The following is a 57,352-nucleotide window of genomic DNA, read 5'->3' on the forward strand; positions in this document are numbered from 1 at the left end:
GGGTCGAGTGCCCCGGAGGGGTTCACGTTCACGGGGATCACGGGGCGGCGACACTGCGCGGACCCCACGCGCTGGCCCTGCTGGAACGGCTGGCCCCACGCCTCGATGGGGCCCTGACCCTGGGCGAGCTGACCTCGGGCCTGCCCGAGGTCCAGCGCGACCTGGTCACCGGCTTGGTCGGACGGCTGGCCGAACTGCGGTTCGTCGTCGATGACGCCGGGGTTCCCGCTCACGGGTTGTCCGCCGAGGAGCTGGAGACCTACGCGGCCGAGATCGCCTTCGCCGGACACCCGGGGCGATTCGCCCCGGTGCGGAACTCGACGCTGCGCGTGACGGGGACCGGGGAGCTGGTCCCGGCGCTGGTCGAGTGTCTCCGGTCGGTGGGCTGGCGCGAGGTGGTGGTCTCCGGCGGGGACGTTCTGGTGCAGGTCAGCACCTCCCGGGAGGAACTGCTGGCCGGGGCGCTCGCCTGCCCCGCCGACGTGGTGCTCGCGCAGGTGCTGATCTGCGACGACGAGGCCTGGCTGACCTCCGCCGGACCGCCCGGGACCACCGACGCGGCTACCGGGTGGGGACGGCTGTCCCTCCGCGAAGGGACGCGGGGCGACTGGTTGCGCGGCGCGGTCCCCCACGTGCTGGCGTCCCAGGTGGCGCTGGGGGTCTTCTCTGCGGTGACGGGGCTCACGGAGGCGCGGCGCGCGTTCACACGCGTTGATCTGCGCAGCTTGGACACCACGATCCACCGTTTCGCGGGGCTGCACTGGGACCCGGCGGAGGTGTCCGGATCCGCCCACGCGTCGCGGATCCCGGCGGGCGGCGGGAACCGCGACGCCGGTGAGGGGAGCCCGGAGCTTCCGGATGCGGCGGGGTTCGACGGGCACGATGCCTCGATCGATGCGGGCGCTCGGGACCGGTTCTTCGTGCTCTGTCGTGATCTGGTGGACCCCCGGATGGGGGTGATCACGGTTCTCGACGAGGGTGTCTATCCGCAGGGGCCGCTCTCCGTCGTGCGGGCGCTGGTGGGTGATGGCGAGGTCGTCGGGTGGGGTGCGGATCACGACACGGCGCGGTTGCGGTGTCTGCTGGCGGTGTTCGCGATGGACTCCGGCGACGGTTTCGTCGGTGCGGGGCTGACCTGGGAGGACGCCGTCTCGGCGGCCCACCGGCAGCGGCTCGAGGCCGGGGCGGCGCGGGCGGAGGCGGGGGGCGAGGTGCCCGTGCCGCAGGACGGGCCGCTCTGGCGGCAGGTCGTGGCGTCCGGTGAGGTGCCGGTCGTCCGGGAGATCCCGGGCTCGGCGGTGTTGCGGTTCGAGGTGCCGGGCCGCCCGCCGATCGTGTCGCTCGGGTTGCGCGCCGGGCTGGAGCGGGTGTTGCTGCGGGCGCAGACCGGCCTCGAACCGCCCGTGCGGTGGGCGAGCGAGGGACATCCGATCGGCGGAACCGCCGTCTCGTCGCCCGTCGACGGGCCGGCGTTCGCGGCGCGGGTGACGTCGTGATCCCCCACGTGGTGGGGTCGGGGCGGCTCTTCGAGGCGATCAGGGCGCGGGTGCGGTCGGGTGACGTCGTCGTGGTCGCCAGCGACGCCGACGACATCGGGCGGCGGCGTTACGGCGTGCCGTGGTTGCCCGTGCACACCGAAGCGGGGCATGTCGTGATCGGTCCCACCGCCTTCCCCGGCAGGCCGGGCTGTCCCACCTGTGTGGCGCGGCGACGTGCCGGGAACCGGGAGCACTTCCTTGTACGTCTGCGCGACCGCCCCGCCCTCCTCACCTCCCTCGTGGCCGGGACGGTCGGCGAACTGGTGGCCGAAGAGGTCGAGAACCTGCTGGCCGACCCGTCGGCCGCGCTGACGAGCGGCGCGATGCTCCGGATGCCGGTCCGCACCGGCGCGCTGGAACGCCACCCGTTCCTGCCCGACCCGTTCTGCGAGGTCTGCGGCGACCGGCCGCCGGACGGGCCACGCCCGTTCGTCTTCACGCCGCAGCCGAAGGTGTCGGGTTTCCGGGTCGCCACCCTCGACCTCGCCGACCTGGAACGCCGCTACGTCGACCCGGAGACGGGCGTCGTGCGCTCAGTGGCCGCCGACGCACGGGACGGCGCGGTCGCCGTGGCACGGCTGAACCCCGCGCGGGCCGCCCACGAGAGCCATCACGGGTTCGGGCGGTGCGAGGACGTGCCCGCCGCGAAGGCGACCGCCGTCGCCGAGGCGCTCGAACGGCTGGCGGGGCTCTCGCCGCGCGGGCGCCGGACCACCGTCAGGGCCGCGTTCGACGACATCGCCGACCAGGCGCTCGACCCGCGCCGCCTGGGGTTGTATCCCGACGACTGGTACGACCGGCCCGGTTTCTGGTTCACCCGGTTCGACCCGGCGCGGGAGACCGCCTGGGTCTGGGGCCACTCGTTCCAGCGGAACGGGCCGGTGCTGGTGCCGGAGACGTTCGCCTACTTCGGCCCCCGGCCCGACCGGGGCTTCGCCTACGAGTGTTCCAACGGCTGCGCCCTCGGCGGGTCGCTCGCGGAGGCGATCCTCTACGGCCTGCTGGAGGTCGCCGAACGGGACGCCTTCCTGACCACCTGGTACGCCCGCCTCCCGCTCCCCCGGGTCGACCTGCGTTCGGCGCGCGACCGGCGCGTCCCGATGACCGCCCAGCGGATCGGCGACCGGCTCGGCTACGACGTCCACGCCCACGTGGTCACCCTCGAACAGGGATTGCCGGTCTTCTGGATCACCGCCGTCGACCGGTCGGGGCGGCCGGACCGGCCGAAGGCGATGTGCGGCGGCGCCGCCCACCTCGACCCCGAACGAGCCCTGCGCCGGGCCCTGGACGAGCTGGGCCCGATGCTCGCCAACCACGTCGCCCGTTATGACGAGAGCGAGGCGGCCCGGCTGATGGCCGACTCCGACGAGGTGCGCCTGCTGGAGCACCACCCGATGGTGTACGGGCACCCCAAAGCGTACGAGCGGCTGGAATTCCTGTCCGACGGCGCCGAGCTCACGGTCGGCGAACTGCCGGAGTGGCCGGCCCACGACGACCTGGCCGACGACCTGCGTGACCTGGTGGCCCGGTTCCTGATCAGCGGCATGGACGTGATCGCCGTCGACACCACCTCGCCCGAGGCGGCGGCGGGCGGATTCGCCTGCGCGAAGGTGATCGTGCCGGGGGCGGTGCCGATGACGTTCGGCCACCACCACCGGCGGGTGCACGGGCTCCCCCGCCTGCTGACGCGGGGCCGCGCGCTCGGCTACCTCGACCGCGACCTCGCGGTGGGCGATCTCAGCCCCCACCCGCACCCGTTCCCGTGAGGCGCGCGATGGACGCGGCGGCACGTTACGTGGCGGCGATGGCGGATCGCGGGCCGCTCGACATCCGGTGGGACCTGGCGCCGCTCCGGCACAAACGCCATCCGTCGGCCGAATGGGTCGAACCCCCGCACCCGCTGGGCGCGCTGCTGCGGGGCATGCTCGGCATCACCCGCGTGATCTGGCGGCACACGGACGCGGGCCCGATGGCGATCCCGGGCCGTCCGGCGCCCTCCGGGGGCGGCCTGTACCCGATCGAGGCCTATGTCGCTCACCCCGACGGGCTGTTCCACTACGACCCGGTCCACGAGGTCCTGGAGGTGCTGCGCCCGGGTGACCACGGCCCGGCGCGGATCTGCCTGACCGCGGTCTTCTGGCGGTCCATGTTCAAGTACGGCGACTACGGCTACCGCCTGATCTGCCAGGAGATCGGCGTGCTGCGCACCCAGGCGGAGGTGGTCGCCGCCACCCTGGGCCTGACCGTCACCCCCGGCGACCCCGACAACGCCCTCCTCGGGCTGGACGAAACCCGCGAATCCCTCCTGGCCGTCCTGCACGTGACACCAACCGAGCACGTGACGCCGAACGGACAGGCGTTGCCGCACCCACGAACCAGGTCCCGGGACCGGTGTTCTCCGCCGGCGCCCGCTGACGGCGCGCGGATGTCCGACGACCTTCCGCAGGAGATCCGGCCCCTCCCCAGGCCGCTTCCGCCGGAGGCCCGGCCTCTCCCCCGACCGCTTCCTCCCGGCGTGGCCCGCGACCTGCATCAGACCGCGGACGCTGCCGCGCGGGCGAGGCGTCCGGACCCATCCGCGCGCGGCGTCAGGGGAGTTCCCGCCGGTCCGGGTCGCGACCGTCTGTCGGCGACCGCCGAAGCGGAAGCGGACCCGGCCTGGGCCACCGGACCGGCCGACGTGGTGGATCTCCGCGACGGTCTGCGCAGGCGCCACTCCCCCGTCGACGGTTTCCGCCCGGCGCCCATCCCGCTGACGACGCTCGTCGCGATGGCAGGCATGGCCACCTGCCCCGGCCTGGACCTCTACCTGCTGGCCCTGCGCGTCGACGGCCTGCCGAAAGCCGCCTACCAATACGACGGCGACCTCCGGCGGGTCCACGCCGCACCGCTGGAATCCCTCGGTTCAGGGCCCCTCATCGCCAACACCCGGGAGGCCCTGAAGACGGCCGCCGCAATGATCGTCCTCGTGGGTGACCCCCTGGCGGGCACCGCGCGCGACCACCGTGACCAGCTCGTGGAGATCGGCGCGTCGCTGCAGCGGGCGACGCTGGCCGCCGCCGCGCTGGGTCTCACCTCCCGCATCCACTCCGACGGCGCCGGCGAGGCGACCGACCGCGTCCTGGGCCTGACGGGCCCGGCGCGGAGCCTGTCGTCCCTGCTCGTCGGGGTCCCCAGGTCCCGGGGGCCAGACCTGGTCCTCCGGTTCCCCGATCCGCGGGAAGGAGGTCCGAAGGCACGTCCGGAACACACAGATCAGTGAAAGAGAAGGAGAACGTCATGGACAAGCTCCCCCTTGACCTGTCCGGCCTGGAGGTCGAGGCGATCGACGTCCTGTCGGCCGACTCGATCGTGATGGAGGGCCACGGCGCCATCGAGACGGGCGCCTCGTCAGCGATGGGCTACTGCTCGTCGTACATGCAGGCGAACAGCTGCTGGGCGCCGGAGGCGTAGCAGGCCTCCGCCAAAACGCCGAGGGCGCCCACGGCACGGGCGCCCTCGGTCACGGGATGAAGGAGTGTCCTTGACGCAAACAGGGTCGCGAACAGCGGCTCAGCCCGCCGACCGAGATTACGTCGTGGCGCCGATCTTCGCCATCCGGGTGGCCGGGCTGCCCGCCGACGGGTTGCGGCGGTTGCGGTGCGAGCGCACGTGGCGGCTCGTCGACGAGTTGCTCGACGTCGCCCGCACGCTGGCGGACGAGGGCCGGGCGATGTCCGGCCCCCTGCACGAGGTGATCGGCACGGGTGTGTTCAAGCCGGTCCTGGTGGCGCTGCGCCGCGACCTCTTCCGGGGCCGCCGCCCGGACCGGCGGGCGACGGCGCCGCAGGTGCTCGCCGTCCTCCCCGACGAGCTGCGGGTACGGCTCCTCGCCTGGACCGTCCTCAAGGACCGCCACGACGCGCTGGCAGCCGGCCTGCCCACCGTCTACGAGGCTGAACAGCGGGAGAAGGCCGAGCTCCTGCGCGTGCTGGCCGCGGACGCGACCTTCCGCCGGGGGCTCGAACTCGGCAGCCCGATCCTGGCCGCACGCACGTCCCCGTCGCGCCAGGAGGCGGTCAAACTCGCCCGCTACCTGGCCCGCGCCACCATGAAGACCAGCCCCTACGCGACATTCGCGTGGAGCGGTTTCGGCACCTGGACCGACGAAGGACCCATGGCCGCCCCGCCCGCCGACCTGACGTGGCGGGAGGTCGTCGACCTCGACCGCGCCGTGTTGCGCCCGCTCTGGGTGACGTTGTCGCGGCACGCGGAGGCCGCGGAGACGCGGGTGAACCCGACCGCGTTCGAGGAGGACGGCCGCATCTGGTTCCTCGGCCCGACCGCGACGGAACCGCTGCTCAGCGTGCCCGCGACCGAGCCGGTGAAAGCGGCGCTCGCGGAACCGGCCAGGGCACTGGCGGACATCGGGCTGGTGGAGCTCGTGCCGCCGTACGGCGAACACGACGACGACCCGCTGACCAAGCTGGGCGTCGAGGAGGACGCGAAGGCGATCCGCGACCTGCTCGCCCCCAGGGAGATCCCGGAGCGGAACCTGTTCTGGCACAACGCCGTCATCCCCGGCGACGCGGGCCGGTGCGGCCGGGAGGCGTGGCGCCCGGCGCTCGACGACCTGAACCGGCTGCGGAAGGGGCTGGCCCTGTTCGACGGCGACCTCCCGGTGAAACTGGCCGCCGCCGAGTTCTTCCTGAGCCGGTACGGCCCCGGGGCCGCCGTCCCCGTCATGAGCTTCTACCGCGCCGTCCACAGTGAGCCTGGCCCGCTGCGCGACCTGGTCCGCGATCCCTTCGCGGCCGGTCCCGGCCACGCTGACCTGCGCGAACGGTTCCTGCGGACCGGCGAGCCCCCCGACGACGACCGGTTCCGCGCCCCGGGTTCGATCTGCGTCTACGCCCAGGCGCTCCCGGAGGGCCGCCTGGTCGTCAACACCGTCACCGCCGGGTACGGCAAGGGGCTGTCCCGGCTCCACCACCAGCTGAACCGGATCGGCCACGCTCCGGACGCCTCGGCCTTGCGGGCCCCGCAACGCGACACCAGGATCGCCGAGGTCACGGGCGCCCTCGGCAGCGGCCTGAACCTCCGCACCACCACGGCCGATGTGACGATCGACTACCCGTACACGACGGGTGGAGGTCTGCACCCCTCGGCGTTGACGGTGCGGCTCGACGGTTCCCGGCTGGCGTTGTGGGCCGACGGCGGGAAGGTGCGCCCGATGCACCTGGGCATGACCGCCCAGCACTGGTTGCCGCCGTGGTTGCAGTTCCTGGTCAGGGTCTTCGGCGAACCGTCGGTCGCGATGGTGCCCGGATGGGTGCTGCGCCCCGGCCCGGTGCCGCCGCGCGGCCGGATCGACCACCTGCCCCGCCTCGACCTGGGCGTGGTCACGCTGGCGCGCGAGTGCTGGCGGCTGCGCGCCGCCGACTTCCCCTCGGGCGGCCCGCCCGCGCTGGCTTCGTGGCTGCGCGACCACGGCATGCCGCGGCGTTTCTTCGCCCGGGTCCTGGACCTGCGCGACGGCCTGCTCGCGGGCCTGCTCGGCAAACACCGCAAGCCCATGTACGTCGACGTCACCGACCCTTTCCTGCTCGCCGGCCTGCGCCACGCGGCCGGGAATCCCGACGCCCTGATGGTCGTCGAGGAGACCCTGCCCGCCCCCGAGGACGCCCCCGTCTACCCCGGCGGCCCGCGCGTCACCGAGTACGTCATCCAGGTGAGCGCCCCGTGACGTCCTGGGAGAGCGCCCACCTGTTCCACACCGGCGACCTCGACGACCTGATCCGCGCCGTCGTCACCCCGCTGGCCCGGTCGGCGACGGCCTGCTTCTACCTGCGCTACTGGGAGTCGGGCCCCCACGTGCGGCTGCGCCTGAAAGGGGTGCCCCGCGACGAGATCAGGGACCGGGCCGCCCGGTGGTTCGCCGACCACCCGTCACCCGCCGTCGACGCCCCGGCCTACCGGCGGCTGGCGGCCGTGCTCGCGCGAGGGGAACGCCGAGAGAGTTACGACCCGGCCCTCCACCCGGCCGGCAGCGTGGTCTTCATCCCGTACGAGCCGGAAGAGCGCGTCTACGGAGACATGCCCGCCGCCGAACGGCATTTCGGCGTCTCCAGCTCCCTCGCACTCGACGTCCTCCACGGCGCGCCCGCGATGGAACGCAGGACCGCCGTCGGCCTGGCCGTGCTCACGCTGACGATGGCCGCCTGCCAGCCCGACCTCGCCGAAGCGGCCCGCCGCCTGCCCCCGCCCGACCCCGGCGACCTCCCGGCCGCGCTGGTCAGCCAGACCGAACGCCTCTGGCGCCTGAAGGACGGCCCCGGCCTGCTCGGCGCCTGGGCCGCCTCGATCAACGACCTGGCCGCGAGCCTCCCGGCGACGACCGGCGACGCGGGCTCCGCCCACGCCCACCTGGCCGTCATCGGCGACGACGCACAACGGGCCCGCGTGCTGCTGCGCTGCGCCCACCTGTTCCACAACCGGATCGGCCTGCGCCCCGGCCCGGAATCACACGTCTCGACTCTCGCGGCCCGCGCGCTGGCCGCGTTGCGAAGGTGACCGCCATGTGGCACAGCGTCCATGTCTTCTACCACGAGCCGGACAAGGACCCCCTGCTCCTCGACGCCGTCCGGCCCCTGCTGGCCGACATCCGCGACTACGCCGAGGCGGCGTACGTGGTGCGCCACTGGCGGCAGGGCCCCCACCTGCGCATCAACGTGAAGACCGACCGGCGGATGTGGGAGGAGGTGGTGCGCCCCCGCATCGGCACGGTCGTCGGCGGATGGTTGCGCGACCACCCGTCGACCTACGTGGTGGACCAGGCCGAGAGCCTGGCGCGGCACCGCCTCATGGCCGCGCGCGAGCAGGAACACGGCCCGCTCACCCCGTGGCCCGCCGACAACTCGATCGTCGAGTTCCCGTTCGACGACCGCCGCCACGTCCTGGGCGGCGACGAGGCCGTCGACCTGCTCACCGCGTTCTACAGCGACAGCACCCCGCTGCTGTTCACGATGCTCGACCACTGCCGCGACCGCCGCGACACCAAGTCGGACCTGGCCATGGCCCTGCTCCTGACGGTCGCGCACACCTCCCATCCGATCGAGCGCAGCTACCTGTCGTTCCGGGTGCACGCCGAGGGCTACCTCATGTGGTCAAGGGACCCCGAGGCCGCCCGGCGCTCCTTCGACGAGGTGTACGGCTCCCGCCGCGCCCTGCTCACCCAACGGGTCAGGCAGGTCGTGGAGACCATCGACGCGGACGGGGACAGCCCGTTCGTCCGGGAGTGGGCGGCGCTCGTGGAGACCTACCGCGCGAGGGCCGACCGCGTGGTGCACCTGCTGCCGACCATGGACGACTCCCCGGCCGAGACGAGGGGCGAACTGCACACCCTGATGTTCGGCACCCCGGACTACCGCCGCGCCATGTTCGCCCGCCCCGACTTCCTGCGCTACCGGGTGGTGCTCAACTACACCTACCTGCACCTGACGAGGCTCGGCCTGACCCCGCTCGATCGCTTCCGCACCTGCCACCTGCTCGCGAACACGGTCGAGGAGGTCTACGGTGTCTCCGGCCTGGAGTCGATGCGCCGTTACGCCCGCGGCTAGCGGGACGGCTTGAGGGGGCCGAGGCCCGGCCTTCCTACCAGCGGTCCCAGTGGAGGACCCGCTCCCGGGGGATGCGCCGGGCCGGCTTGAAGTCGGTCCCGATGGTGTACGCCAGCGGGATGAACGCCGCCAGCATCACCTCGTCGTACGGCACCCCCAGCACCTGCGCCAGTTCCGCTTCGAGCGGCCCCTGAGCGGTGGTCCACGTCGTGCCCAGGCCGCGCGCCCGGGCGGCGAGCATGAAGCTCCATACCGCGGGGAGGATCGACCCCCACGCCCCGGCCTGCACCGAGACGGGGGCGTGGTCGGTGCGGCCCTCGACGGCGGGGATGACGAAGGCCGGGACCCGGTGGATGTTGTCGATCAGGTGCCGGAGGCCGTCGAAGACACCCGCCGTCGATTCGGGGTGGTAGTTCATCCGCCAGTGATCCTGGTCGGTCAGTGGCTGGCCGGTCGACAGCGGGAGGGCCCGCAGGAAGAGATCGGCCACCGCCCGGCGTCGCTCGGGCTCGGTCACGACCAGGAAGTGCCAACGCTGGCGATTCCGGCCGGTCGGGGCCTGGACGGCCAGGTCGACGCACTCCTCGATGAGGGTGCGGGGAACCGGGCGGGTGAAGTCGAGGCGTTTGCGTACCGCGCGCGTGGTGGACAGCAGCTCGTCCGGGGTGAGATCCAGGGTCACGGTGCGCTCCATCTGGCAGAAAACAATCTGGAAACAGACGATTGACCGTATGACCGAAAATCATCTGCTGTCAAACAATCTTTACCAAGATTGGCTGATAGCATCAGGCACCATGACGACGGCCAAATACTTCGCGGACCTGGCGGCCGAACGGCCGGACATCGCGCTGTGCCGCGCCTCGGCCTCCGTCTCCCGCGCCGCCGACGCCCACGCGGGGGTCACCGGCCTCGGAGTGGGCCAGCACCTCGTGCTCAAGATGCTCGCCGCCGTCGGCCCCTGCTCCCAGCAGGCGCTCAGCGAAGAACTCCGCATCGACCGAAGCGTCATGGTCGGCGTCTGCGACGACCTTGAGAACCACGATCTGGTACGCCGCGAACGCAACCCCCGCGACCGCCGCTCCTACGCCGTCACGATCACCGACACCGGCCGACAGCGGCTCGCGGAGGCCGAGCAGACCATTCCCGGCTTCCTCGACCAGGTCTTCCACGTGCTCAGCGCCCAGGAGCGCGACCAGCTCACCACCCTCCTGGGCAAGGTCCTCACCAATCGGCGCATTGCCGGGTAGACGACGTTCCGCGCAAGGATCGAGCCTGAACCGCCACCGGCCTGCGGATCTGAGCGCCTGGGCTCGGCCTAGCGGGAGGTGGACGTCCTGACCGTGAGGTTGCCGGTGGCGGTCGGGACGTTGGCGGTGTAGGTGGCGTTGGCCGTGGTGATGGTGACGGTGAAGGCGTCCCGGGAGAGCGGGCCGTTGTCCGTCACGGTGGCCCGGAGTTTGGCGGGGGCGCCGTTGAAGGTGCCGGTGGTTTCGAGGACCGCCTTGTCGCCGGAGGCGATCATCCAACTGGTCTTACCGGCGATGAAGACCTTGGTGCCGTAGGTGACGGTGGTCGAGCCGAGCGGGCGGGTGCCCAGGTAGAAGAGGGTCGAGGCCAGGAGGACGGTGGTGCCCGACTGGGTAGCGCCCCTGGCGGCGGATTCCTGGGATCTGCCCAGGGCGGAGCCGGTGAGGGTGGCGCCGGGGTCGTACAGGGCCAGACTCGACTCGACCGTGGGAGCCGAGAAGAAGCCGCCGTCCATGGTGACTTTCACCGACCAGAGGTCGGCGGGCGCGTCGAGCCGGATGGTGGCGTTGCCCGCCGCGTCGAAGGCCGTCGTACGGACCAGGGAGGTGCCGCCGAGCGTCGGGGTCAGGGTGACGGTGACGCCGGCCTTGGTGAGGTCGCCGGGGTGGCCGTCGTTCTCCTGGACCGCCCTGAGCGTCAGGGTCGCGCCGGACGCGGCCTGCGTGCCGGCGCTCGTGACCGTCACCGTCGCCTTCTCCGGGTTCACGGTGAACGGCACGACGGTGGAGCCGCCGCGGTAGAGCGCGTCTTCGGGGGTCTCGACCTTGATCGCGTATCCACCGGGCGAGCCCCCCGCCCAGGTGGCGCGGGCGACCCCGGCCGCGTCCGTCGTCGCCTCGAAGGTGTCGACGCCGACGCTGAAGATCACTCGCTTGCCGGCCACGGGCTGGGCGGTGATGACGTCCCGAATCGTGGCGACGAGCTGCGCCGGGTCGGAGTAGTCGCTCGACCGGTCGCCGCTGTAGGAGAGGAGCAGCGGACGTTTCACGATGTCCGCGAGAAACTGGTAGTCGGTCCGGACGTCCGGGTTGGTGGTGCTCCGGCCCGAGGCCCGCAGCGTGGTGCGGTCGTACAGGATGCCTGTCGGGACGGTGACGTTGATCACGGCGGTGGACGACACACCCGGGCCGAGGGTCATCGTGTGCGTGGTGGCCGACCAGCCCTGCTGCCCGTACACGGTGAACTCGAAGGTGTCGGTGGTCTCACCGGTGTTCCGCACCGGATAGGTGAACTCGAAAGTGCTGCCCAGCGCGACCGTCGGGTGCGGCGCGTTGCCGTCGCTGCGGGCCGGGTCGATGAGGATGCCGGGGCCGCGCACGTCCAGGTAGGCCAGGAAACGCTTCTCGTTGGAGGTGTCGGCGTAGGACGGGCGGCCGATCGCCCTGATGGCGACCTTGGCGGGGCTTCCGTCGGCCCAGGCGGCGTTCATCGTCCGCACCATGGTCCGGGTGTCGGTGGGGTTCCAGGCGTCGGTGTCGCTCCCGCCGTGACAGCTGCCGTCGTCCTCCTTGGGGTCCTCGTCGGTCCGCCCGTCGCGGTCGTCGTCCACGCCGTTGGCGGGGTCCTCCCCCATTTGGCCGTCCTGGTCGTCGTCGACCTCTTTGAGGTCCTCGTCGATCCGCCCGTCGCCGTCGTCGTCCACGCCGTTGGCGGACTCCTCGCCCGCTCGGCCGTCCAGGTCCTCGTCGAGGCAGCCGGGGATGCGCGCACCGTCCGGCCGGATCAACTCGACTCCGCGCTTGGACTCGACCCCGCCCCGGACGTTCCGCTCGTCGATGCGCCAGACCACCAGGCCGCTGTCGGAGGCGTCCTGGTCGTAGGTGCCGGGCGCGGGGTCCCTCGCCTCGACCAGGAAGTAGTCGTCGGTGCCCTTCTCCGGGTCGTACAGCAGGTACGCCTGACCGATGGAGGAGGCGGACAGGTCGACGTACCCGTCCTTGACGGCCACGATCGGCTTCTGGCCGCCCAGGTGCATCCGGTGCCATACGTTGGCTTCGAACCACACTTCGCGCTGGACGCAGGTGGGCCCGGCGACGTCCAGGCTGCCGACGCCGAAACCGTAGTGGTCGTCGAGGTCGTAGACCTGGTGGGCGAGCTCGTGCACCAGGGTCATCCGGTTGGTCGCGGTTCCCGCGTCCGCTGTGAGGAACGCGACCCGCTTGCCGTCCAGCTCGCGGCCTTGGGCCACCCCCCTCGTCTGGCCGCAGTAGTCCGTGCCGGGGCGGGAGGTGAAGATCGTGAAGACGGCCAGCTCGGAGTCCCCGATCGAGCCGTTGCGGTCGGTGTCGTACCGGGCGAAGTCGACGAACGGATCGGCGAGGTCCATCATCCTGCGACGGCGCTCGGCCGCGTCCTGCGCGATGGCGGGCCCGGAGGCGCCCAGATCGACCACCACGACCCCGTTGTTCTGCTCCCCGAAGGTCTCCACCACCGGAATGATCGTGGCCAGGCCGTTGTCGAAGAAGTAGTTCGTCACCGTCCCGAACGTGGTGTGGGAGAAGAACCTGTCCTCGATGCCCTGCTCGGTGGTGTTCGCCTGGTCGTTGAACGTCGCGTAGACGATCAGCAGCGGGATCGGAAGATTGCTTCGATCCTTGAACAGGGGCGCGTGGGGCCGGTCCGGATGGGAGAAGTCCGGCAGCGGATGCGGATAGGCGACCTCCGCGTGAGCGGGCGGAGCGACCAGCAGCCCGCCCGCCAGGAGAGCCACGACGGCCCCGGCCAACACCCGTAACCACCTGTCACCGTGAGCGGACCAAGCGAACATCCAGCGCCTCCAGCCTCGACTCCGCGCGGATCACCCGCGGCCGTCATCGTGGTCGTGGGGATCCGGGTTCGCATGAGTAGCCCCCTACTCAACGAAGCAAGCGCGCTAGCTCAGGGCGCCTTGGGGGGCATCTCGATGATCTTGTGATGAAGGAGTCCGTGTCTTGGGATCAGGCGCGGTGCCCTGCTCCCCAGTAGAACGGCCCAGAGGACGAGCGAATCGTGATGCGCCATCCGAGCTGCTCGAGTTGTCGTTCGAGGTCCGGCGGGCGGTGCGGGACTTTGACGATTCGGTAGGTGGTCCCGTCCATGAGCCGCCGTTGTATCGTCGCGGATTGCTCGCCCTCGATGAGTTCGTCGGCTGTGCGGTAGCCGTCGTCGACGAAGAACACCCGCCCCTCCGGTTTCAGGCAGTCGGCCACCAGCGACCAGAAGGACGCGAAGCGCTCAGGCGGAACGTGCGACAGCCAGAACCCGAAGAAGACAACGTCGTAATGACGGTCCGGCTGCCAGCGGAACAGGTCGGCCGACACGAAGCGCACCCGCTCGTTCCCGCTCACCCGCGTCGAGGCGATGGCGAGCATTTCCGGGGACGCGTCCACGGCGGTGACATCAGTGGCGTGCTGGAGCAGCTGGGTGGTCCAGTTGCCTGGGCCACAGGCGAGTTCGAGCACGCTGCCCGTCGGCCGGAACGCATCGAGCGCCGCCGACAGCTCAGAGGCGCCGGGAAAGGGTAGAGCGTGGCGCTCGTATTCTGCGGCAATCGCACGGTAGTAGACGACCTGTTCATCGAGCAGTTCTCGCAGGTTCATGGATCGACTATCACCAAATCATTCGGCGGGTTGCAACACCGGCAAGATCGCATCGCTGATCCATTGAGACTGGCCATCCCGAATGAGAACCAGGCGCGCCAGACACACAAGCTGCCTAACGCAGCGCTATTTGATAACGGCACCCCTCGCCGACCTGGGGCATCAGCCGCGACACGTCCACGGCGACCCGGGCGTGCTCGCCCGCCCGCCACGACGGCCGCGCGCCCAGCCGGACGACCAGGTCGGCCCGGCGGTGCGACCCGAGCCCGACCGCGCCAGGCTGCGGGCCCGACGGGGTGTCGTCGGCCTCGACGTCGCTGTTGAACAGGCGCCGCATCATCGAACGGACCTTGCCCATTCCGCCGCAACTCCCCGCGCAGCGTCCGCCGTAGAAGACGTTTGATCTGAAGCTCGACGCCGGCGCAAAGCCCGTCGCGCGTGTTGGACCGCGTCGCATTCCTCACGGTTCGCGGCTGAGTGGATTCTCAGCGCCCCTCAGCGAGATCACAGCTCTGACAGAGCAAGCTCGTCGAGTCACAGGGCGGAGGAGTTCGGATGAGAGCCAAGGCATTGGGCGGGCCGCGCAGGTGGCCCCGCGTTGCGGCGGTGTGGAGCTCGGCCTATGGGGCGGCCCACGTGTGGTGGCTGATGGACCCAGGGTCACCCTTGGCTCCTCCTGAGGAGCCGTTCTCGCCGGGCAGGTGGGTGGCGGTGACGCTCGCCTTCACGGCCGCGGCGGTGTGCTCACTGATCGCCGCCGGGACCGCACACCACTGGGCCGCACCTGCGCGGTGGACGCTGGTGGCGCTGGCGTGGGTGGCCGGGGCCGGGCTGATCGTCTATTCGTACGCGCTCGCCATCAGCCTCGCCACCATGCTTTTCGGCCAGGTCGACCACTGGGGAGCTCTGCTGACCCGCGCGGCCGGAGCGACGGCGGGCGCGCTGACGCTGGCGTGTGCCGTCGCCGAGCAGCGCAGGGTCCGGCGGGCCTGCGTCCACTGCGCCCGAGTCCACGGCCGTTCGCCGGAGCGGCGCACCGACCCCACACCGCGGTGGGCCTACCTCGCCGCCTACATAGCGATCGGTGGTTGCGCCGTTCGGGTGACCGCGCTGGTACTCGACTCCATGACGGCGCACGAGCCGCTGCCGTTCACGCTCGGTTCGCCTTTCGGGATCTTCGTCGTCCTGATGATCCTGGCCGGCACCCTCCTGCCGCTGGCACTGGTCCACCGGTTCGGCAGGATCTGGCCGCGCTGGGTGGTTCCGCTGGCAGGACGTGACGTGCCGCGATGGCTTGTGCTCGGACCCGCCTTGTTCGTCGGCGCGGGCCTGACCGGCTACTTCGGCGTGGCCGGGATGACGGCATGGCTCCTGGGCAAGGGCAACCTCGCCCAGGCTCCGGTCTGGAAGGTGTCGATGGAGATGTTCGGCTACACGTCGTGGGGCCTGGGCCTGCTCGCCGCCGCCATGTCCTACTACGGTTTGACCAGGCGGGATTGCCCTATTCCCAGGGCTCACCATCTCGCGGACCCGGAACGTCATCATGGCGCTCGGCTCTCATGGCCAGGCCCGAAGCGAGGCTCGACCCCGTCGGCATAAAGCGTGTTCGACGGTGTCGTATCAGAGGCGCTGAGGGCGGATGGCTCCCGATGCGGGGTCATGGCGGCGTCGCCCGGTCTTGGGTGACGCCGCCGCCGTCCTGGCGGTCAGACGGCGATGCGTCCACCGGCGCACCACCGTCCCAGCAGGTCAAGCTCACACGCACGCCACTGGCGCTGATCGCGGGGGCCAACTGGGCCGCCTGCACCAATGGCCGGCCGCCCGACTCGCCCAGGACTACCCTCACCGCGCACCCGACCTGCCCGCCGGGATGGAGGGCCGGCAGCGCAGCAGGCCGTCATCGCGCCGCCTGGCGCGACGCACGGCAGATGTCCCGCGACATCGAGAACAGGTCTTATACAGGCCGGTGAAAACGTCTAATAGGTGATGGTGCACCCGACAGCCGTGGGCAGCGGCGAGACGCTCGTATTGGGCACGAGGATCGCGAACCCGAAGCGCGCGCTCTGGCCCACGGGTATGACTTTGTTCCACGACGCGGGATTCCACTGATACGTCGTCGGCCTCGTCACGTTCCAGTACTGGTGAACGACCGCACCCTGCGAATAGGCGAAGGCGATGATCGCCCACCAGTTGGTGGACGGCGTCGTGCCGGTGTTGTCGAATTCCGCGTCGACCTGCCACCTGTACTGCCCGTTGACCATCCCCCAGTAATTGGCTTTGAACGTCAGCTCGCAGGTCGCGGCATGGGCGGGGGTCACGGAGGTGAGCACGCTCGCCGCACCGAGTACGGCGGCCATCAGCCACGCGGTCAGGCGCCGACGGGCACGTCGTTCTGCCATGGGCCTCTCCTGTCAGGAAGTGCGCGCATTCAAGTCACGCGCATAGGCGATGACCGAACGCTACGTTCGGCCCCGACCATCGTCAAATGTCGATGAAAGTTACAGCGAATTCATGCTTTTCAGCCCTGAGGAAAAGAGATCCATGAAAAGGATTGTTATTCGCCGACGACAATGGCCGAGAGCCCGGCCGTTGTCTAACATCACCCGTATGGCCGACCAGCTCATTCACCTGTCCACGGCACTCGCCCGCGAAAAGTGATCCGCGATGAAACCGAAGATCGAGCGTGACCTGCGCGTCCCGATGCGCGACGGGGCCTTGCTGCTGGCCGACCGGTGGACGCCCGCGACCGGGGGCGACGGTCTGCCGACCGCGCTCATGCGGACCCCCTACGGCCGGGGCGTCGCGGCCAGAAGCATGGCCGAGCCGCTGGTCCGGCACGGTTTCCAGGTGCTGGTGCAGAGCACACGCGGGACCTTCGGATCGGGCGGCGCGTTCGAGCCTCTGCGGCGTGAGCGCGACGACGGGCTCGACACACTGAGCTGGATCGTCGAGCAGCCGTGGTTCGGCGACTCGATGATCATGTACGGCATGAGCTACCTCGCCCTCGCCCAATGGTCGGTGGCCGATTCGGTCCCGCCGCAGGTCAAGGCGCTCATCCCGGGGGTCGCCGAGTCGGCGTTCACTCTGGAGTTCCTGCGCGCCGACGGGTTCTCGCTGGAGACGCCGTTCTCCTGGGGCGTCCTTGTCGTCAATCAGGAACGGCGGTTCGCCCTGGTGCGGATGCTCCTCAGCGGCAAGCGGGTCCAGCGCGCGCTGCGCACCCTGCCGCTGAACCGGGCCGACGTCGCCGCACTGGGCCGGAGCAGCGACTACATCCAGCACATTCTCGAGCACGACGCCGGCAGCCCCTACTGGCGGGACCTGGACCACCGGCACCGGGTGGCCGGCATCGAGGTGCCGGTGAGCACCGTCGGCGGCTGGTACGACATCTTCCTGCCCGGCCAGCTCCGCGACTTCCGCGCGCTGCGTAACGCCCGGCTGACGGTGGGCCCGTGGTCCCACTCTTCGATCGGCCTGATGGACGCGATGGCCGCCGAAGCGCTGGAGTTCGGCCTGCCCCTCGCCCAGGGAGAGGCGCCCGCGACGCGGGCACCGGTCCGCCTGTATGTCATGGGCGCGGAGGAATGGCGCGACTTCCCGTCATGGCCGCCCCCGGGCCACGAGGTCCGCCGTTTCCACCTTCAGCCGAACGGCGGCCTGGCCACCGGCACACCCGCCGAGTCCCCGCCCGACGACTACCGCTACGACCCCGCCGACCCCACCCCCGCCGTCGGCGGAGTGCGCATGGCCTTCGGCGTGGAAGCGGGCCGCGTCGACAACACCGCGCTTGAGGCCAGACCTGACGTGCTGACCTACACCACACCCGTGTTGGACGACGACGTCGAGATCATCGGCGACATCACCGCCGAGATCTTCTTCCGGTCGAGCCTGCCCCACGCCGACGTGTTCGTCCGACTGTGCGACGTCGACGAGAAGGGCCGCTCGGTCAACGTGTGCGACGGCCTGACCAGCCTGACCACCGCCGACGAGATCACCGCCGCCACCGTGCGCCTCTGGCCGACCGCCCACCGTTTCAGGAAGGGTCACCGGGTCCGCGTCCAGGTCTCCAGCGGCGCCTTCCCCCGCTACAACCGCAACCCCGGCACGGGTGAACCGCGCGCCACCGCCGTCACCCTCCGCGTCGCCGACCAGCGGGTGTTCCACGACCCGGAGCATCCGTCAGCGGTGATCCTGCCCATTCGACAGGCCAGCCCGACCGCACCGTGAACCGCGTGAATACGCTGACCCCATGACGATCTTCGGGGACCCCATCGACGTGCGCCACCTGTTCCCCACCGAACGGCGCCGGCTCCTGGACCTGCTCGAAGGCCTGTCCCCCGCCGAGTGGACCCGCCCGACGGTCTGCCCCGGCTGGACGGTCCACGACATCGCGACCCACATCCTCCACGACTACGGCCGACGCCTTTCCGGAAGCCGTGACGGTCACCATGGAAGCGGCTTTCGCGCCGGCGAAACCCTGCCGGTGTTCCTCGCGCGGGTGAACGACGAGTTCGTGCAAGCGGCCCGATCGTTCTCACCCGCGGTCGTGACGGACCTGATCCGCCATCTCGGCGTCCAGCTGGACGCGCACTGGACCCGGCAGGACCTCGACGCCCCCGCCGACCTGGACGTCTCGTGGGCGGCGACCGACGTGCCGAGCCCGGCGTGGCTGGACATCGCGCGGGAGTACACCGAGTTCTGGGTCCACCAGCAGCAGATCCGCGACGCGGTGGCCCGTCCTGGCGCGCACGACCTCATCGCCCCGGTCATCGACACCTACGCGAGGGCGCTGCCCTTCGCGCTCCGGGATCAGGTGCGCCCCGAAGGCACGTCTGTCGTCCTGAAGGTCGGCGAACGCGAATGGTCAGCCGTGTGGCACGACGACCGGTGGCGCATGGGCGCGGGGAACCCGGCAGCCGAGGTCACGATGGACCAGGACGCCTTCTGGCGTCTGGCCAGCCGCGGCATCACCGTCGAAGAGGGCCGCCGAAGGGCCACCATGACCGGCGACCCCGAACTGACGGCGGCGGCGACCACGCTGCTGGCCGTCATCGCCTGACCCCGCACCGCCGAGCGGTCATGACGCGGGGCCGACCTCTGGTTCAGGCTCGGGCATTTCGGAATCCTCACCCAAGTCGTCGTCGCTCTTCGGGTCGGTCAGCGGTTCGGGGTCGCGGGAAATGGGGTGTTCGGGGGTCTCGGTGTCCGCGCCCGATCTTTCGGCCACGACTTCGCTCTCGCCGTCAATGCCACGGTTTTCGCCCATGGGCACCGGGTGCCCGACGATCGTGTTCGTACACCTGATCCACACGACAGCGTTTCAATATTTCGTTGACAACGTTCCGTTGAAAACTCCATGATGGCAGACGTGTACGCATCTCTCTCTCACATCGCCACCCGCCACGCCGCCACCGAGACCCAGCGCTCCCGCCAGGTCCACCCGACGGTCCTCGGCCCCCACGAAGCGGTCCGCCTCGTCACCCTGCTGGCCGCCGGCACGGCCGCCCCCGACCCCGGCGAGCCGGAGGTCGACGCGTCCGACCTGACGGCCGCGCTCACCCTGATGCCGCTGGTCAGAGGTGAGATGGACCAACTGGAGGCCAGCCTGCTGCTGATCGCGCGAGGACGCGGGCTGACCTGGCATGAGATCGCCAACGCCCTCGGGCTCGGGTCCCCCCAGGCCGCCAAACAACGCTACGAACGCCTCGCCGGACGCGTCGCTACGTGAGCACCCACGCCAGGAGGCGGCGGTGGCGCTCGGGAGCATGACGCACCAGAGAGCGCAGTTCCCGCCGTAGCTCCTCCGGGCACGGCTGATACAGCGTCGGGGCGACCCGTTCACACCACTCGTCCAGGTCCGACAGGGCGTTGTCGCCGAAGTCGGGGTCGCCGATCGAGAGCAGGTCGGCCCGCAGCCGGGTCCACGAATCACCGTTGATCAGCAGGCGGTGCCCGGCCCGGCGCACGTGCGCCGGGTTGACCCTGTCGAGCAGGTCGAACGAGACCTGGGCCCCGGTCGCGCGCATGCTCTTCACCACCTGCGCGACGACCCGCGCCGACGGGTCGCGGATGTACGCGGCGAGTTCCTCGTGTACGCCCCAGTTGCGCAGGGTCCTGGCCGCGGCCTGCCGGGTTCTCGGACGGGGATCGCGCAGGAACGGGATGACGAGCGGCGCGTCGCCACGGTCACCGCACTCGCCCAGACCCTCGATCGCGACCCGGCCGGCGAGGTCGGCGCGGTAATGGAGGGCGGGATCGCCGCCGGCCTGCCGTATCGCCCACTGGGCCGTGAGCCGGACGACACGCGAGCGGTCGTCGAGGAACTCCGGTGCGCGATCGGGCAGTCTGGCGAGGGCGCGGGCACGGACGCGGCCCATGCGGGAACGCAGGAACGGGGCCGGGTCGTCTCCCTCGATTTCGCCGCCCTGCCTGCGCCGGAGCAGGACCGCGATCGGCAGCAGCCGGTCGACGGCCCCCGGCTTCACGGCGACCTCGGCCAGCAGCCTCCGTGCGTGGTGACGGACCGGATCGGCCCAGTCGAGCGATCGGATGACCAGGAGGGGCCACAGATCGACGTTCCGGGCGACTTTCGCGAGGGCCCGTTCGCGGTGGCGGCCGTTTCGGCTGCAGGCCATCACCACGATGTCGGCCAGGCTGAGGGTCAGGCGGATGCCGAAGGCCGAGTGCCTGTCTTCGTTCACGTGGTAGCCGGACCGAAAACCGGCGTCGAGGACGCACCACTCCTCAGGGGTGAGCCGCTCCAGCCACGCGTCGCGCACGAAGCCCTTGAAGAAGAGGTCCGGTTCGATCTTCATGGCAGATCATCGCAACACCGGCGGTCCGGTTTCGACTGGTTTACCGCACCGCCAGGCCCGTGACCGCGCGGGAGATGATCAGCCGCTGGATCTCCGACGTCCCCTCGAAGATGGTGAAGATCTTCGCGTCCCGGTGGAACCGCTCCACCGGATGGTCCCGCGTGTACCCGGCCCCGCCCAGCACCTGGATCGCCTGCTCGGTCACCCAGACCGCCGTCTCCCCCGCCACCAGCTTCGACATCGACCCCTCGGCCTGCGAGAAGCCCGCCCCCTGCCGCCCCATCCAGGCCGCCTTCCACGTCATGAGACGCGCCATCTCGATCCGCGTCGCCATGTCGGCAAGAAGGAACGCCACGGCTTGGTTCTCCCCAATGGCCCGCCCGAACTGGTGCCGCTCCCGCGCATAGTCCCGCGCGTATTCGAACGCCGCCCGCGCGATCCCGACGGCCATCGAAGCCACCACGGGCCGCGTCGCCTCGAAGGTCCGCAGCGCAGCCTGACCGCCTGACCGCTCACCGGCCCGTGCGCGCGCCAGTCGCTCCTCCATCTTCTCCACGCCACCGAGCAGACAGGACGCGGGCAGCACGACATCGTCCAGAACCACTTCGGCGGTATGCGACGCCCGAATCCCGTGCTTGCGGAACTTCTGGCCCTGCGAAAACCCGGGAGTTCCAGGCGGCACCACGAACGTCATCTGCCCCCGCGCCCCCAGCGAAGGATCTACGGTCGCCACCACGATGTGGACCGCCGCGATCCCACCGTTCGACACCCACGTCTTGGTCCCGTTGAGACGGAAGTCTCCGGACGGCAACCGCGACGCCCCGGTCCTGATCGCCCCGATGTCCGACCCGGCATCGGGCTCAGACGCGCAGAAGGCTCCGACGGCCACGTCAGAAGGGGTCCCGAACATCACCGGCAACCAGGTTCCCACCTGCTCATCGGTCCCGTTCGCGGACAGGGCGGCCGCCGCCAGCCCGGTCGCGGTCAAAGCGAGCCCGATCCCCGCATCTCCCCAGAACAGCTCCTCGAAGGCGACCGGCAATCCCAGCCCACTGTCCTCGAACCACTGTGTGGCGAAGAAATCCATCGAATAGAGGCCGATCTTCGCCGCCTCCTGGAGCACCGGCCAGGGGGTCTCCTCGCGTTCGTCCCACTCGGCCCCAGCTGGGCGGACGACGTCTCGGGCGAACTCGTGGACCCACTCTCGGACGTCGCGGATTTCGGCCGGCAATTCAGGGTTGAAGGTCGTCACCCGCACAGGCTACCCCTTGACGTTCATGTTCCCGTTAAGTTAAATCAAGGATCGAAATAAGGCACAGAGAAAGACCCTTCACACCCCCCTTCACTGTGGAGAACACGCATGAGAGGTCTGCCTAGGCTTGTCGCCTGGGGCACCGCGTCGGCGGCCATAGCCGCGATGCTGGTCGCCTTACCGGCCAGTCCCGCCTTCGCCGACGTCCTGCTGTCGCAGGGCAAGACGGCCACGTCATCATCCGCCGAGAACGGCGGGACGCCGGCCTCGGCGGCCGTCGACGGCAACACCGCGACCCGCTGGTCGAGCCTCTACACCAACGACCAGTGGCTGCAGGTCGACCTCGGGTCGGCGCAGGCGATCAACCGGGTGACCCTGCTCTGGGAGGGCGCCTACGGGAACGCGTACAAGATCCAGGGTTCCAGCAACGGGACCACCTGGACCGACGTCCAGAACGTCACCGGAGGTGACGGAGGGACCGACACCTACGCGGTGAGCGGGACCTACCGGTATGTCCGGATGCAGGGCGTCACCCGGGCCACCGGGTGGGGCTACTCGCTGTGGGAGTTCCAGGTCTTCGGGCCGGACGCTCCGGGCGGCGGGACCTGCGGGACGACCAACGCGGCCCTGAACAAGCCCGCCTCCGCCTCCTCGCTGCAGGGCGCCGGGTTCCCGGCCTCCGCCGCGTTCGACGGCAACAACGCCACCCGCTGGTCGAGCCTGGCGGCCGACCCGCAGTGGGTGCAGGTGGACCTCGGCACCGCCCAGGACATCTGCAAGATCGACCTGCGCTGGGAAGGGGCCTACGCCTCCGCCTTCCAGCTCCAGTCGTCCACCAACGGCACCACCTGGACCACCCTCAAGTCGGTGACCGGGTCGACCGGCGGCGTGCAGTCGCACACCGTGACAGGGAACGGCCGCTACATCAGAGTGAACGGCACAGCCCGCGCCACCGGCTATGGCTACTCGCTCTGGGAGGTCGCCGTCTACACCGGAAGCGGTCCCGTCGACCCGGGTGACCCGGGCGGCCCGATCACGGGCGGCGGGGACCTCGGTTCGAATGTCCACGTCTATGACCCGGGCACCCCGACGGCCACGATCCAGAGCCAGCTCGACTCCGTGTTCACGCAGCAGGAGTCGGCGCAGTTCGGCACCGGGCGCCACGCCTTCCTGTTCAAGCCCGGAACCTACAACGTCAACGCCAAGGTCGGGTTCTACACCTCGATCTACGGCCTCGGGCAGAACCCCGGCGACGTGACGATCAACGGCGGCGTCACGGTCGACGCCGGCTGGTTCGGCGGCAACGCCACGCAGAACTTCTGGCGCTCCACCGAGAACCTGTCGATCCAGCCGACCGGCGGCACCAACCAGTGGGCCGTGTCGCAGGCCGCGCCGTTCCGGCGCATGTGGATCAAGGGCAACCTGAACCTCGCGCCGACCGGCTACGGCTGGGCGTCGGGCGGTTACATCGCCGACAGCCGCGTCGACGGGTCCGTCGGGCCCTACTCGCAGCAGCAGTGGTACACCCGCGACTCCACCATCGGCAGCTGGACCAACGGCGTGTGGAACATGGTGTTCTCGGGCGTCGTCGGGGCTCCGGCCAACGGCTTCCCCGAGCCCGTCTACACCACGCTGCAGAACACCCCGATCTCGCGGGAGAAGCCTTATCTGTACGTCGACGGCTCCGGCGCCTACCGCGTCTTCGTGCCCTCGCTCCGCACCAACGCGCGTGGCCAGAGCTGGGCGAACGGCGCCACCCCCGGCACCTCGCTCCCGCTGACCCAGTTCTACGTGGCCAAGCCCGGCGACTCGGCGGCGCGGATCAACGCGGCGCTGGCCCAAGGCCTGAACCTGCTGATCACCCCGGGCATCTACCGCCTGACCGCCCCGATCAACGTGAACCGGGCCAACACCGTCGTCCTGGGCCTCGGCCTGGCGACGATCATTCCTGAGAACGCCTCGGTCGCCGTCAAGGTCGCCGACGTGGACGGCGTCCGCCTCGCGGGCTTCCTGATCGACGCCGGACCGCAGAAGTCGCCCGTCCTGATCGAGGTCGGCCCGCCCGGATCCTCGGCCGACCACGCCGCCAACCCGACCACGCTGCAGGACGTCTTCGTCCGCATCGGCGGCGCCTTCGCGGGCAACGCCGAGGTCAGCGTGATCGTCAACAGCGACGACGTGATCATCGACCACACCTGGCTGTGGCGCGGCGACCACGGCGAGGGCATCGGCTGGAACGTCAACACGGCCGAGACCGGCCTGATCGTGAACGGTGACGACGTGCTGGCCACCGGCCTGTTCGTCGAGCACTACCGCAAGTACGACGTCGAGTGGTACGGCGAGCGCGGCCGGACGATCTTCTTCCAGAACGAGAAGGCGTACGACCCGCCGAACCAGGCCGCCTACATGAACGGCACGGTCAAGGGCTGGGCCGCCTACAAGGTCGGCGACAACGTCCAGGTCCACGAGGGCTGGGGCATGGGCGCCTACGTCTACTTCAACGTCGACCCGACCATCCAGGTCGACCGGGTCTTCGAAGTGCCGATCAGACCCACGGTGAAGTTCCACAGCCTGCTGGGCGTCTCGCTGGGCGGCAACGGAATCATCAACCACGTGATCAACACGACCGGCGGACCCGCTCAGGGCACGGCGACCATCCCCGCCAAGGTGGTCTCGTATCCCTGACCGTAAAGCTGAGCCGTGAGTCTCCCGGGCGCCGCCGGGAGGCTCACGGCTCCTCCATTTCTGGCGCGGCTCCATATATGGTGACCTGCACCGGAATGGGGTTTATATGCCGATCTTCCTCGCGCGGTTGCTGGCCCGGATCAGCACGTGGTGGACGCCCGTCCTCGTGCTGGCCGTCGTCTACGCGACGAGCTGGCCGCTCATGCTGCTGGCCGAGCCGGGGAGCGACATCACCTCACCGGGAAACTACTGGTGGTATTTCGTGGTGACCGCCGCGACCGTGGGATACGGCGACCTGTTCCCCGAGTCGGCGGCCGGCCACGTCGTGGGCGTCTATGTGATCGTCGGCGGCATCGCGGCCCTGACGTCGCTGTTCACCCGGCTGGCCACCCGGCTCGAACAAACGAGGGGACGGCGCATGCACGGTCAGATCTCGGTGCACCTGTCCGGGCACATCGTGCTGCTGGGGTACAGCCCGGGGCGTACAGAAACGATGGTGGACGAGCTCTCCGCCGACGGGACGAAAGTGGTCGTCTGCGCCTGGGACGACGTCCAGAACCACCCGATGCCGGACAAGGACGTGGAGTTCGTCCGGGGCGACCTGGCCGACGAGAAGACCCTGGAACGAGCCGGCGTCCACCGAGCGCACAGCGTGCTGGTCGACGCCCGCGACGACAACGAGGCCCTCGCCGTCGCGCTGACCGCCGACCACGTCATCACCACCGCGCATCTGGTGGTGGCGCTGCGCGATCTGTCGCGGGTCAGGCATGTCCGGTACGTCGGTGAGAAGCTCCGCTGCGTGCAGTGGCACACCCCGCACATGATCACCGAGGAGCTCAAGGACCCCGGGATCAGCGACATCTACGCCCAGCTCATGACCCACGGCGGCGCCGACACCTACTCGGTCCCGCTGACCTTCGGCCCGGTGACGGTCGAACACTGCCAGACCGCCCTGGGCCGCCACCACGGCGCGACCCTGCTGGCCGCCCGCGACGGCACGACGCTGCTGGTCAACCCGCCCTGGCACACCGAACTGCGCCGGGGAACGGTCCTGTACTACATGGGCTCGACCCGGCTCAGCCCGGCCCAGCTGGCGGCGACTCTTGGAGCTCCGGCCAGTCGATGACCATCGCGATCGGCGTGCTGACCTCCGGGGCGCCGCCCTCGTCCCGCATGAGCGTGCCGATGTGCCGGTACGTCATGGTCGCCGGATCCAGCCGATAGCGCTCGACCAGGGCGATCCCGCCGGAGTCGAGCCGCACGATCCAGTGGTGCAGGATCCCGGCCCGCGCGTATTCGGCGTGTTTGCCGACCGTGTCGGTGGTCTCCGACCCTGCCTCGACGATCTCCGCGACCAGCACCACGTCGACGGGCCGCAGGGGTTCTTCCCCGTCGAGGCAGCGGAAGAGCACGACGTCGGGCCGCCGCACGTGCAGCGGCACGTCCCGCAGCCGCACATCCAGAGAGTTGGCCACGGTCAGACAGCCGTAGCCCCGGTTCATCGCCTCGCGGGCGTGTTTCTCCAGGAGGTCGGCCAAATGCCGCCCCACGATCTGGTGCCGCCGGTCGGGTCCCGGGCGGTGCACCACGTAACCGTCGACGACTTCGATCCGAAGATCCTCGGGCAGTAGCGCGTATTCCTCAACCGTCAGCGGATGGGGCTGGGAGCTGAGCGCGTGAAACCAGGCATCTGGCACCAGCTCAGGATAGAACGCTCACCATCGGAGGTCTCTGGGCGACGGAGACATCGTGTTCGACCGGCTCGTGCCCCGAAGGAGAGCGCCGGAACTGGGTCAGCCGCAGCTGGCTGCTCCCCAGCGGCACCCCGGTCAGCCGTGACCAGGCGGTCTGCATGATCTGCGCGGCCATCCCGCCGAGAGCCTCGGTCGACTGGTGGGAGTGCACCCGGCGGCCGAGATCGACCTGGGCGAGCGCGTCGAGGCCGCACAGATCCAGCAGGTCGATGAGCAGGCCCAGCTCGACGCCGTAGCCGGTGACGAAGGGCACCCGTTCCAGGGCGGTGCGGCGGCCGGCGTACTCCCCCGACAGCGGCTGGACGAAGCCGGCCAGTTCGGGCCAGTGCAGGTTGATGAGGGGGCGGGCGACCAGTTCGGTCACCCGGCCGCCGCCGGTCTGCTCGGCGCCGAAGGGGCGGTCGTAGCAGCCCTTCACGTACGCCACCGTCGGGTCGGTCAGCAACGGCCCCAGCAGGCCGGTCACGAAGGAGGTCTCGAACTCGCGCAGGTCGGAGTCGATGAAGACCAGCAGGTCGCCGCTGGTGACCGCGAGCGACTTCCAGAGGGCCTCGCCCTTGCCGTCGAGCGGTTTGAGGTCGGGCAGGATCTCGTCCTGGGCGATCACGGTCGCGCCCGCCCGCGAGGCCACGGCGGCGGTGTCGTCGGTCGACCGGGAGTCGATCACCACGAGTTCGTCGACCAGACCCGCCAAGTCGCGCCGGATCGCGGCGACGATCTCGCCGACGGTCTCCCGCTCGTCCCTGGCCGGGAGGACGACGCTGATCGTCGTGGCCCCCTTGGCCGCGAGCAGCGCCGGAAGGGGCCAGTCGGACGCGGACGACGACCGGCCGCCCGACCACGCCAGCACCTCAGGCAGCACGCCCGCCCTCCCCCCTGAACGTCACGGACACACCTTATGGGGTGGCGTGACCGTTCTAATCGGCGGCGTGGCGTTCGAGGAAGGTGTACACGTCGACCTCGTCGACGCCGGGGAACGAACCGGGCGGGAGCGCCGCCAGGACGTGGGAGTTCGCCCGCGCCGATGGGAAGGCGAACCCCTCCCAGCGCTGGGCCAGCTCGGCCGGGGGGCGGCGGCAGCAGTCGCCGTTGGGGCAGTTCGACTTGGTCCGCCGGGTGGTCTCGCGGCCCCGGAACCAGCGCGACTCCCGGAACGGCACGCCCAGCGTGATCGCGAAGTCCTTCTCGTGGGACGGGTCGACGTGGGCCATGCAGAAGTGGGTGCCGGTGGGGCTGTCGCTGTACTGGTGGTAGACCGAGTAGCGATCGGGCGACCGGAACACCTGGCGTCCCGACCACTGCTGGCAGAGCCGCTGGCCCTCGATCGCGCCCTGCTCGTCGGCGGGGAAGACGATCCCGTCGTTCTCGTACGCCTTGTAGATGATCCCCCCGGCGTCGTTGCGCACGAAGTGGCAGACGAGGTCGAGGTGGTGCGTGGCCAGGTTGGTGAAGCGGTGGGCGGCCATCTCGTAGGAGACGGCGAACACGTCGCGCAGATCCTCGACCGACAGGGCGCGGTCGCGCTTGGCCTCCAGCAGGAAGGGGGCGGCCGCCGCCTCGGGGACCAGCACGGCCGCGGCGAAGTAGTTGGCCTCCACGCGCTGGCGGAGGAAGTCGGCGAAGTCGCGCGGCTTGTGGTGGCCCAGCGCGATGTGGCCGATGGTCTGGAGCAGGATCGTGCGCGGGGTGTGCATGCCGAGCTGCTCGTGCTTGAGGTAGATGCGGTGGTTGCGCAGGTCGGTCACCGAGCGGGCCGAACGCGGCAGGTCGGGGGCGGTGTGCACGGTGAAGCCGTAGTGAGCGACCAGCGCCTGGATCGTGCTCTGGGAGAGGGCGCCGCTGCGGTAGCCGACCGCGAGCAGGGCCTCGGCGGCGGCGCGCTCGATCTCCTCGAAGTAGTTCCCGGCCTCGCGCTGCTTGCGGCGCAGCTCGGCGTTGGCGGCCCGCGCCTCTTCCGGGGTGGCGGTGCCCTTGGCCTGGCGGGCCTTGAGTTCGTCGTACAGACCGAGGATGTGTTCCAGCACGTCGTTCGGCACGCGGGCGGAGACCTTGAGCCTGGCCAGGCCGAGCGAGGTGTAGAGGGGGTCGCGCTGGGCCTCCTCCAGGGCGATCTCCAGCTGGGCGCGGCGGTTGGGGGCCTGCCTGCGCAGCAGCTCCTCGACCGGGACGCCCAGCGCCGCGGCGAGTGACTTCAGCAGCGACAGCTTGGGTTCCCGCTTGCCGTTCTCCAGCAGGGACAGCTGGCTGGGGGCGCGCCCGACCCGCTCGCCGAGGTCGGAGAGCGTGAGGCCGCGCTGGCGGCGGAGGTGCTTGAGGCGCTGCCCGAACGCGAGCAGGTCGATCTCCTGCGTCAAAGACAGCGGTTCTTCGCTGAGTACGGAGGGCATCTCTTCAGAATAAGCGGAATTTCAGGACATCTTCCAGGCCCAGTGACTCAGCTCACATCGATTGGTCTAGTCCAAATCAAAAATTCCACGTTTCTTCTCGCGTCAATACGGGCACGAATTTCCGTCCTCGCGAAGATTTGGCCATATTTCTAGACATCTCGACTTGTCGTATCTCTTGACATCAACACAAACTCGTACCAAGCACCCCAGGTGACGACCCAACGCAACAAGGGAGTGACCGGAAGATGATGTCGGAACGCCTCAGGTCAGCCGCTGCCGAGCTGCGTCATGACTGGGACACCAATCCCCGGTGGTCCAGCATCGACCGCACCTACACCCCAGACGACGTCGTGCGGCTGCGCGGTTCCGTCCAGGAGCAGTACACCCTCGCCCGGCTCGGCGCCAAGCGCCTCTGGGACCTCCTACACACCGAGGACTACGTCAACGCCCTCGGCGCCCTCACGGGCAACCAGGCGGTCCAGCAGGTCAGGGCCGGCCTCAACGCGATCTACCTGTCGGGCTGGCAGGTCGCCGCCGACGCCAACCTCGGCGGCCACACCTACCCCGACCAGAGCCTCTACCCCGCCAACTCGGTGCCCGCCGTGGTCCGGCGGATCAACAACGCGCTGCTGCGGGCCGACCAGATCACCTGGGCCGAAGGCGACGACAACGCGCCCCACTGGATGGCGCCCATCATCGCCGACGCCGAGGCCGGGTTCGGCGGCGTGCTCAACGCCTTCGAGCTGATGAAGGGCATGATCGCCGCCGGCGCGGCAGGCGTGCACTGGGAAGACCAGCTCGCCTCCGAGAAGAAGTGCGGCCACCTCGGCGGGAAGGTCCTGATCCCGACCTCCCAGCACGTCAAGACGCTCAACGCGGCGCGCCTGGCGGCCGACGTGTGCGGCGTCTCCACTCTGGTCATCGCGCGGACCGACGCCCAGGCCGCGACCCTGCTGACCAGCGACGTCGACGAGCGCGACCAGGCCTACACCACAGGGGAACGTTCCGCCGAGGGCTTCTACCACGTGCGCAACGGCGTCGAGCCGTGCATCGCGCGGGGGCTCGCCTACGCGCCGTACAGCGACCTGCTGTGGATGGAGACGGCCACGCCGGACCTGGACGTCGCCCGCCGGTTCGCCGAGGCGATCAAGGACCGCTATCCGGACCAGATGCTCGCCTACAACTGCTCGCCGTCGTTCAACTGGCGCAAGCATCTGGACGACTCCACGATCGCCAAGTTCCAGCGCGAGCTCGGCCACATGGGGTACAAGTTCCAGTTCATCACCCTGGCCGGGTTCCACTCGCTGAACTACGGCATGTTCGACCTGGCCAAGGGCTACGCCGAAGAGGGCATGACGGCCTATGTGGAGCTCCAGGAAGCGGAGTTCGCCGCCGAGAAGCGCGGCTACACCGCCACCAAGCACCAGCGCGAGGTCGGCACCGGCTACTTCGACCTGGTCAGCACGGCCATCTCACCGGACTCCTCGACCACCGCGCTGCGCGGGTCGACCGAGGAGGACCAGTTCCACTAGAAGCCCGGCCCCGCCGCCGCCGCAGGTCACCCTCGAAGGATCTGACGTCTCAGCGACGGCGGGGTCGCACCACCGGGCACTAGGCTCCGGCACGTGATCGAGAAGTTACTCGCACTCGCCGTGCTCGCCGCCGTGACGGCCTGTGGGCAGGAGCCCCCTCCCACCGCTCAAGCGGTGGCACCGTCACCGGCGGCCGCGCCGAGCCACCCCAACGTGGTCATGCTCCTCGCCACCGCCGCCGGGTGCAAGAAGAGGACCGAAGGGACGGGGTTCGTCTACGCGCCCGAACGGGTCATGACGGTGGCCCACGCGGTGGCGGGAAGCACCGCCCCGATCACAGTGACCGGGTCTGACGGCAGGCACCACGAGGGCACCGTGGTCGTCTTCGACCCCGACCGTGACGTCGCCGTGTTACGGGTGCCGGGGCTGACGGCCCGGCCGCTGAGGTTCGCTCCCGCCGACGACGGCGACGACTTCACCTTCGCCGGTTACCAGAAGGGCGGGCACTTCACCGAGAGGCCGGGCAGGGTCGACCGTGTCACCCCGGCGGTGAGCAACGACATCTACCACAAGCACGAGGTGGAGCGCGAGGTGCTCGTCGTGCTGGCCAAGGTCGAGCCGGGTCTCGCGGGAGCGCCGATGCTTGGTTCCGGCGGAATGGTCACCGGCATGGTCTACGCCGCTGACACCGGTAATCCCGTCAAAGGCTACGCGCTCAGCGCGAAGGAGCTCGGCCGCCCGGCCGAGCAGGGCCGGACCGCCACCGAGCCCGTGTCGACCCAGGAGTGCGACTGATCACCCGCCGGAAGGCGACGGAGACGGTGAGGGGCTCGGCGACGGCGAGGGGGACGGCGACGCCGACGGGCTCTCCGACGGCTGTGGGGACTCCTCGTCGCCCCACTGCGGTTCCGTGGTGATCCCGCCCGTCGGGACCGGGCGGGTCGGCGTCGGGTTGGTCGTCGGGCCCTTCGTCGGGCCCGGATTGTCGGGTGGGCCCTGGGTCCAGCCGCCCTCCCCCGGTGGGGGCGTCGGGAAGGTGGTGCCCCACGGGTCCTGGCCCTGCGGCCACGTCGGGGTGATCGTCCGGGTCGCGGTCACGGTGACCTCGGCGCCCGTCTCTCCGCCGGGCGGCACCTCGCCCTCGACGGGTGGACGGGACGTGCCCAGCACCTCCGGCGTCGCCACGCCCTCGTTGGGCAGCACGACCATCGGTACCGCCGGCGGCGGCTCGGCGGTCTGCACTCCGCCCGCCGGAGAGCTCGTGGCCGCCACGACCGTGAACGCCGCGATGGTCACCGTGGCCAAAGCGGCGTAACCGGCATGCTGGGTGGTCGAGCCGGTCCGGCGGCGGCGGTTCCTGGCGCCCGTCTCGGCGACCGCGAGGGCCCGCGAGGAGACGTCCTTGATCTCGCCCTTGCGCGGATAGGGCACCGGCTGCCAGATCTCCTCCATGACCTCCGCGACCGCCACCCGCGAGTCGGGCGGCAGGCCGACCCCTCCGGCGGCCAGCAGCGCCGACAGCAGTTCGGCGGCGTCGGGGCGTTCGGCGGGCTCCTTGCGCAGGGCGGCGTTGACGGTGTCCCAGAGCAGCTTGGGCACCGCCGCGATCCTGGGCTCCTCCAGCATGATGCGGCGCATCACGACCTCGGCCTCGCCCGCACCGAACGGGTGGTAGCCGGTCGAGGCGAAGGCGATCAGGCAGCCCCAGGCGAAGATGTCGGAGGCGGGGATCGCCGGGCCGCCGGTCAGCCGCTCGGGCGCGACCCAGCCGGGGCTGCCCATGATCTGCCCGGCCTGGGTGTGGGCGGCCAGCGTGTCGAGGTCGCGGGCGATGCCGAAGTCGATCACGAACGGGCCGCTCGGGGCAAGCAGCACGTTGCCGGGCTTCAGGTCGCGGTGGACGAGCCCGGCGTGGTGGGTGGCCACCAGTGCGGCGGCGGTGCCGAGGGCGACGCCGTAGGCGAGGTCGGGGGTCAGCGGGCCGCGCGCGGAGACCACCTGCGCCAGGCCGGGCCCGGGGATGTACTCGGTGACCAGGTAGGGGCGGTCGTGATCACTGCCGTCCTCGATCACGGCGGCGGTGCAGAAGGGCACCACGCGGCGGGAGAACTCGATCTCCTCGGTGAACCGGGCGCGTAAGGTCGCGTCGGAGAGATGCATCGGGTGGGGCGTCTTCAACGCCACGAAACCGCCCTGCGGCGGCTCCGCGAGATAGACCACGCCCATGCCACCGGTGCCCAGACGGCCGAGCAGCAGATATCGGCCAATGATGACCGGGTCTCCCACCGTCAGCGGTCGCACGCCGGGCGGCATGCCGTTCTGGGGGCCCGTTCCGCCTCGTGCCATCCGGAAGTTACCTCTCCGATCAAAGAAGTACGCACAGCACACTGTGGCCGGATGGAACGGTCCGCGCCTCCAACTAGGCAGAAGCGGCATAACGGGTTAGGTCACTACGACCTGGGGGTAACTATCCGCAGGTCACAGCGGAATCAGCAGTCACACCTGCTTTTTGAGGCAGGTTCCCCACGCGAGCCACGACCGGCCTTCGGCCGTCCGCGTCTCGCTTCAAGCTGCGGCGGTGTCTCCGCTCGACGCCTTGGCCGCCGCCTCGACCGCCTCGACGAAGGTGCCCATGTGCGGGAAGACCTCGCGGGCCTCGGGGAGGATGTCGGCCAGGATGGCGAAGACGTGGGGCATCCTGCGCCATTCCTCATAACGTACCGAAACGCCGTCGGCGCGGGCCCGCTCGGCGACCCGGTGGGCCTCCTCGCGCAGCACCTCGGTCGTGCTGGTCACGATCATCAGCGGCGGCAGGCCCGTGTAGTCGCCGAAGACCGGCGAGACCAGCGGGTCGCGGTTGTCCAGGCCCTCGGTCCAGCGGCGTGACAGCCACTCCACCCGGCCGGCCGGGAGCATCGGGTCGGCCCAGCGGTTGGCCTTCTTGCGCTCGTCGCTCAGGTCGGCCCAGGGAGACAGAACAATGGCCGCCGCCGGAAGCGGCAGCCCGTTGTCCCTGAGGCTGAGCAGCAGAGCCAGGGTGAGATGTCCCCCGGCCGAATCACCGGCCAAGATGATGCCCTCGGGCGGGAACCCCCGATCGAGCAGCGCCCGGTAGGCGTCGAGCGCGTCGGCCAGCGACTCGGCCAGCTTGTGGGTGGGCCCCTGGCGGTAGTCGAGAGCCAGCACCGGCCGCCCGGTCACGGCGGAGAGCCGCCAGGTGATCGGCCGGTGCGTCACTGGAGAACAGATGAAGTAGGCGCCTCCGTGGAGGTAGAGGACCACCTTGTTCTCGTCGAGCTCGGCCAGGTCGGAGTCGGGATGCCCCGAGCCCCGCACCCACTCCCCCGAGCACGCGCCGAAGGACTCCTCTTCGATCGAAACGGTGGCCGGCACCAGACCGGGCAATCGACCACCCAGTTCGATCAGGCGGTTGGCCAGGATCAAACTCGTGGTGGTGCGGAGCAGCACCGCGGAGATGGGCTTCATCGTGCCCATCAGCAACCCGTTGGCCGCGATGGCCTGCCAGCTCAAAGGGTATTCCGGGCGAACGTCTTCGTCGATCTCAGCGTCCATGCCGACCCTCCTTGTCCGTTTCGTTCCCTTATGCCTAGTTAGGTAACCCAGGATGTTACACAGGGGTTACATAGATCGGCAGGGGTGACTTCCGGAGTTAAGATCCGGTCCGGGAGGTGACCGCTTTCGTCCTCTACCTGCGCCTATTCCAATACGGCTTCCGCCGGCACAGCACCTATCTCGCCGCAGCGCTCGCCGGAGCCTTCACCAACACGGTTTTCGGCATTTTGCGGGCCTATGTCCTGATCGCCCTCTGGGAGGCCCGCCCCGGCCTCGCGGGCTACACCCTCACCCAGGCCGTCACGTTCTGCTTCCTCACCCAGGCCTTCATCGGCCCCATGCAGGTGTTCGGCCGGGGACTGTCGTTCGGCGACCGGATCAGGTCGGGGGATATCGCGTTTGACCTGGTCAGACCCGCTCCACTGCTGCTGTGGAGCCTATCCGAGGATCTGGGCAGGGCCGCCTACCTGGCCTTCGCCCGCAGCCTGCCGCCCACGCTCATAGGGGCGGCCCTGTTCACCATGGCGGGGCCGGTCTCCCCCTGGTTCCTGCCGTCGTTCCTGCTGGGGATCGTGGTCAGCTTCGGCTGGCGCTACCTCGTCACGCTCACGTCGTGCTGGACCAGCGACGACCGGGGCATGCACACCCTGTCGGCCCTGCTGACCATGTTCTTCAGCGGGATGGTGCTCCCGCTCGGGCTGTTCCCGGGCTGGCTGCGCACGGTCGCGGAGGCCTCGCCGTTCGCGGCGATGGTGCAGGTCCCGGCCGACATGTGGCTCGGCACCCAGCCACCCCTGCAGGCGTTGGCGTTCCAGCTTTTCTGGGCGATCGCCCTGCTCTGCCTCGGCGCGCTGCTGACGGCGGCGGCCCGGCGCAAGGTGGTGGTGCAGGGTGGATAGCTACCTGCTGCTGGCCTGGACGTGGGTCCGCGCCTCCGCGCAGTACCGCACCTCGTTCGTCGTGTCGATCATCAGCTCGTTCGCGATCAACGCACTCGACGCCGTCGCCATCGGCATCGTCTTCCTCCACGTCACCACGCTGGGCGGGTTCACGCTCCCCGAGGTCATGTTCCTGTACGGCACCAGCGGCGTCTCCTTCGCCATCGCCGACATGCTCTTCGGCAACATCGAACGCCTCAGCCAGCACATCAGGGCCGGCACCTTCGACACCATGCTGATCCGGCCGGTCTCCCCCTTCGTCCAGATGGCCGCCGACGGCTTCGGCGCCCACCGGATCGGCCGGCTGGCCCAGGCGGTGATCGTGCTGGGCCTGTCGCTCCAGGTCGTGCCGTGGTCGCGGGCGTGGCTCGTGCCGCTGATGATCCTCTCCGGCGTGGTGATCTTCACGGCGGTCTTCACCCTCGGGGCGGCACTCCAGTTCGTCCTGGTCGACGCCCCCGAGATCGCCAACGCCTTCACCTACGGCGGGGTCACGCTGACGCAGTATCCGCTGTCGGTCTACGGCGACCAGCTCGTGCGAGGGGTGACCTTCATCATCCCGCTGGCCTTCGTGAACTGGCAGCCCGCCCTGTACATCCTCGACCAGCCCGACCCCCTGGGCCTGCCGGAATGGCTGCGGTTCGCCTCACCCCTGGCCGCTGTGGCGCTGGCGGTAATCTCCGCGCTGGCCTGGCGGGCGGGCATCCGCCGCTACCGATCGACGGGAAGCTGATGATCGAGACCATCTCGCTCGGCCGCGATTTCAAGGTGCGCGGCACCCTCGTCCCCGCCGTCCGCGACCTGACCTTCCGGGTCGAGGCCGGGGAGTTCGTCGGCTGCCTGGGCCCCAACGGCGCCGGGAAGTCGACCACGATCAAGATGCTGACGGGGATCCTCACGCCGTCGTACGGACGAGCCCTGGTCGCCGGCCTCGATCCGTCGAAACAGCGGAAGGCGCTGGCGCGGCGGATCGGGGTGGTCTTCGGGCAGCGGACGACGCTGTGGTGGGACCTGCCGCTGCGGGACAGCTTCGAACTCGTCCGACACCTTTACAAAGTAGATCGTGACCGGTTCGGGAAGCGGCTCGCCGAGCTGACCGAGGTGCTGGAGCTGTCCCCGTTCCTGCGCACGCCCGTGCGGCAGCTCAGCCTCGGCCAGCGGATGCGCGGGGACATCACCGCCGCGCTGCTGCACGACCCCGAGGTGCTGGTGCTCGACGAGCCGACGATCGGCCTCGACGTGGTGGCCAAGGCGGAGGTCCGGTCGTTCCTGGCCCGGCTGAACGCCGAGCGCGGCACGACGGTCCTGCTGACCACCCACGACCTGGGCGACGTGGAACGGCTCTGCCGGCGGGTGCTCCTGATCGACCACGGCCGGCTGGCCTTCGACGGGAGCGTGGCGGAGTTGCGGGCGCTCGTCCCCGACCAGGAGTCGATCGAGGACGTGGTGGCCCACCTCTACCTCAGTAGTACTCGGGCTGCTCCTCGTACTCCTCGTCGTACTCCCGATGCGGACCCGCCCACCGTGACGGCATGAGCACCGGGACGAACAGGGCGATCCCCAGCAGCCCGAAGATCCCGGACGACAGCAGCGCCAGCATCCCCTGGCCCGCCTCGGCGATCTCCTTCTGGAGGGTGACGCCGGTGGGGGCCAGGCTGGTGGCCCGGGAGACGTCGATGGCGTACACGACCGTCCATGCCAGCAGCACCATCGAGGGCACGAACGCGGCGAGCGGCGAGAGCCGCCCCGCGATCACCAGCCCGAGGAGGAGACCCACGGCCGCCATGATCCCCAGCGCGATCAGCATCCGGGTGTCGCGGATGGGGTCGACATCGGTGACGGATCCCCGTAGCAGCTCGCGCGAGGCCCACCCCCCGCCGAACAGCAGTGCGGCGGCGACGACGATCCCGACCAGCAGCCCGAAGAAGTGCCGCATGTCACCCACCTCGAAGACGTTCTTGGTTCGCGCGGCCACATTAGCGACAAAAACCGAAATATCGCACTGCTCCTGACGGGATCGATTTGGGCGCGGGGGTGAGATCGCGGCAAAGCGTGAGAAGATGTGCGCGCCATGCCGAAGAGCCACCCGATCCCAGCCGTTGCGCCAGTGCCGCGCGGGCTCGCCGGGGTGGCGTTCCAGGACAGCGATGATCGCCGTCCCCGCAGGCCCGCGCTTTCAGGTGATGGCCGGCGTCCTTCTGTGCTTTCGAGCCGAGGCGGGTCAGCCGGTCAGGGATTGAGGCTGGTCCGGTCCGCCGCGTTCGCCGCCGTCTGTGTCGTGCTGGCCGCTGTCGGGCACCAGGCCGCCGGGGGCAACGGTCCCACTCTGTGGGCGCTCGGCGTCGGCATGCTGGGCGTTTTCGCGGGGGCCTACGCGCTGGCGGGTCACGAGCGGTCTCACGGCGTGATCGCCGGGGTGCTGGTGGCCGTACAGGCCCTGTTGCATGAGCTGTTCACCGAAGGCCAGACCGCGCGGGTGCTGATCGGGCCGCTGCCCGATCCCGATCACGGGCACGGCGGGCTCGGGGTGTCGCTGGGGATGGTCCTGGCCCACCTGACCGCCTCGCTGATCGCCGCCTGGTGGCTCGCCCGGGGCGAGGCCGCCCTGTGGGCGGTGCTGCGGCGGCTCGGGGTCGGCGCCTGGCGGATCCTGAAGACGCCGACGGCCCCGTCGCTGCCGCGTCAGGTGCGGGTCCGCGCGAGCGCCGTCCTTCCTTCTTCGGTACGCCCCCTCCGGCACGCCGTCATCAGAAGAGGCCCTCCACTGGCCGGGATCTAGAACCCGTCCCCCCAATTCCTTTGTGACACCAGTGGAGTCTTCGTCATGTCCATGATCCGCCGCGCCCTGACACTCACCGCGACCGCGACCGCCCTCACCCTCGGCTTCGCCGTCCCGGCGCTGGCCCACGTCAGCATCCAGCCCGGTTCTGTCCCGCAGGGCAGTTTCAGCAAGGTCGCCTTCCGCGTCCCCAACGAGCGCGACGACGCCTCGACCACCAAGATCGAGGTCACCTTCCCGGTCGACGCCCCGCTGCCGTTCGTCTCGGTCAAGCCGGTCCCCGGCTGGAAGGCCGAGGTCACCGAGGGCAAGCTGCCCACCCCGGTCCAGTCCCAGTACGGCGAGATCACCGAAGCCGTCACGAAGATCACCTGGACGGGCGGCGAGGTCAAGCCGGGCGAGTTCCAGGAGTTCGAGGTCTCCCTCGGCGGCCTGCCCACCACGACCGACCACCTCTACTTCCCGACGAAGCAGACCTACAGCAGCGGCGAGGTCGTCGACTGGAAGGACGAGCCGAAGACCGACGGTAGCGAGGCCGAGCACCCCATCCCGACCCTGAAGCTCACTCCTCCCGTCGCTGACGACCACCACGCCGCCGCCAGCCCCGCCGCCGCCCCCGCCGCCCCTGGCGCCTCGGCGGCGCCGGCCGTGGCCGCCGTCCCGGTCGCCGCCGAGCACGCCGACACCTCCGACGGCACCGCCCGCCTCATCGGCGGCGTCGGCATCGTCGTGGGCATCGCCGGAGTGGGCGTCGCGATCGCGGCCCTGCGCCGCAAGCCCACCGCCTGACCCGTCAGGCGGTGATGTCCCTGGACGTGAACCGCGCCCACGCGATCGACCCGAAGATCGCGATGTACGCGGCGAAGGCCAGCACCCCCTGACCCATGTCCCCCGTGGCCAGCGGTTCGCGGAGCGCCCCGTCGAACCGCTGGAACCACGAGGTGAGCAGGTAGGGCGAGATGACGTCCAGCTGCGGCACGAACGCCAGGATCTGGCTGACCAGCACCAGCACGACCGTCGTGACGATCGCCCCGATGGCCGCGTCGGTGAACGACGACACGGCCAGGGCGAGCGTGCCGAGCGCGATCATGCCTAGCGTGACGTAGAGCGTGATCAGGCCGATCCTGAGCAGCCCGTCGAGCAGCGGGACGGTCGTACCGGAGAGAAGGGTGACCGGCCCGACCGGGAACAGCAGCAACCCCGTGACCAGGGCGGCCAGCACGATCACCAGTGACGTGGCCAGCGCGAAGGCGGCGATCCCGGCGAACTTCACGCCGAGGAGGCGGGTGCGCCCGGCCGGGGCGGTCAGCAGGTACCGCAGCGTCCCGAGCCCGGCCTCCCCGGCGAGCGCGTCCCCCGCCACGACCGCGACGACGAGCGGCAGGATCAGCGGCGTCATGATCGAGAACGCGACATAACCCAGCGCGAGCCCGTTCCCCGCGACCTGCGCCATCAGCGCCTCGCCGTCGGCCCCGAAGATCCGGATCGCGACCCCGCAGAGCACCGGCACGACCGCGACGACCACCAGCATCGCGACGGTACGCGGCCGCCGGAAGATCAGCCCGACCTCAGACCGGAACAGCCGCAGGGTCGCCCTCCACGTGGCCGATCGGGCACCGGCCCCGCTGAGCGCGCCTCCCGGACCTTCCCCCATCGGTGTCGCGGCGCCGAGGTTCGAAGCCTCGCCCCCGGAACCGGCCGTCTCTCCGTGCCTTGACACCACGGCCCCAGCCCGCCGATCACCGCCCAGGGCCGAATCCCGCGCGCCCGAGCTCCCCGCATCGGCTGCCTTCTCGTGCCATGAGACGGCGGCTCCGGCCGCAGCCGTCGCCCCGCCACCCGAGACCGGTGGAACCGAGCCGCTCGCCGGCCCGCCCACCACACCGTCACCGCTCAAGACCGGCGTCTTGGCTTCCACCGTCCGCTCATCGGTCGACATCGAAGCCCTCCCCCGTCAGGCCGACGAAGACGTCTTCCAGGCTGGGCCTGATCACCTGGAAGCCGCGGATCGACACCCCCGCTTTGAACAGCAGGTCGCTGACGTGTTCTGGGGCCATGCGGCCGATCTCGGCGCTGACGTGGTCGGGGGCCGACTTCACGTCGCCGAGGGCCAGGTCGGTCAGGACCTTCGTCGCGGCCGTCACGTCCACCGTCTCCACCTCGACCCGGGTGGACGAGGCTGATCTCAGTTCGCTCATCGAGCCCTGGGCGACCAGGCGGCCGGTTCGCATGACGCCGATGTGGGTGCACATCTGTTCGACCTCCGCCAGCAGGTGGGACGACACGAACACCGTCGTCCCGTCGGCCGCGATGTCCTTGATCAGGCCACGCACCTCGCGGGTGCCCTGGGGGTCGAGGCCGTTGGTGGGTTCGTCGAGGATCAGCAGGTCCCGGCGGCTCAGCAGGGTGCTGGCGATGGCCAGGCGCTGGCGCATGCCCAGCGAGTAGGCCTTGTAGCGTTTGGCGGCCGCCGCCGTCAGGCCCACCCGGTCGAGGGAGTCGGCCACGCGTCGCTTCGCGGACGACGCGTCGGCCGCCGGGTTGGCGGCGTCCAGGCGGAGGAGGTTGGCGGTGCCGGTCAGCCACGGGTAGAAGGCGGGGCCCTCGACCAGCGCGCCCACCCTCGTCAGGGCCGCGCGGGCCGGGGCGCCGAACAGGGCGCTGGTGCCGCCGGTCGGGGTGATCAGGCCGAGCAGCATGCGGATCGTGGTGGTCTTGCCCGATCCGTTGGGGCCGAGGAAGCCGTACACGGAACCGCCCGGGACGGCCAGGTCGACGCCGTCGACGGCGATCTGGCCTCCCGGGAAGCGTTTCGTCAGGCCCCGCGTGGCTATCGCGGGAGCGTTCATCCGGCCGCCTTCTCCAGGGTCTCGGGGGTCACGGCGCCGACCAGGAGGCGTCCGTCGTCGGTGATGAGGGCCGACACCAGCTTCGTGGTGATCACCTTGCCGCCGGCGACGGTCTTGGCGCCGGCCAGGAGCGGGTTGTCCTTGAACTGCGTGGCGTCGAAGGGCAGCGTCACGACGGAGGTCCAGCCCTTGCCGGTGACGGCGAGGTCGCCGGTAGGCATCTGCGGACGCTCCTGGGTGAGCACGGGCAGATCGCCTTCGGTCACCTTCGCGCCGGGGGGCGGGGTGAAGGTGAAGTTCTCCGGCGCGGGCCTGGCGAAGGTGATCGAGTCGAAGCCGACCTCGAAGGCCGGTTCGGCCGCGCCCTTGGCGAAGATCTGGACCCGCAACGGCACCATGGTCTCGCCGTCGACCGCCAGGCGGACGTCCCGGACCAGGGATTCCGGCGCCTTCGGCGCCAGCACCAGCTCGTATGCCGCCCTCCCGGCGACCGTGGAGTCGTTGCCCACGCTGACGGCCGTGTCGGACTCGGCCATGGCCAGCGCGAGGCGGGCCGCGTCGGGTGGGGTCACGGCGGTGGGGAGGGGCGCGGGAGCAGGCGTACCGGACGGGATCTTGATCTTTGTCGCGGTGTTGGCCGCGCTGTCCCACCACCACGCCTGACCCTTGTTGTAGATCAGGTTCTGCTCACTCATGGGACCGGGGATCGCCAGGCGGACCTGGTCGGCGGAGCCGTACCAGACCTTGAGTTCGTGGGAACCCGACAGCAGCGCCAGCGGGCTCGGACCCGACGGCACCGCGGGCAGGGCGGGGATGCCGAGCGAGGCGGTCTCGACGATGGTGCCGGACATCGGCGGCATCGACCCGGGCCCGCCCCAGCGGGCGCCGACCTCGGTGAGAAGCTGGTCGGCGGTGAGTTCCGGCAGTTGCGGCTCCCCCTGGACGGCCGCGATGACCGGGCCCGCTCCGATGGCGCCCGCCACCACCAACAGGGCGGCGGCCGGGACCCCCCACCTCACGACGCGTGCTCTGGTGAACATCTCATGTCCTCCAATCTGATGGACGTGCCCCCACCATGCGCGCCCGGCCCTGTGGGGAGACTGAGACGTGCTGAGACCGCTCTCAGCCGAACCACAGGTCAGAACCCGCAAAATGGGGAAATGCGCGTGCTGGTGGTGGAGGACGAACGAAGGATGGCGGCGGCCCTGCAACGGGGCCTGCGCGCCGAGGGTTTCGCCGTGGACCTGGCCCACGACGGCGAAGAGGGCCTCCACCTGGCCTCGACCGGGGAGTACGACATCGTCGTGCTCGACATCATGTTGCCCCGCCTGTCGGGCTACAACGTGTGCAAACGGCTCCGGGAGGCGGAGAACTGGGTGCCGGTCCTGATGCTGTCGGCCAAGGACGGCGAATACGACATGGCCGACGGCCTCGACCTGGGCGCCGACGACTACCTGACCAAGCCCTTCTCCTACGTGGTGCTGGTCGCCCGGCTGCGGGCGCTGCTGCGGCGCGGCGGCGGCCGGCGGCCCTCGGTGCTGCGAGCCGGGGACCTGACGCTCGACCCGGCGCGGCGGCTGGTGCGGCGCGCGGAGAAGACGATCGACCTCACGCCGCGCGAGTTCGCGCTGCTGGAGTTCCTGCTGCGGCACCCGGACGAGGTCGTCTCCAAAGCCGAGATCCTGGAGCACGTGTGGGACACCTACGACACCGACCCGAACGTGGTCGAGGTCTACGTGGGCTATCTCCGCCGCAAGATCGACGCGCCCTTCGGCCGGGGCGCCGTGCAGACGGTCCGGGGCGCGGGATACCGGCTGGCCAGCGATGGCGGGTAACCCGTTCCGGTGGTGGCGGCGGCGCAGCCTGCGGGTCCGGCTGACCGTGGTGGCCACCGCCGCGCTCGGGCTCGGCCTGGGGGTCGCGGCGTGGGTGTTCGTGAACGTCCTGGGCCGGTCACTGATCAACACGATCGACGACGAGGTGACCTCGCGGGCCCGCGAGATCGTGGCGCTGTCCGACGCCGGGCGGCTCGACGGGGAGATCGTCCCGACGAAGGCGACGATCGTGCAGGTCATCGACAAGGACGGGCGGATCACCGCGGCGACGCCGTCCACCGACCGGCTGGTCCCGCTGCTGCCGTCGGGTTCCCGGAAGAGCGCGGCGGACACGGGGAAGCCCCAGTTCCTGGACGGGCGGCCCTACGGGATTCCGGCCGTGCTGCGGATCACGGTGATGAGCGCGGACAACGGCGTGACCGTGCTGACGGCCCGCTCCTTCTCCGAGATCGAACGGTCCCTGAAGGCGACCGGCCACGTGCTGCTGCTCGGGACGCCGTTGTTGCTGGTCCTGCTCGCAGGGGCGTCCTGGGTGATCATCGGACGGACCTTGAGCCCCATCGGGGCCCTCAGACGCGGCGCGACGGAGATCACCGGGACGTCGCCGTCACGGCGGCTGCCGGTGCCCGAGGCCAACGACGAGGTGCACTCGCTGGCGATGACGCTCAACGACATGCTGGCCCGCCTGGAAGAGGCCGGTTCCCGGCAGCGGGCCCTGGTGAGCGACGCGGCGCATGAGCTGCGCAGTCCGCTCGCGAGCATGCGGCTCCAGCTCGAGGTGGCGTTGAGTCACCCTGACGGGCAGGACTGGCGTGAGACGGCCGAGGGCGTCCTTGAGGACACGTTGCGGCTCTCCAAGCTGGCCGAAGACCTGCTGGCGCTGGCGCGGCTCGACGAAGGCCGGGCGCTCCGGCACGAGCCTGTGGAGCTGGGGCGGCTGGTCACCCGGACCGCTTCCCGGTACGGGCTGGACGCCGACATCCCCGCCGAGGCCGTCGTCGTGATCGGGGCCGAGATGGATCTGGGGCGGGTGCTCGTCAACCTGATCGACAACGCGGTCCGGCACGGTCACGACAAGGTCGGCGTGGGGCTCTGGAAGGCCGGCCCTTGGGCGGTCGTCACGGTCACCGATGACGGGCCGGGCATTCCCGAGGAGGATCGGGAGCGGGTGTTCGACCGGTTCACCCGGCTGGACACGGCGCGGGCGCGCGACGACGGGGGGACGGGGCTGGGGCTGGCCATCGCCCGGGAGGTCGTCGAGGCTCACGGCGGGACGATCAAGCTGGGCGACGCGGAACCGGGCTTGATCGCGACGGTCCGGCTCCCCGTGTGAACCGTCGCGCAGAAGTCGCGGTTGCTCTTGGCGGGCCGGTGCCAGCCGGGAACGACCACGCCCCGGTTGCGCAGGCTCCTCATGGCCAAGCGGTCCCATTCGCTGTTCTTCCCGTCCTCCAGCAGGAAGGCGTCGATCTTCTCGCTCAGTGATCGGCACACGTCGGGAAAACCGTCGGGAAAGGCGATCCCGTACTGCTCCATCTGGCCTTCCTGCGGCTGCTGGGGATCGGCGATCTCCTTGTCACCGTTCGCCGCGTACATCTTCGCGGCGGGATCGAAGGCTCGCAGAATGCTCCAGTCGGAGGCGATGTAGGAGAACTTCCCGGCGGGATCGAAGAATCGGGAGACACAGTCCACCAACTGGGTGAACGAGTCGTCCATCCGGGTGACGCCGGGGCGGGCCTGGTCTCTCTGCTTGACCCAAGCGATCATCTGTTCCGCTCCCGTGGTGCCCGCGACCGCGCAACCACGGGCTATCCCGTCTGCCGCGTACTCATCTTTTCTGGCGTTCCTCCACACCGTGGTGACGTCCAGATAATAGGGACCGGCCATATCGAATTCCCGAAGCCTGGGGGGTGTTATCGAGAACGTGGATATCACCAGGTGAACGGGTTCCTTACCGGCCTTCTCCGGGCTGCCGTCCCATTGACGCCGGCGCTCGTCCTGAGTCAGGTCCACGAACTCCGGAATGAAACCGTATTCCTTCGCGAGATAGTCCGCGAGCTGGATGTCGAATCCCGCCGGTCGCGCCGTCGGGCTCTCCCGGTGGCTCCACCCGGGAAGACGGCCGTTGATGCCGATCCTCACGGTCTTGCCTTTGGCCAGGTAGTCCTCAGCCCTCGGGTTCGAGCCGGCCAGGAACTCGTCGCGGAGATTCGGAAGGGGCACGCCGAAGGCCGTCACCGCGACAAGAGAGGTTGACACCAAGTAGGACACGATGTGCCAGCGCCGGCCGACAAAGGTGAACAGGCCGCGGGCCCGGCCGCCGGGTGCTGCCTGAAGCCGGTAGATCAGCAGGGCAACCACGATCGCCACGGCCGCCAGCAGCGTGCCGACCGCCGGGGCGAGTGTTTCCGTGCTCGTCCCCCTGAAAACCAGCACGGCCAGGAAGAGGGACACGGCGAGGGCCGGCGCGACCCACAGGATTTCTCCGGCGAGAAAGCGTCCACGTGACTGATCGCTGTTGTCCTGATTGAGGGTCACGAGGGGAGGGTACTGACATGGCCCGTTTGCCGTCCGGAGATTTAGCCGATGTCGCCACTAATGCAATCTTGCTCAGTTCACAATAGGTCATTTCTAGACGAGACGGCCATTTGCCTCATTATCCGCAAATAGTCGGACTAATCAGGTTAGGCCATGGTCGTGGGCGTACACGATGACGGCCGGTCTGTCCCTGAGGTCGAGTTTCGTCAGGATGTTGCCCAGGTGGGTCTTCACCGTCGCCTCGGAGATGTGTAGGGCCGCCGCTGTCTCCGTGTTGGTGGCGCCCCGGGCGACCTGGGCCAGGACGTCGCGTTCCCGCTGCGTCAGTTGGGCCGCCGCCGAGCGGCCCTTCTGCTCCCTGACAGCCACCCGCCGGAAGGCCGTCAGAACGGGCCCGGCCACCTGGGGGTCTAGCCACGATCCGCCTTCGGCGACCATCGTGATGGCCCGGACGATGTCCTCTCCCGGGGCGTCCTTGAGGATGAAACCGGCCGCGCCCGCGCCGAGGGCCGCCGCCACGGTGTCGTCGTCGTCGAAGGTCGTGAGGATGAGCACCTTCGCCGCGCCGGAGAGCCGTCTGGTCGCCTCCGCGCCGTCGACGCGTCGCATGCGGATGTCCATGACGACGACGTCCGGTTTCCAGCGGGCGACCGCGTCGACCACCTGGTCGCCGTCGTCGCACTCCCCCACGATCGTGAAGGTCCCCTCGGGTTCGAGGATGCGGCGGAGACCGGCGCGTACCAGAGGCTGATCGTCGACCAGCAGCAGGGTGATCATGCTGGAATCCTCGCCGACACGAGCCACTGCCCGTCGCGGATCCCCGCGTCGAACTCGCCTCCGGCGGCGGCGGCCCGTTCGCGCATGCCGGCCAGTCCGCTGCCCGGCCCGTTGTCCCTGAGGGTTCCGAGAGGGTTGCCGATCTCCACCGAGAGGTCGCCGCCGGCCACGGTCAGCGCCACCCGGGCCGCCCCGGCTCCGTGCCGGACCGCGTTGGCGAGGGCCTCCTGAACGATCCGGTACGCCGCCAGCTCCGCCCCCGGGTTCACCACCGCCACCCCGTCTACCGACAGCGTGAACTCCACCGGAGAACCGGCGACGCGGAAACTCTCGACCAGCGCCTCGACGTCGGCGAGCCCCGGCTGCGGGGAGGTCGTCGACTCCTCACCCGAGCGGAGGACCTTCACCAGCCGCCGCAGGTCGGCCAGGCTCGCCCGGCCGTGACGTTCGGCCTCTTCCAGCGCTTCGAGGGCGTCCGCTGACCTCTCTCGTTTGATGGCCATCCGGGCGGCCGTGATGTGGAGCATGGTGACCGCGAGGGTGTGCCCGACCACGTCATGGACGTCCTGCGCCATGATCCGCCGCTGGTCGGCGGCCCGCTGGAGGGCCAGCGCCTCCAGGGCCTGGGCGACGAGCCGGCTGGAGTTGTGGCTGACCCGCACGGCATACGCGGCGGCGAGGGTGAGCGCGAACCCGAGATGCGCGGCCACCAGCACGACCGGCGGCGCGCCGATCAGCACGACGAGAGTCACCAGATAGGTCGCCCCGGTGACCCCTGCGACCAAGGGCAAGGGCGCGAACCCGACGTTCAGCGCTACCAGCAGCAGTCCGACCGCCAGCAGCATGAGCGAGGCGACCGGACTGTCCAGCCCGATCAGCGCGGCGGCCCCCAGCGGCCCCAGCACCGCCACCGCGAACCACCAGGTCGGCCCGTCGTCCCCCTTGACGAGCCAGCGCCCCCAGGGAATCGCCGAGACCAGCACCAGCACGATGCCGATGATCCGGGGCTGCGGCGCGAGCGCGGCGGCCGGCACCGCCCCGGCCGTGAAAGCCAGGGCGAGCGCCGGCGCACCCACCCGGAACATCACGGAAAGCTCGACGGGAGCGGCCCTGCCCGCGCGGCGGAGGTCGTCCTCCCAGTCGCAGACAGCCGCGGCTACATCAGTCGCCATGGCCCCATCGTGCCGCCCATGACCGCTTGGTGGCCACGCATGAGGTCCCACGAAGCGGGCGTAGTGGCCATAAGGGCGAAGAACGCCCCTTGACGGCCACCGCGCTGTAGGCCGACGTCGTGAGCCACGGTCAGTGCCGCTTGATGGACACCACGTTGTAGGTCGTCGTCGGGGTCGGGGTGGTCGTGAAGCGGGCGTTGGGGAGGTAGAGGCGATCCTTGAAGGCCGCGACCGTCGTCGGGACGTCGAAGCCCGGGTCGGTCACCTTGCGCTCGATGGTGCCCTTCGTCGCGCGCCGGTCGAGTTCGACCCAGGTCACCGTGTTCAGGAAGTTCTGGACGACGATCAGCCTGCGCCCCTCCAGCAGCAGCCCGTCGCCGTTGGTCAGGAGTTCGGTCCCGAGGTCGACCTGCTTGGTCACCCCGGTCTTCTTGTCGACCCGGAACAGCTTCCCGGTGTTCGACTGGACCACCAGCAGCGCCTTCCCGTCGGGCGTCTGCGAGATCCCGTTGGCGTTGATGCCGGTCGTGTAGACGAGGTCCCCGGTCAGCGGGATCCTGGTGGCCTCGGCGGGCAGCCTTCCCCACCGGCTCAGGTCGAGCTTGTAGAGGAACGGGTTGGTCGAGTCGGTGAAATAGGCGGCGTCGCGGGTCAGCACGACGTCGTTCACGAACGAGGTCCCGGTCGCCAGCGTGTAGGTCTTCAGCAGCTTCCCGGTCCGCGCGTCGAGCACCCGGGCGTTCCCGCCGGTGCCGCCCGCGACGAACAGCCGGTTGCGCTTGACCTTCAGACCGAGGGACGGTGTCCCCGGTCCCGCGTTGATGACCTTCCCGGTCCCGCTGCGCAGGTCGACCTTGAAGATGGCCCCGGTGGCCCGCGATCCGAAGTAGGCCGACCGCCCCTCGTCGACGGCGATGCCTTCGGGCTGGAAGCCGTCCGGCAGGGAGAACGTGGTCGGATATTTGGGTGCCGTCGAGGCGACGGCGGGCGGAGCCGCCACCAATACGGCTAAGAGACCGGCAACGAAGGCTGCCACTCGCATGAAACGGATCCCATCTGTCGTCGGAACGGACAACTGTCCGCTGTGCCCTGGGCCCAGGGTCTAACGCAATCCCCATGTGATTTACATAAAATGTCGCGATGCTCCCCCATCACGGCGTGACCGCTGAGGAACTGCTCGTCCGGCTGGCCGAGGCTCAGGAGGCCGACCTCCCCGTCCGGGGCGGGAAGGTCACCGCCTATGTGTACGACACCGGCCGCCCCGAGGTTCACGAGGCCGGCGCCGCCGTCTACGCGGGCATGCTCGAGGTCAACATGCTCGACCCGACGGCGTTCCCGAGCATGGTCGCCCTGGAGAAAGACGTCGTGAGCGCGGTGGCGGCCGAACTCGGCCAGCCGGGCGCACCGGGGATCTTCACCAGCGGCGGCACCGAGTCGATCATGCTGGCGGTCAAGGCGGCCCGCGACGCCCGTCCGGTCGGCAAGCCGCAGATGGTCGTCCCGGTCACCGCGCATCCGGCCTTCCACAAGGCCGCCCACTACCTCGGGGTGGAGGTCGTCGCCGTCCCGGTCGACCTCGGCACCTACGCCGTCGACCCGGCCGAGATCGAGAAGGCCATCACGCCTGAGACGGTCCTCGTCGTCGTCTCGGCGCCCTCCTATCCGCAGGGCGTGATCGACCCCGTCCAGGAGGTCGCGGCCATCGCGGCGGCCCGGGACATCCCCTGCCACGTCGACGCGTGCGTGGGCGGCTGGCTGCTGCCGTGGCTGCGGGAGGCGGGGGCGGAGGTGCCCCCGTTCGACCTGTCCGTGCCGGGCGTCACGTCGATCTCCTGCGACCTGCACAAGTTCGGGTACGCCCCCAAGGGCGCCTCCGTGCTGCTGTTCAAGGACGCCGCGCTGCGCCGCAAGGCCTACTTCGCCTCGGCCGCCTGGCCCGGCTACACGATCATCAACGCCACCGTGCAGAGCTCCCGTTCGGCCGGCCCCCTCGGCGGAGCCTGGGGCACCCTGCACGCGCTGGGCCGCGAGGGCTACATCGAGCTCGGCCGGACCACCCTGGAAGCGACGAGGCGGATCGCCGAGGGCGCCGCCAAGATCCCCGGCCTGCGCGTCCTCGGCAACCCCCAGGCCGCTCTGGTCGCCATCGCGGGCTCCCCCGAAGTGGACGTGTTCGTCCTGGCCGACCAGGCCCGCAAGCGCGGCTGGTTCCTCCAGCCGCAGCTCTCCTACGCCGGCATCCCCGCCAACATCCACATCACCGTCACCGGCGTCACGCTGGAGCGCGTCGACGAGATGCTCGCCGTCATCGCCGAGTCGGCGGAGGCCGCCCGCGTCCAGGGCCCGGCGGTGGTCCCCGAGGGCTTGCCCGAGCTGATCGCGTCCCTCGACCTCGACGCACTCGACGACCCCACCTTCGTCGAACTGGCCGCCTCGGTCGGCATCGACCTGACCTCCCGCGACCAGCCCGAGATGGCCGCCGTCAACGCGGTGCTCGACGCCCTCCCGGCGAAGACACGGGAGGCGATCCTGCTGAGGTTCCTGTCAGTGATCTACGGCTGACGCCGGGGGGATCCGGCTGACGACGTCCAGGACCTTCCGGGCCGAGGCCGCGTCGTGGACTCTGAACACCCGCGCGCCCTGCACCGCCGAGATCGCCAATGTGGCCAGGGTGCCCGCGTGCCGCTGGTCGACGGGCAGGCCGCCGAGGGTTTCGCCGACGAAGTCCTTGTTCGAGACGGCCACCAGGACCGGCCAGCCGGTCGCGACCATCTCGTCGAGACGGCGGCTGAGTTCCAGGGAGTGGTAGGTGTTCTTGCCGAAGTCGTGGGCGGGGTCGATCAGGATCCTGTCCCGCGAAACCCCCGCGGCGAGCGCCTTCGCCGCCAAATCAGTCGTGTACGACACCACGTCGCCCACCACGTCGTCATAGGCGATCCGATGGGGGCGGGTGCGCGGTTCGACGCGGCCGGCGTGAGCGCAGACCAGGCCGATGTCGTGTTTGGCGGCCACGTCGGCCAGACCGGGGTCGACGCCGCCCCACGTGTCATTGAGGAGGTCGGCTCCGGCCGCCGCGACGACCTCGCCCACCTCGGCGCGCCAGGTGTCGACGCTGATGATCACGTCGTCGTGGCGTTCGCGGACGGCCGCCACGAGGTCGGCGACTCGGCGGATCTCCTCCGCCACGTCCACGTCGTCGCCCGGTCCCGCCTTCACGCCGCCGATGTCGACGATGTCGGCGCCCTCACTGATCAGGCGGGAGGCGGCGTCGAGGGCGGCGGTGAAGCCGTAGGTCGCGCCCCGGTCGTAGAAGGAGTCGGGGGTGCGGTTGACCACGGCCATGATCGCGTGGTCGCCGGGACCGAAGACACGGCCGCGAAGGCGCAGAGTAGACATCGTCAGCGAGCCTACTCCGCGCCCTCCCGTGATCTTCCAGCGTGATCTCCGGACTGCGGGTGGTGCTTCGGGAAATGGCCGATCCAGAAGTGCCCCCACAGGGCCGGCCCACTAATCCGACAAGTCGGATTTGGAACGGTCCAAGCGTTTATGCGGCGGATCCTCCTTCTGCCAGGGTCACGAAGTCGAGCGCGGTCGCGGGCAGTCGCTTGCGGGCGTGCACGATCGCGATGATCTTCCTCGGAGCCGGGTCGAGCGACCGGACGACCAGGCCGGCGCGGGCCGCCTGCTCGGCCATGCCCCGGTACCACAGGAGCGAGGCCTGACCTTCACGTACGGCGGGGAGCCACTTGGCCCTCTCGTCCGACTCCAGCGCGGGGATGGGGCGGACTCCGTACGAGGTGAAGATCTGGTCGAACTCCCGGCGGCGCGGACTGCCCTGGCCGGGCAGGACCAGCCGCATGCCGTTGAGCTTGCTCATCGGCACCGGGTCGGGCAGGTCGAGGCCGGGCGGCGAGATCAGGACGATCTCCTGCCGCTCCAGCGGGTGACTGACCAGGTCGGTGGGCACCGGCAGGTCGGTTAACCCGAGGTCGGCCCGCTGCTCGCGGACGGCGGTGACGACGCTGTCCCGCCCGTCGCAGCGGACGATGTGCACGCGGATCCCCGGATGCTCCGCCACATAGGCGGGCAACAGGCGACCCGCGAGCCCCGGTTCCAGGCTCGGCGTCGACGCGATGCGCAGTTCGGCACCCGACGTGTGCGACTGGGTCGCCAGCGCCTCGATCTCCCGGACGGCGTCGAGCGCCTCCCGGGCGAGTTTGACGACCCGGCGCCCCTGCGCGGTCACGACGACCCCTCGCCCGGAACGGGCGAAGAGCGTCATGCCGAGCTCCCTTTCGAGGTCCCGGATCGCTCGGGAGAGCGCGGGCTGAGCGATGTAGAGGGACCTCGCGGCGTCGGTCATCGTGCGGTGCTCTGCGGTGGCTACCACATAGCGGAGCTGTTGCAGATTCATGCCAAAGACGCTAGGGCAGACGAGGCATCCGAATCCGGTACATCGCAGAGATCACCTCGGATGATTACCCGTAGTGCCGGATTGGTGCGACATCCGTGACGAGTGTGAAATCAGTATTGTTCTGCCCATTCTTGGACCGAGGGGGTCAACGAGTTGGGGCAGCCGTTTCCACCGCCTCCCGGCCGCCACCCATACGGTTCGAAGGGCCCGTCACACCCTCCGCAGGGGTACCCTTCGCCGCCCGCGCCCCCGCCCTCCCCGGGACGACGGCGCCCCCCGTACCAAGGACCGCCGCCCGGTCCCCGATTCGCCCCCGGTATGCGGCCACCGCCCGCGGGGCCCTACGGGCCGCCCCGGCGTCTGCCGGAGCACTGGCGGCCACGCCGCCGGTCGAGTGCGGGTGCGATCGCGGGGGGTTTCCTCGGATTGGTCGCGGTGGCGTTCGTGTTCCTCATCGTCGGCGCGGCGATGAGTGACGCGTCGTCTCCCGCCGGACGACCGCAGAGCGCAGAAGGGGGCGTGAAGAAGGCCGTACAGGAACAGCGGGCGCCGCTCGACACGTCGCTCAAGGAGAACACGGTCTATTCGGCGGGCTCGCTCCCCCGCACCCGTTGCCCTGGTGGGCGCGCGGACGTGTTCGACCACGACCAGATCAAGGCGCACATCCTGAAGACGGCCACGTGCATGGACCAGGCCTGGCAGGCCGCACTCGGAAAGGCCGGCATCCCGTTCGAGCCGCCGAAGTGGGTCATCGCGCCGGGCGAGGGGCGGGGGCCGTGCGGGGACTTCCCGCAGGCGGACAGCGCGGCGCCGTACTACTGCCCGCGAACCATGTCCGTGTACGCCTCCACCGGCGCCATGGCGAACGGCAACGGCGAGTCGACCGGCTACGCGCGGATCTCCACGTGGCACGGCACCTACACGGCGATGATGAGCCACGAGTACGGCCACCACGTCCAGCAGCTCAGCGGTCTCGCGCAGGCGCGCTGGGACAGGACGCTCGCCGCCGCGTCGGAGACCCAGCGGCTGGCGCTGAGCAGACGGCTCGAACTCCAGGCCAACTGCTTCGCCGGGATGTTCATGCGGGCCGTCGCGCCGAGTTACCCGGTTCCGGCGGAACGGCGACGCGACCTGTTCGCGTTCTGGGGGAATCTCGGCGACCAGCGAGGCCGTCCACGCGACCACGGATCGCCGCCGAACAACGGTGTCTGGTTCCGGCAGGGGTGGCAGAAGCAGCACACCGGCCGGTGCAACACGTGGACGACACCGGCCGGGAAGGTCTCCTAGACAAGCCTTCTTTCCGGATGTGTTCAGTGTTGTCCAGATTTGAGAGCTAGAATCCCTGGGCATCGCAGGGGCAATAACGAGCAGAGGAGCGGTTGACCATGCGTCGTGGGGGAGCCGCGGGTGACGAGTCACGTCAGAGACGCACCCGTAAGCGCCCCCAGAAGTCCCCCGAGGACTTCCCCGGCGGGGTCGCCGACGAAACATACGAAGACCATCAACCGCCCGCAGAACCTTCTGTGCCGCCGCAGACCGGGTCATTCGCCGCAATCCCGAAGACCGCCGGCCCCCAGCCGGACCCGGTACCCAAGAACGCCGGTCCGGGCGCGAACTCCGACAGTCAGCAGGGCGGCAATCCGGTCGGCGGTGTCCACGTCTGGGGTGCCGCCTCAGGTGGCGCGCACGCGGGCGGTCCCCCGAAGAACTCGGACGAGGGCGTCCACGTGGGCGGTCCCCCGAACGCCGGGCAGCCGCAGTTCATGCCTCCCCCGGCCGTGCAGGGCCCGCCCGCCGAGCAGCGCGTCGGCGACGACGAGGTCACCCGGCCCGGACCGCCGCGCAAGTCCTCCCCCCTGCCGCCCCAGCGTCCGGCCCAGCGACCCCAGGGCGCGGGGAACAGGTCGCCGAAGTTCGGCAGGCCGCTCACGACCGGCGGCATCATCGGCTGGACCGCCCTGTCGGCGATCGTGCCGGGCGCCGCGCACCTGCGCAGCGGGCGGCGCAAGCTCGGGTTCATCTTCCTCGGCACGTTCGGCCTCGTCCTCATCGCGGCCGTCGTGTTCGGCATCGGGATCCTCGGGAACATCGGTTCGGCCGTCCGGGAGAGCACGCTGACGACCGTCCTGGTCGGCTCGGCCGTGCTGGCGCTGGCGTGGTTCGCGCTGGTGCTCATGTCCTACGTCTCGCTGCAACCCGACCGGCTGCCCCAACGGGGGCAGATCGTGTCGGGCATCGCGGTGGGCGCGCTGTGCGTCGCGGTCATGGCGCCGTTCGCGTTCGCGGCGACCACGGTGAACGCCGCGCAGGACCTGCTCGACGCCTTCCCCTCCGACGCGGAAGCCGGCAACCCCACGTCGGTGCCCATCAAGGCCGAGGACCCGTGGAACGGCAAGAAGCGGGTCAACTTCCTGCTCATCGGCGGTGACGCCGCCGGCAACCGGGTCGGCGTGCGGACCGACTCGATGCAGGTGGCCAGCGTCAACATCCAGACCGGCAACACGATCCTGTTCGCGCTGCCGCGCAACCTCCAGCACGTCCACTTCAGCAAGAACAGCCCGCTCAACCAGCAGTTCCCGAGCGGCTTCCGCGCCGAGCTCCCCAACGGGGGCCTGCTGAACGAGGTCTGGCAGTACGCCGAGGACTACCCCAATCTGGGGGTACGCGGCCCCGCCGCCCTCAAGGACGCCATCAGCACCACACTCGGCCTGCACGTCGACTACTACGCCATGGTCGACATGTACGGCTTCGCCGCCCTCGTCGACGCGATCGGCGGCCTTGAGATCAACGTGCAGACCGACATCAAGTACGGCGGCGTCTACGGCACCGCCGGCACCATCCCGGCGGGCAGGCGCGTCCTGAACGGCGAGCAGGTCCTCTGGTACGGCCGCTCCCGCGTCGGCAGCGACGACTTCTCCCGCATGGGCCGCCAGCGCTGCGTGATCGGCGCCCTGGCCCAGCAGGCGTCGCCCCCGGTCGTGCTGGCCAACTTCACGAAGATCGTGTCGGCGGCGAAGCGGCTCTTCAGGACCGACATCCCCCGCCCGCTGCTGGAACACCTCGTGACGCTCGGCCTGAAGGTGAAGAACGCCAAGATCACCAGCACCCAGTTCGTCCCGCCGCAGATCTGGCCGGGCAGCGCCGACTGGGTGAAGATCCACAAGATGGTCGCCACGGCCATCCGCAAGTCCAACGGCGGCGTCGCCCCCGTCCAGGCGGGCGTGACCGCGTCACCGAGCGGCAGCGTGCCGGCCACGACCGCGCCGTCCCCCACCCCGACGGCGGCCAGGCCCTCGAACGTGCCGACCCCGAACTCCCAGGCGACCGAGGACAAGTCCCTCGCGGAGCTCTGCGGGTTCTGACCGGCGCTTCACCTCCGCCAGGTGTGGCGCCGGCCTCCTGAAAGCGGAAAGCCCCGGGGCCGCTGAAGCGGCGCCCGGGGCCCTGGATCCGTGGAGCGGTTACTTCTCCAGGACGAACTGGTCCACGTCGAAGAGGGATCCGGATCCGCCGGTGAACCTCAGGAAGATCGCGCCGGAGGCCGAGCTCGTGAGGTTGGCGGAGACGGTCTGGAAGGTGTCCCAGCTGCCGGTGTTCGGGATCGACAGGGTGCCGATGACCGTTCCGGTGGCAGAGCCCGCGCGGACCTCGATGGCGCCGCCGGGACCCCCCGAGGAGTAGCGCACCGTGATGCGGGTGGCACCGTTGGCGGTGACCTGGTTGAAGCCGGCCCAGTCACCGTTGTCGATGAAGCCGAGCGTGGTCCCGCCGACGGCGGGGCCGTGCGCGGCCGTCTGGACGCCCGACTGCGACGTGAACGCCTCGCCCTGGACCGTGGTCTGCGTCGGCGTGGAGCCGGTGGTCAGGGTGATGGTGTCGACGTCGAGCAGGGCGCCCGAGCCGCCGCTGAAGGTGAGGAACAGCGGGCCGGAGGCGTTGCTGTTCAGCGAGGTGGTGACGTTCTGGAAGGTGTCCCAGCTGCCGGTGTTCGGCACGTTGACCGTGCCCAGCACCGTGCCGGTCTGGGAGCCCGCCCTGATCGTGATGGTGCCGCCGGGGCCGCCCGAGGAGACCCGCGCGGTGAAGCTGTTCTTCCCGGCGGTGGAGAAGTTGGCGTAGCCGACCCAGTCGCCGTTGTCGACGTAGCCGACGGTGGTGCCGCCGCTGGCGGCGGCGTGACCGGCGGGCTGCACGCCCGAGTTCGAGGTGTACGACTCGGCCTCGATCGTCGTCGGCTGCTGGGGCGGGTTGCCGCCCAGCTCCTTGATGCGGACGTTGCGGAACGACACGTCGTCGCCGGTGCCGTGGTTCTGCAGGCCGATGTAGCCCTGCGCCAGCGAACGGTTGGCCACCGTGTTGGTGAAGTCGTTGATCAGGCGGCCGTTGAGGTAGACGCGGAGCCGCTCGCCCTCGACGAGGAGCTCGTAGGTGTTCCACGCGCCCGGGGGGTTGAGCGCGGCGTCGCGGGCGGTGACGTCGGCCGACTTGAAGCCGTAGATCGAACCGGTCGTCTTGTCGGCGGTGTCGGTCGAGTCGATCTGGATCTCGTAGCCGTTGTTCACGGCCGAGTTCACGTCGGTCGAGCTCGGGAAGCCCACGAAGATGCCGGAGTTGTCGTCTCCGTCCATCTTCCAGTCGGCCTTCAGCGAGTACGAGGTGTACTCCTTGGCCGAGTACCAGAGCAGGCCCATGCCGCCGGTCGACTTCAGGGTGGCGTCGGTGTTGGTGAAGCTGCCCGGTCCGGCCTGCGACCAGCCGGTGGTGGAGCCGTTGTAGATCGGGGTGTAGCCCGTCTCCACCCGGCAGTCCTGCTTGGCCCAGCCGGCCGCGTACCGGATGCCGCCGAGGAGCAGCGTCCGGAAGTTGGTCTCGCTGTAGCTGGCCTGGGTGTGGCCGAGGCCGGTGTAGAAGCTGCGGCCGTTGCTGACGGTCTTGCACCAGGTGATCGGGTGGTCGCCCATCCCGCCGCCGGAGTAGCTGCCCTCGTCGAGGTTCTGCAGGACCTTCGCGCTGTTACGCGGGTTGGTCCGGTAGGAGTACCACTCGTCCGAGCGGGACCAGGTCGCGCCCAGGTGGGACGTGGCCGCGTGGGCCCGGTCTTCGGTGCGGACGGTGGCCGTCTGGATGGCCGGGTGGCTCTGGAACCAGGCGCCGACCAGGTTGCCGTAGTAGGCCCAGTCGTATTCGGTGTCGGCCGCCGCGTGGACGCCCACGTAACCGCCGCCGCCGTTGATGTAGTTCTCGAACGCGGTCTGCTGGGTGCCGTTCAGCACGTCACCCGTGGTGCTCAGGAAGACCACGGCCTTGAAGTTGGCCAGGTTGCCTGCGGTGAACGCGTTGGCGTCCTCGGTGGCGGTGACCGTGAAGTTGTTGGCCGAGCCCAGTGACTGGATCGCCGCGATGCCCTGCGGGATCGAGTCGTGCCGGAAGCCCGCCGTCTTGGAGAAGACGAGCACCTGGTAGGCCGGGTCGGCGGCGTTGGCCGCCGTCGGCACGAGCGTGGAGGCGAGGACGGCCGCCGCGGCGACCGCGCCCATGAGTAAGCGCTTCATTTGACTCACCTCACTTCTGGATGGTGAAGGTGTCGACGTCGAACAGGGCACCGGAGCCGCCGGTGAAGCGGAGCACGACCTGACCGGTGGCCGACCCGGAGATCAGGCTCGCCGAGGTGGTCGCGAAGGTCTCCCAGCCGCCCGTGGGCGGTATGGCCACCGTGCCGAGCACGGTGCCGGTCGCCGATCCGGCCCGGACCTCGATGGTCCCGCCGGGTCCTGCCGAGGAGTACTTGACGCTGATGCCGGTCGCGCCGTTCACGGTGACCTGGTTGTAGGCCGCCCAGTCGCCGCTCTCGATGTGTCCCGCGGTCAGCCCGCCCGACGCCGGGGTGTGCACGGCCTGCTGCACGCCGGAGGTGGACGTGTACGCCTCGCCCTCGACGGTCGTCGAAGGCGGCGGAGTGCTGCCCAGCGAGAAGGTGTCGATGTCGAACAGCGCGCCGGAACCGCCGGTGAAGGTGAGGAACAGCGCCCC

At 70.2% G+C, this 57,352-nt stretch carries 51 protein-coding genes (2 of these 51 cut by a window edge); 26 read left to right on the plus strand and 25 right to left on the minus strand.

Annotated features, from left to right (window positions below):
* From AW272_RS41805 to AW272_RS05260, 7 genes are all read left to right on the plus strand, one after another.
* On the plus strand, nt 1–1,496 hold the 3' portion of the coding sequence (locus AW272_RS41805; protein WP_157518346.1) for a hypothetical protein. It extends 34 nt beyond the left edge of the window; 1,496 of the gene's 1,530 nt are visible here — the last part of the coding sequence; its start codon lies off the left edge, out of view; its stop codon occupies nt 1,494–1,496.
* On the plus strand, nt 1,493–3,304 hold the full coding sequence (locus AW272_RS05235; RefSeq protein ID WP_066361439.1) for a TOMM precursor leader peptide-binding protein: 1,812 nt from the start codon (nt 1,493–1,495) through the stop codon (nt 3,302–3,304). The genes AW272_RS41805 and AW272_RS05235 overlap by 4 nt, the downstream gene beginning before the upstream one ends.
* 8 nt (nt 3,305–3,312) lie before the next feature.
* Nucleotides 3,313–4,800 (plus strand): nitroreductase family protein, encoded by a 1,488-nt coding sequence (locus AW272_RS41810; RefSeq protein WP_066361440.1) that lies wholly within the window; start codon nt 3,313–3,315, stop codon nt 4,798–4,800.
* A 17-nt stretch (nt 4,801–4,817) separates the two neighbouring features.
* Entirely contained in the window at nt 4,818–4,991 is a 174-nt protein-coding gene (locus tag AW272_RS05245) for a hypothetical protein (RefSeq protein WP_156046007.1), read from the plus strand.
* Nucleotides 4,992–5,061: 70 nt separating this feature from the next.
* Nucleotides 5,062–7,263 carry a lantibiotic dehydratase gene (locus AW272_RS05250; protein ID WP_218010794.1) on the plus strand — a complete coding sequence of 734 codons (2,202 nt, stop codon included), beginning with the start codon at nt 5,062–5,064 and terminating at the stop codon, nt 7,261–7,263.
* On the plus strand, nt 7,260–8,090 hold the full coding sequence (locus AW272_RS05255) for a lantibiotic dehydratase C-terminal domain-containing protein (protein WP_066361444.1): 831 nt from the start codon (nt 7,260–7,262) through the stop codon (nt 8,088–8,090). The genes AW272_RS05250 and AW272_RS05255 overlap by 4 nt, the downstream gene beginning before the upstream one ends.
* A 5-nt stretch (nt 8,091–8,095) precedes the next feature.
* Entirely contained in the window at nt 8,096–9,136 is a 1,041-nt protein-coding gene (locus tag AW272_RS05260; RefSeq protein WP_066361445.1) for a thiopeptide maturation pyridine synthase, read from the plus strand.
* A gap of 34 nt (nt 9,137–9,170) precedes the next feature.
* Here the strand turns inward: AW272_RS05260 and AW272_RS05265 are convergent, their stop codons facing one another.
* Nucleotides 9,171–9,818: a nitroreductase family protein gene (locus AW272_RS05265; RefSeq protein WP_066362489.1), complete on the minus strand. Its 648-nt coding sequence runs from the start codon at nt 9,816–9,818 to the stop codon at nt 9,171–9,173.
* Between the two features lie 112 nt (nt 9,819–9,930).
* On the opposite strand from AW272_RS05265, the gene AW272_RS05270 reads away from it, so the two are divergent.
* On the plus strand, nt 9,931–10,383 hold the full coding sequence (locus AW272_RS05270; RefSeq protein WP_066361446.1) for a MarR family winged helix-turn-helix transcriptional regulator: 453 nt from the start codon (nt 9,931–9,933) through the stop codon (nt 10,381–10,383).
* 68 nt (nt 10,384–10,451) lie between these two features.
* Here AW272_RS05270 and AW272_RS05275 read toward each other — a convergent pair whose 3' ends face one another.
* From AW272_RS05275 to AW272_RS05285, 3 genes are all read right to left on the minus strand, one after another.
* Nucleotides 10,452–13,172 carry a COG1470 family protein gene (locus AW272_RS05275; protein WP_157518348.1) on the minus strand — a complete coding sequence of 907 codons (2,721 nt, stop codon included), beginning with the start codon at nt 13,170–13,172 and terminating at the stop codon, nt 10,452–10,454.
* Between the two features lie 208 nt (nt 13,173–13,380).
* Nucleotides 13,381–14,022 carry a class I SAM-dependent methyltransferase gene (locus AW272_RS05280; protein WP_066361448.1) on the minus strand — a complete coding sequence of 214 codons (642 nt, stop codon included), beginning with the start codon at nt 14,020–14,022 and terminating at the stop codon, nt 13,381–13,383.
* 115 nt (nt 14,023–14,137) lie between these two features.
* Nucleotides 14,138–14,380 carry a hypothetical protein gene (locus tag AW272_RS05285; protein ID WP_066361449.1) on the minus strand — a complete coding sequence of 81 codons (243 nt, stop codon included), beginning with the start codon at nt 14,378–14,380 and terminating at the stop codon, nt 14,138–14,140.
* A gap of 353 nt (nt 14,381–14,733) precedes the next feature.
* On the opposite strand from AW272_RS05285, the gene AW272_RS05290 reads away from it, so the two are divergent.
* Entirely contained in the window at nt 14,734–15,621 is an 888-nt protein-coding gene (locus tag AW272_RS05290; protein WP_066361450.1) for a hypothetical protein, read from the plus strand.
* 377 nt (nt 15,622–15,998) lie between these two features.
* Here the strand turns inward: AW272_RS05290 and AW272_RS05295 are convergent, their stop codons facing one another.
* Entirely contained in the window at nt 15,999–16,421 is a 423-nt protein-coding gene (locus AW272_RS05295) for a cellulose binding domain-containing protein (protein ID WP_083958033.1), read from the minus strand.
* A gap of 265 nt (nt 16,422–16,686) precedes the next feature.
* Between AW272_RS05295 and AW272_RS05300 the strand changes: the two genes are divergently transcribed.
* Nucleotides 16,687–18,249, plus strand: a complete 1,563-nt coding sequence (locus AW272_RS05300; protein WP_083958034.1) for a CocE/NonD family hydrolase — start codon at nt 16,687–16,689, stop codon at nt 18,247–18,249.
* Between the two features lie 22 nt (nt 18,250–18,271).
* Nucleotides 18,272–19,081 carry a maleylpyruvate isomerase family mycothiol-dependent enzyme gene (locus AW272_RS05305; RefSeq protein ID WP_066361452.1) on the plus strand — a complete coding sequence of 270 codons (810 nt, stop codon included), beginning with the start codon at nt 18,272–18,274 and terminating at the stop codon, nt 19,079–19,081.
* Nucleotides 19,082–19,099: 18 nt separating this feature from the next.
* Here AW272_RS05305 and AW272_RS05310 read toward each other — a convergent pair whose 3' ends face one another.
* Nucleotides 19,100–19,288 carry a hypothetical protein gene (locus AW272_RS05310; protein ID WP_157518352.1) on the minus strand — a complete coding sequence of 63 codons (189 nt, stop codon included), beginning with the start codon at nt 19,286–19,288 and terminating at the stop codon, nt 19,100–19,102.
* A 93-nt stretch (nt 19,289–19,381) separates the two neighbouring features.
* On the opposite strand from AW272_RS05310, the gene AW272_RS05315 reads away from it, so the two are divergent.
* Nucleotides 19,382–19,750 (plus strand): DNA-binding protein, encoded by a 369-nt coding sequence (locus AW272_RS05315; protein ID WP_439649139.1) that lies wholly within the window; start codon nt 19,382–19,384, stop codon nt 19,748–19,750.
* On the opposite strand, the gene AW272_RS05320 is transcribed toward AW272_RS05315, so the two are convergent.
* Nucleotides 19,743–20,837 (minus strand): HEAT repeat domain-containing protein, encoded by a 1,095-nt coding sequence (locus tag AW272_RS05320; protein ID WP_066361455.1) that lies wholly within the window; start codon nt 20,835–20,837, stop codon nt 19,743–19,745. The genes AW272_RS05315 and AW272_RS05320 overlap by 8 nt on opposite strands.
* 40 nt (nt 20,838–20,877) lie before the next feature.
* Complete coding sequence (locus tag AW272_RS05325; protein WP_083958035.1) at nt 20,878–22,089, minus strand: acyl-CoA dehydrogenase family protein; 1,212 nt, start codon at nt 22,087–22,089, stop codon at nt 20,878–20,880.
* 108 nt (nt 22,090–22,197) lie between these two features.
* Between AW272_RS05325 and AW272_RS05330 the strand changes: the two genes are divergently transcribed.
* Together AW272_RS05330 and AW272_RS05335 are read left to right on the plus strand one after the other, a co-directional pair.
* Nucleotides 22,198–24,774, plus strand: a complete 2,577-nt coding sequence (locus AW272_RS05330; RefSeq protein WP_066361457.1) for a discoidin domain-containing protein — start codon at nt 22,198–22,200, stop codon at nt 24,772–24,774.
* 106 nt (nt 24,775–24,880) lie between these two features.
* Nucleotides 24,881–25,900 carry an ion channel gene (locus AW272_RS05335; RefSeq protein ID WP_066361459.1) on the plus strand — a complete coding sequence of 340 codons (1,020 nt, stop codon included), beginning with the start codon at nt 24,881–24,883 and terminating at the stop codon, nt 25,898–25,900.
* On the opposite strand, the gene AW272_RS05340 is transcribed toward AW272_RS05335, so the two are convergent.
* Genes AW272_RS05340 through AW272_RS05350 form a run of 3 tightly spaced genes read right to left on the minus strand, consistent with a single transcriptional unit; the run spans nt 25,851 to nt 28,915 of the window.
* The gene (locus AW272_RS05340; RefSeq protein ID WP_218010796.1) at nt 25,851–26,471 is read right to left on the minus strand and encodes a Uma2 family endonuclease; all 621 of its coding nucleotides are present in this window, start codon (nt 26,469–26,471) and stop codon (nt 25,851–25,853) included. The two genes, AW272_RS05335 and AW272_RS05340, sit on opposite strands and share 50 nt — an antisense overlap.
* A gap of 4 nt (nt 26,472–26,475) precedes the next feature.
* Nucleotides 26,476–27,390, minus strand: coding sequence for a glucosyl-3-phosphoglycerate synthase (locus AW272_RS05345; protein WP_066361461.1), 915 nt, complete (start codon nt 27,388–27,390; stop codon nt 26,476–26,478).
* Nucleotides 27,391–27,445: 55 nt separating this feature from the next.
* Complete coding sequence (locus tag AW272_RS05350) at nt 27,446–28,915, minus strand: helix-turn-helix domain-containing protein (RefSeq protein WP_066361463.1); 1,470 nt, start codon at nt 28,913–28,915, stop codon at nt 27,446–27,448.
* 248 nt (nt 28,916–29,163) lie between these two features.
* Here AW272_RS05350 and aceA point away from each other — a divergent pair, with 248 nt between their 5' ends.
* Together aceA and AW272_RS05360 are read left to right on the plus strand one after the other, a co-directional pair.
* Entirely contained in the window at nt 29,164–30,447 is a 1,284-nt protein-coding gene (gene aceA / locus AW272_RS05355; protein ID WP_083958036.1) for an isocitrate lyase, read from the plus strand.
* Between the two features lie 93 nt (nt 30,448–30,540).
* Complete coding sequence (locus tag AW272_RS05360) at nt 30,541–31,242, plus strand: trypsin-like peptidase domain-containing protein (protein WP_066361467.1); 702 nt, start codon at nt 30,541–30,543, stop codon at nt 31,240–31,242.
* Here AW272_RS05360 and AW272_RS05365 read toward each other — a convergent pair whose 3' ends face one another.
* Both AW272_RS05365 and AW272_RS05370 read right to left on the minus strand, forming a co-directional pair.
* Complete coding sequence (locus AW272_RS05365) at nt 31,243–32,793, minus strand: serine/threonine-protein kinase (RefSeq protein ID WP_169807494.1); 1,551 nt, start codon at nt 32,791–32,793, stop codon at nt 31,243–31,245.
* A gap of 219 nt (nt 32,794–33,012) precedes the next feature.
* Entirely contained in the window at nt 33,013–34,020 is a 1,008-nt protein-coding gene (locus AW272_RS05370) for an alpha/beta hydrolase (RefSeq protein WP_066361473.1), read from the minus strand.
* 116 nt (nt 34,021–34,136) lie between these two features.
* On the opposite strand from AW272_RS05370, the gene AW272_RS05375 reads away from it, so the two are divergent.
* From AW272_RS05375 to AW272_RS05385, 3 genes are read left to right on the plus strand one after another with little or no spacing between them, the layout of a single operon-like run.
* On the plus strand, nt 34,137–34,919 hold the full coding sequence (locus tag AW272_RS05375) for an ABC transporter permease (protein WP_245657199.1): 783 nt from the start codon (nt 34,137–34,139) through the stop codon (nt 34,917–34,919).
* Nucleotides 34,912–35,691 (plus strand): ABC transporter permease, encoded by a 780-nt coding sequence (locus tag AW272_RS05380; RefSeq protein ID WP_066361475.1) that lies wholly within the window; start codon nt 34,912–34,914, stop codon nt 35,689–35,691. Before AW272_RS05375 ends, AW272_RS05380 begins: the two co-directional genes overlap by 8 nt.
* Entirely contained in the window at nt 35,691–36,494 is an 804-nt protein-coding gene (locus tag AW272_RS05385) for an ABC transporter ATP-binding protein (RefSeq protein WP_066361478.1), read from the plus strand. Before AW272_RS05380 ends, AW272_RS05385 begins: the two co-directional genes overlap by 1 nt.
* Here AW272_RS05385 and AW272_RS05390 read toward each other — a convergent pair.
* The gene (locus AW272_RS05390) at nt 36,421–36,933 is read right to left on the minus strand and encodes a hypothetical protein (RefSeq protein ID WP_245657200.1); all 513 of its coding nucleotides are present in this window, start codon (nt 36,931–36,933) and stop codon (nt 36,421–36,423) included. The genes AW272_RS05385 and AW272_RS05390 overlap by 74 nt on opposite strands.
* A gap of 261 nt (nt 36,934–37,194) precedes the next feature.
* On the opposite strand from AW272_RS05390, the gene AW272_RS05395 reads away from it, so the two are divergent.
* Together AW272_RS05395 and AW272_RS05400 are read left to right on the plus strand one after the other, a co-directional pair.
* Nucleotides 37,195–37,737 carry a hypothetical protein gene (locus AW272_RS05395; protein ID WP_066361479.1) on the plus strand — a complete coding sequence of 181 codons (543 nt, stop codon included), beginning with the start codon at nt 37,195–37,197 and terminating at the stop codon, nt 37,735–37,737.
* Between the two features lie 45 nt (nt 37,738–37,782).
* Nucleotides 37,783–38,526 carry a YcnI family copper-binding membrane protein gene (locus tag AW272_RS05400; protein ID WP_066361481.1) on the plus strand — a complete coding sequence of 248 codons (744 nt, stop codon included), beginning with the start codon at nt 37,783–37,785 and terminating at the stop codon, nt 38,524–38,526.
* A gap of 4 nt (nt 38,527–38,530) precedes the next feature.
* On the opposite strand, the gene AW272_RS05405 is transcribed toward AW272_RS05400, so the two are convergent.
* From AW272_RS05405 to AW272_RS05415, 3 genes are read right to left on the minus strand one after another with little or no spacing between them, the layout of a single operon-like run.
* Nucleotides 38,531–39,676 carry an ABC transporter permease gene (locus AW272_RS05405; protein WP_245657201.1) on the minus strand — a complete coding sequence of 382 codons (1,146 nt, stop codon included), beginning with the start codon at nt 39,674–39,676 and terminating at the stop codon, nt 38,531–38,533.
* Entirely contained in the window at nt 39,663–40,586 is a 924-nt protein-coding gene (locus tag AW272_RS05410; RefSeq protein WP_066361482.1) for an ABC transporter ATP-binding protein, read from the minus strand. The genes AW272_RS05405 and AW272_RS05410 overlap by 14 nt, the downstream gene beginning before the upstream one ends.
* On the minus strand, nt 40,583–41,626 hold the full coding sequence (locus tag AW272_RS05415; RefSeq protein ID WP_066361484.1) for a LolA family protein: 1,044 nt from the start codon (nt 41,624–41,626) through the stop codon (nt 40,583–40,585). Before AW272_RS05415 ends, AW272_RS05410 begins: the two co-directional genes overlap by 4 nt.
* 120 nt (nt 41,627–41,746) lie before the next feature.
* On the opposite strand from AW272_RS05415, the gene AW272_RS05420 reads away from it, so the two are divergent.
* Both AW272_RS05420 and AW272_RS05425 read left to right on the plus strand, forming a co-directional pair.
* On the plus strand, nt 41,747–42,421 hold the full coding sequence (locus tag AW272_RS05420) for a response regulator transcription factor (RefSeq protein WP_066361485.1): 675 nt from the start codon (nt 41,747–41,749) through the stop codon (nt 42,419–42,421).
* Complete coding sequence (locus AW272_RS05425) at nt 42,411–43,754, plus strand: sensor histidine kinase (protein WP_066361487.1); 1,344 nt, start codon at nt 42,411–42,413, stop codon at nt 43,752–43,754. The genes AW272_RS05420 and AW272_RS05425 overlap by 11 nt, the downstream gene beginning before the upstream one ends.
* On the opposite strand, the gene AW272_RS05430 is transcribed toward AW272_RS05425, so the two are convergent.
* From AW272_RS05430 to AW272_RS05445, 4 genes are all read right to left on the minus strand, one after another.
* Nucleotides 43,685–44,959 (minus strand): transporter substrate-binding domain-containing protein, encoded by a 1,275-nt coding sequence (locus AW272_RS05430; RefSeq protein ID WP_083958038.1) that lies wholly within the window; start codon nt 44,957–44,959, stop codon nt 43,685–43,687. The genes AW272_RS05425 and AW272_RS05430 overlap by 70 nt on opposite strands.
* A 141-nt stretch (nt 44,960–45,100) precedes the next feature.
* A complete protein-coding gene (locus AW272_RS05435) occupies nt 45,101–45,736 on the minus strand; it encodes a response regulator transcription factor (RefSeq protein ID WP_174551795.1) in 636 nt (211 codons plus the stop codon).
* Nucleotides 45,733–46,908 carry a sensor histidine kinase gene (locus AW272_RS05440; RefSeq protein WP_066361490.1) on the minus strand — a complete coding sequence of 392 codons (1,176 nt, stop codon included), beginning with the start codon at nt 46,906–46,908 and terminating at the stop codon, nt 45,733–45,735. Before AW272_RS05440 ends, AW272_RS05435 begins: the two co-directional genes overlap by 4 nt.
* Nucleotides 46,909–47,038: 130 nt before the next feature.
* Nucleotides 47,039–47,950 (minus strand): NHL repeat-containing protein, encoded by a 912-nt coding sequence (locus tag AW272_RS05445; RefSeq protein WP_066361492.1) that lies wholly within the window; start codon nt 47,948–47,950, stop codon nt 47,039–47,041.
* Nucleotides 47,951–48,048: 98 nt separating this feature from the next.
* On the opposite strand from AW272_RS05445, the gene AW272_RS05450 reads away from it, so the two are divergent.
* Nucleotides 48,049–49,470: a pyridoxal phosphate-dependent decarboxylase family protein gene (locus tag AW272_RS05450; RefSeq protein ID WP_066361496.1), complete on the plus strand. Its 1,422-nt coding sequence runs from the start codon at nt 48,049–48,051 to the stop codon at nt 49,468–49,470.
* On the opposite strand, the gene folP is transcribed toward AW272_RS05450, so the two are convergent.
* Complete coding sequence (folP, locus tag AW272_RS05455; RefSeq protein ID WP_066361497.1) at nt 49,453–50,304, minus strand: dihydropteroate synthase; 852 nt, start codon at nt 50,302–50,304, stop codon at nt 49,453–49,455. The genes AW272_RS05450 and folP overlap by 18 nt on opposite strands.
* A 148-nt stretch (nt 50,305–50,452) precedes the next feature.
* Nucleotides 50,453–51,322 carry a LysR family transcriptional regulator gene (locus AW272_RS05460; protein ID WP_066361498.1) on the minus strand — a complete coding sequence of 290 codons (870 nt, stop codon included), beginning with the start codon at nt 51,320–51,322 and terminating at the stop codon, nt 50,453–50,455.
* Between the two features lie 435 nt (nt 51,323–51,757).
* On the opposite strand from AW272_RS05460, the gene AW272_RS05465 reads away from it, so the two are divergent.
* Nucleotides 51,758–52,609 (plus strand): neutral zinc metallopeptidase, encoded by an 852-nt coding sequence (locus AW272_RS05465; protein ID WP_169807495.1) that lies wholly within the window; start codon nt 51,758–51,760, stop codon nt 52,607–52,609.
* Between the two features lie 98 nt (nt 52,610–52,707).
* Complete coding sequence (locus AW272_RS05470; protein WP_245657202.1) at nt 52,708–54,684, plus strand: LCP family protein; 1,977 nt, start codon at nt 52,708–52,710, stop codon at nt 54,682–54,684.
* A gap of 99 nt (nt 54,685–54,783) precedes the next feature.
* On the opposite strand, the gene AW272_RS40375 is transcribed toward AW272_RS05470, so the two are convergent.
* Nucleotides 54,784–56,874 (minus strand): ThuA domain-containing protein, encoded by a 2,091-nt coding sequence (locus tag AW272_RS40375; RefSeq protein ID WP_083958039.1) that lies wholly within the window; start codon nt 56,872–56,874, stop codon nt 54,784–54,786.
* 10 nt (nt 56,875–56,884) lie between these two features.
* On the minus strand, nt 56,885–57,352 hold the 3' portion of the coding sequence (locus AW272_RS05480; protein WP_083958040.1) for a carbohydrate-binding protein. 2,751 nt of this gene lie beyond the right edge of the window; only the last 468 of its 3,219 coding nucleotides appear in the window; its start codon lies beyond the right edge, outside the window; it ends in the stop codon at nt 56,885–56,887.

Origin of the sequence: Herbidospora mongoliensis (assembly GCF_001570545.1) — a bacterium.
GTDB classification, from domain to species: Bacteria; Actinomycetota; Actinomycetes; order Streptosporangiales; family Streptosporangiaceae; genus Herbidospora; species Herbidospora mongoliensis.

Bases quoted from the DNA above. Each gene is read 5' to 3' on its own strand.
- AW272_RS40375 (WP_083958039.1), bottom strand. From the start codon at position 56,874: ATGAAGCGCTTACTCATGGGCGCGGTCGCCGCGGCGGCCGTCCTCGCC.
- AW272_RS05445 (WP_066361492.1), bottom strand. From the start codon at position 47,950: ATGCGAGTGGCAGCCTTCGTTGCCGGTCTCTTAGCCGTATTGGTGGCG.
- AW272_RS05365 (WP_169807494.1), bottom strand. From the start codon at position 32,793: ATGGCACGAGGCGGAACGGGCCCCCAGAACGGCATGCCGCCCGGCGTG.
- AW272_RS05405 (WP_245657201.1), bottom strand. From the start codon at position 39,676: ATGTCGACCGATGAGCGGACGGTGGAAGCCAAGACGCCGGTCTTGAGC.
- AW272_RS05305 (WP_066361452.1), top strand. From the start codon at position 18,272: ATGACGATCTTCGGGGACCCCATCGACGTGCGCCACCTGTTCCCCACC.
- AW272_RS05260 (WP_066361445.1), top strand. From the start codon at position 8,096: ATGTGGCACAGCGTCCATGTCTTCTACCACGAGCCGGACAAGGACCCC.
- AW272_RS05435 (WP_174551795.1), bottom strand. From the start codon at position 45,736: ATGATCACCCTGCTGCTGGTCGACGATCAGCCTCTGGTACGCGCCGGT.
- AW272_RS05350 (WP_066361463.1), bottom strand. From the start codon at position 28,915: ATGCCCTCCGTACTCAGCGAAGAACCGCTGTCTTTGACGCAGGAGATC.
- AW272_RS05245 (WP_156046007.1), top strand. From the start codon at position 4,818: ATGGACAAGCTCCCCCTTGACCTGTCCGGCCTGGAGGTCGAGGCGATC.
- AW272_RS05310 (WP_157518352.1), bottom strand. From the start codon at position 19,288: ATGGGCGAAAACCGTGGCATTGACGGCGAGAGCGAAGTCGTGGCCGAA.
- AW272_RS05320 (WP_066361455.1), bottom strand. From the start codon at position 20,837: ATGAAGATCGAACCGGACCTCTTCTTCAAGGGCTTCGTGCGCGACGCG.
- AW272_RS05300 (WP_083958034.1), top strand. From the start codon at position 16,687: ATGAAACCGAAGATCGAGCGTGACCTGCGCGTCCCGATGCGCGACGGG.
- AW272_RS05330 (WP_066361457.1), top strand. From the start codon at position 22,198: ATGAGAGGTCTGCCTAGGCTTGTCGCCTGGGGCACCGCGTCGGCGGCC.
- AW272_RS05280 (WP_066361448.1), bottom strand. From the start codon at position 14,022: ATGAACCTGCGAGAACTGCTCGATGAACAGGTCGTCTACTACCGTGCG.
- AW272_RS05385 (WP_066361478.1), top strand. From the start codon at position 35,691: ATGATCGAGACCATCTCGCTCGGCCGCGATTTCAAGGTGCGCGGCACC.
- AW272_RS05335 (WP_066361459.1), top strand. From the start codon at position 24,881: ATGCCGATCTTCCTCGCGCGGTTGCTGGCCCGGATCAGCACGTGGTGG.
- AW272_RS05440 (WP_066361490.1), bottom strand. From the start codon at position 46,908: ATGGCGACTGATGTAGCCGCGGCTGTCTGCGACTGGGAGGACGACCTC.
- AW272_RS05370 (WP_066361473.1), bottom strand. From the start codon at position 34,020: ATGGACGCTGAGATCGACGAAGACGTTCGCCCGGAATACCCTTTGAGC.
- AW272_RS05270 (WP_066361446.1), top strand. From the start codon at position 9,931: ATGACGACGGCCAAATACTTCGCGGACCTGGCGGCCGAACGGCCGGAC.
- AW272_RS05415 (WP_066361484.1), bottom strand. From the start codon at position 41,626: ATGTTCACCAGAGCACGCGTCGTGAGGTGGGGGGTCCCGGCCGCCGCC.
- AW272_RS05425 (WP_066361487.1), top strand. From the start codon at position 42,411: ATGGCGGGTAACCCGTTCCGGTGGTGGCGGCGGCGCAGCCTGCGGGTC.
- AW272_RS05295 (WP_083958033.1), bottom strand. From the start codon at position 16,421: ATGGCAGAACGACGTGCCCGTCGGCGCCTGACCGCGTGGCTGATGGCC.
- AW272_RS05315 (WP_439649139.1), top strand. From the start codon at position 19,382: ATGGCAGACGTGTACGCATCTCTCTCTCACATCGCCACCCGCCACGCC.
- AW272_RS05460 (WP_066361498.1), bottom strand. From the start codon at position 51,322: ATGAATCTGCAACAGCTCCGCTATGTGGTAGCCACCGCAGAGCACCGC.
- AW272_RS05400 (WP_066361481.1), top strand. From the start codon at position 37,783: ATGTCCATGATCCGCCGCGCCCTGACACTCACCGCGACCGCGACCGCC.
- AW272_RS41810 (WP_066361440.1), top strand. From the start codon at position 3,313: ATGGACGCGGCGGCACGTTACGTGGCGGCGATGGCGGATCGCGGGCCG.
- AW272_RS05450 (WP_066361496.1), top strand. From the start codon at position 48,049: ATGCTCCCCCATCACGGCGTGACCGCTGAGGAACTGCTCGTCCGGCTG.
- AW272_RS05470 (WP_245657202.1), top strand. From the start codon at position 52,708: ATGCGTCGTGGGGGAGCCGCGGGTGACGAGTCACGTCAGAGACGCACC.
- AW272_RS05285 (WP_066361449.1), bottom strand. From the start codon at position 14,380: ATGGGCAAGGTCCGTTCGATGATGCGGCGCCTGTTCAACAGCGACGTC.
- AW272_RS05420 (WP_066361485.1), top strand. From the start codon at position 41,747: ATGCGCGTGCTGGTGGTGGAGGACGAACGAAGGATGGCGGCGGCCCTG.
- aceA (WP_083958036.1), top strand. From the start codon at position 29,164: ATGTCGGAACGCCTCAGGTCAGCCGCTGCCGAGCTGCGTCATGACTGG.
- AW272_RS05410 (WP_066361482.1), bottom strand. From the start codon at position 40,586: ATGAACGCTCCCGCGATAGCCACGCGGGGCCTGACGAAACGCTTCCCG.
- folP (WP_066361497.1), bottom strand. From the start codon at position 50,304: ATGTCTACTCTGCGCCTTCGCGGCCGTGTCTTCGGTCCCGGCGACCAC.